Consider the following 49760-nt stretch of genomic DNA (forward strand, 5'->3'; position numbering starts at 1 on the left):
AGTTATTAACAAACATTACATATTTCTTATAAATTGTGATAAGAATGCTTAATTTTTCAGTTTACTTTGATAGAACACCACTTTATAATTTCAATAAAGTTGGTTTATTAATATAAAAATTTGTTTTTTTGAACTTTTAATCTCTTATTTTTTAAAATAGCATGAGAAAATTACGAGTTGCTCTTATAACGTATTCATCTTACACTTTTGCATGGCAAGAAAGTTTGATACAAAACCTGATTAATTCTGATTTTTCTGAGATAGTTTTAGATCTTAATTTTGAAGATGAATTTAAAGATTTAAAATATTTATATCATAATCTTCCATTCTTTTACAAATCTTATTTAAGACTAGATAATAAGCTTTTTAATCCTGCTCCTTATGCCCTTTCAAAATCGTATGACAAGGAATCCTTAAAAAATACACCAACCTACTCTCTTTCAGGAGACAATAGTCTTAATGAACTTAATGAGAGCAACATTGATATTATCCTTAACCTTACGGAGTTAAATCTTAAATACGATTTCGTTAGCAAGAGTAAATATGGCATGTGGTTTCTAAATCATTGTGATCTTGAAAGCGTAAATTTAAGACCATATGGTATATGGGAGTTATTGAATAAAAATCCAGAGAACGCAGGCGTATTGAGATTTATAAAAAAGGGTATGGAGCATCCTGTTACTATTGATAAAACTTTCGCTTGTACAGATGGACTTAGTTATAAAAGAAACATAAATGATATTCTGTGGCAAACGATGCCATTAGTAGAAAACAACATAAAACTTTTAGCATTTAACGAAGAACTATTTAATGAAAAAGTAAAATCAAACTCTAATATATATCCTAAAAAAGATATTAATCCATCTTTTAAAGCTCCTTCAAATTTAAAAACATTATTTTTTATATTGAATTTATATGGAAAGAAATTCTATCACTCCATAAAGAATAAATTCTATTTTAATCAATGGGCTTTAATTTTTTTAAACAATAAAAAAAAGGAAGACCCATTTAATTTAAAGAACTACAAAACAATATTACCTCCAAAGGATCGTTTTTGGGCTGATCCTTTCTTAATAAAACATAATGATAAAACTTATTTGTTTATTGAAGAGTTAATTTATAAAAATAAGCTTGGTCATTTATCTGTTATGGAAATTGATGATAATGGAAATTACACAAAACCAGAAACTATACTTGTAAAAGACTACCATCTATCTTATCCCTTTGTTTTTGAAGAAAATGGAACGTATTACATGATTCCTGAAACCAGTGGCAATAATGATATTCAACTATACAAGGCTACAGAATTCCCATTAAAGTGGGAATTTGAAAGACTTATTATGAATAATGTTGTGGCAGTAGACACTACGCTACACAAAGAAGGCGACACCTATTGGCTTTTCACAAATATGAAAAATCACAAAGGAGGATCGAAACATGTGGAACTTAACTTATTTTCTTCAAAATCTTTATTTGCTGATCAATGGGAAGCCCATCCCTTAAATCCAATAGTGTCAGATGTAAAAAGTGCCAGACCTGCAGGTAAAATTTTTAGCAGCAATAACAAACTATACAGACCTTCTCAAAATTGTTCTCATCATTATGGTTACGGTTTAAATATTTCTGAAATAACGGAATTAAGTAAAACTAAATTTAAAGAGAAATTAATACATGCTATAGAACCTAATTGGGATAAATCAGTAAATAGTACACATTCATTCAATTCTGCAGATCAACTTTATATTAGTGATATTAAAATTAAAAGGTTTCGTTTTTAAAATCAGCAATTAAGTAAATAAAATTAACGATAAATGGTGTTTGTCCTTAAAAGTATGACGTTGATATAATAAAAAGACAATTAATGATTATTTTTTTTCATATTTGCGACTAATAATGATTAACCCAAATCTAATTTCTACTAGTATTTTAAAATGTTGTTTTGCGACAACCCTTCCATTTTATATTACTTTATATCAACCGATTAGACTAACGTTATTAACTAAATATATCTAGACTGATAAATTAATAGTCTATTATGTCAGTTTTTAAACTAAAAAATATTAAACAAAAGATCAATACATCGATGAGTAATCCACTTATTCGAAGTATGATTATTGTTGCTGTTATTGGTTTGGTTATAAAAGTTATTGCTGTTTATAAAGAAACCATTATTGCGGGTAGTTTTGGATTAGGAGAAATAATAGATACTTTTTCAGTAGCTGTTCTAGTTCCTACATTTATTCAAAGTGTTTTTATAAATTCTATAAAAAATTTATTTATACCTAATTATATAACAGAATTAAAGAATAATGGTAATAAAGGTAGTTTTCAGGCACTTGTTATACTCATAACTATAGGAGTTTCTTTATTTTCTTGCATTATCGCTTATTTTGGAACAGATCTCTTTTTAAATTTAGTCTATTCAGAATTTCCTGAAACTTATTTACCTCTTATTAAAGATCAATTATATTTTGTTTTACCATGCTTGTTTTTCTGGGGAATTTCCTCGGTCCTTTCAGGGCTGTTAGAAGTTTCTAATCGTTTTTTAATTTCTACACTGGCTGAGTTATTTCCGCTACTCACAATGATTTTCTTTTTAATTTTCTTAAAGGATCAATTTGGCCACATGGTTTTGGCTTATGGAACTTTTGCAGGTAGTATTATCGGTTTTAGTTATTTATTATTTTTCTCCATAAGATATAATGATTTTGAATTAAAAAAACCCGTTTTAAATGATAATTCAAGGTTAATGATTAAGCAGTTACCACCAAAAATTTCCTCAAGTTTTTTAACTGCTATGAATAATTATATTGATCAATTTTTTGTTGGTCAGCTTGTTATTGGTTCACTAGCTGCAATTAATTACGGTAACAGATTACCTGCGTTTGGAGTAACCATCGTTATTATGGCTTTAGGCAGTGTACTTCTGCCCCATTTTTCTAGACTGGTAAATGAGGATTTAAAATCGGCATATCATCAACTTTTCAAAGCTTTGAAACTAGTGTTAGGAATTGGTGTTTTTCTTGTGATCGTAGGTGTCTTTATGTCCGATTGGATCGTAGAACTTTGGTTAGAAAGAGGAAAATTCACACATGAGCACACCTTAAAGGTGTCTGGAATTCAGCAAATATTACTTATTAGTGTTCCTTTTAATATATGTACATTAATCATGGTTAAGTTTCTTACTAGTATAAACAAAAATCAATTCATGGCTTGGATTTCATTAGCGAATTTGGTTCTGAATGTAATACTAAACTTTATTCTTATAAAATACTACGATGTTTTTGGATTGGTTATGAGTACAACAATAGTATTAATTTTAGGTAGTATATTTTATTTCAGTTATACATACAAACAATATAAATTAATTAGGTAATGAAAGTACATTTTTTAGTTAATTCACTAGTTGCTGGTGGCGCAGAACGTGTTTTAATATTGCTAGCCAATTATTTTGAAGAACAAGGGCAAGATGCAACAATTATTACATTCAATGAACCCGAAGTTTTCTCAGCAAATAAAAATGTAAAGCGTATACGATTACATGGTGGTAAAATTAAAAACCACATGGTGCGCAGTACTAAGAATTTAGCAAGTTTGTATTTTAAGAAAAAAAATAGACCAGATGTGCTTATTCCTTTCATGACTCAAACAAATCTTATAGGCATTATTATAGGTAAGTTATACGGTATTAAAGTGGTCTCTGCAGAACACAATAATCATTTAAAAGAGATTAATTCCATTGGAAACTTTACTCGAAATCAAGCTTACAAGTATTCTGATGCTCTAACTGTTTTAACAGGATTTGATAAAAAATTCTATAAAAGCAAAAATGTTAATGTTCATATCATGCCCAACCCAAGCACATTTTCTGTGTTTAAAGAAACCGAAAGGAATAGAAAAAAATTAATTCTAGCTGTAGGAGATCTTAATAGGTATCACCATAAAGGTTTTGATAATTTAATACCAATTATTGCTCCTGTTTTAAAAAAACATCCTGACTGGAAATTAAAATTAGTTGGCGGTGGCGATGAAGGAATGTCCTTTATAACTAATTTGGTAGAGAAGCACAATATCGCTGATCAAGTAATATTTGAAGGCTATTCTACTGAGGTAGCTAAACTAATGAGCGAGTCAGAGATTTATATCATGACATCTCGTTTTGAAGGACTACCAATGGTATTATTAGAAGCTATGTCTCAAGGCATGGCATGTATTTCTTTTGATTGTAAAACAGGACCATCAGATATAATTACAGACTCAAAAAACGGTATTCTAATTGAGGATCAAAACTTTGATGCTATGAGTGATGGACTAGATCAGTTAATAAATAATCCTGAACAAAGAAAAGAGCTAGCAGCAAATGGAATAAATTCTTTAGATAATTTTAAAATAGATGTGATTTATAATAAGTATTTAGATATTTTTGAAAGTATTCTGTAAACATGAAAACTAAACTTATTACTCATATTTGTTTTTTAGTACCTTTTATACTAACTACTTTTAATTTACAAGTTTTTGTAACCCGTTTAGTTTCTAATGTTTTAGCCCAAATTATTGCTTATGGTAATTTAGGTCTATTGTTTCTAGGTATTGCATTAACTTTAAAAAACAAAGGTCCTTTATCTAAAACTGCTAGGCTTTGGATTATGTTTTATTTGTTGTATTATCTATTTGCAACATTAGCCAGTGCCATACACTTCAATCCTGCAAACATTTTAATTAGTATAATTCCATTTGTGTATGTTTTGGCTTTTTATGTTTATTTAAGTCATGCTGAAAATAGAAAAGTCTTTATTAAGGTTGCCATTATAGCATTTGTCACATCAGGAATTTTAAGTATTCATTTATTTAATATCAATTTTGATCTAGATCGTGGTGGTATTTATATTTATAAAATGGACCGTTCTGGTGGTGTATATGCCGATGCAAATAACACAGCATTAGCTGCTATAATTACCTTTGTTTTAGTCTTTAAGATGTATCAACCGCAGAAAAAGTTTTTTAAGATTTTTAAACTACTAATTCTTGCCATAACAACGTATGGTCTACTGTTAACATTCTCTAATACAGGGTTTATGGTGTTTATTATTTGTTTAGTGATGCTAAATCACAAATTCTTTACAGGTGTAAGGTTGATAGCAGGTATTTCTATGCTACCTTTTGTTTATTTGGCATTGGCCAATCTTAATACCTTAACTGCAGATTTAAACTTGGTAGGTCAACAGCGAGACAAAATAAACAATATCGTAAATATAGTTACCTTCAATACAGGTGAGGTTGATGACTCAGGAAGAAATGAACTTGTAATGAGCTTAATAAACGACTATGTTTTTGTAAATCCATTTATTGGAAATGGTGTAGACTTTGCTATTTCAAGACATGCACATAATACTATTGTTGGAGTTTGGGCAGATGCCGGAATTTTTACACTCGTTTTTTTCCTTTTTATGTTAGGTAGGTACTTTTTAGGCGCATTGAGAAGTCCACCAGATATCAGGTATTTTGTGTTACCTCTGTTATTTGTTATGTGTGTATTTATGTTAAGTCTTCAAAGTGTTATTAATCAACCTTATCTAATGGCACTATTTATGTATCTAGGTTATTTAGTTGACTTTGGAAAAGATTATAATACAGAATAGCATTTTACATCTAAAATTCACATATTTAAATAGTATTTAATTTTGATAATAAATTTTAAAATACAACACTTAATTGTCACTTAATAAAGGATTTAAGCAAGCATTTTAACATATTCAATTGTTATTAATAAGACCTTTTAAGGTGCTAAAATGTCAATTCACAGAATAAATTTGATTATTCGACTTTAAAATAACATATTTACAGCTCGAAATTATGAATATTCATAATGACGACCCAAATTTAACCGAACATGCTATTTAATCTACTAGAAGTTTTATTATTTCTATTTCCTGTCTTGGCCTTATGTCTTGTTATATTTAACAATTTTGATATAAGAAACCATTATTATCCCTACACAAACAAGCCTTTTATTAAGAATCAAGCACTTAGTCCTAAAAATCAAGCTTGTTTAATCCCTCATTATTTATATTAGCGGTTTATTAAATTGATCTAAGTTTTGGTTATGCCATAATTTAAAATTTTTACTATTTAAAATGAATAAAATGAATCCGATTTTTAGCTTTAGAGAGCTTCAAAAAACAGCAAAAAACACTACTGGTAATACTACTGAAATTAAAGTTGCAGTATTAGGAAATCATACCACAAACTTTTTTGTTAAGGCTTTAGAAAATCAATTAAAAGTAGCTGGTTTTAATCCATCAATGTTTGAGTCTGATTATGACCAAATAGATATAACTTTAATAGATGGAGATTCTGACTTATATAAATTCAATCCAGAAATCATTGTAGTTTTTGAATCTGTCTTAAAACTAAAAGATAAATTTTACTCTATAAAAGATACTGAAAGTCAATCTGAATTTCATGCATCAGAACAAAATATTATTCAAAATAGGGTATCAAATATTAGAGCAAATGGATCTGATGCTAAAATAGTATATTTCTCTTATGAACTATTAGATGATGAAGTTTATGGAAATCTATTTTCAAAAATTCCACATAGCTTTTATAACAATTTATGGCAACTAAATAATTCAATGATTGAATTTTCTAGAAACGAGCCAGATTTTTACGTATTTGATATCAATAAATACTTAAAAGGTATTGAAGAATATAGAGATTGGACAGCGTTAATAAATTCAGACTTACATTATTCTATTGATACATTCGCCAAATTTAGTCATTATTTAGCGCAATTTTTTAATGCCTTTAAAGGACATTTCAAAAAATGTTTAATTCTAGACTTAGATAATACAACTTGGGGAGGAATTATTGGAGACGATGGTTTAGAAAACATTCAAGTTGGTTCTTTAGGTATAGGTAAAGCGTTTACTAAACTTCAAAAATGGGCTAAACTTTTAAAAGAAAGAGGTGTCATTTTAGCAATATGCTCTAAGAATACAGAAAGTGTTGCAAAAGAACCATTTGAAAAACACAACGAAATGGTGTTAAGGCTTGACGATATTTCAATATTTGTAGCTAATTGGAAAAACAAAGCTGATAATATTAGATATATTCAAGAGGTATTAAATATAGGTTTTGATTCCATGGTTTTTTTAGATGACAATCCTGCAGAACGAGAGATTGTTAGACAAAGTTTACCTGGAGTAACTGTGCCAGAATTACCAAAAGATCCTGCATATTACATTCCATATATAGAAAGTTTAAATTTATTTGAAACTGTATCTTATTCTGCCAACGATAAAGATAGAACATCTCAATACCAGCAAGAAGCTAAGCGAAAAAAATTAATTTCTTCGGTAACAAATATGGATGATTATCTAAAATCTTTAGAAATGGAAGGTAATATAAGTCCATTTACTAATGATGATGTTTCTAGAATAGCACAATTAACACAGCGTTCTAATCAGTTTAATCTTAGAACACAGCGTTATACTGAAAAGGATATTACAGAATTTATGAATTCTGAAAATCATCTAACTTACACCGTTAAGCTTAAAGATAAGTTTGGTGATTACGGATTAATTTCTGTAATTATACTCGAAAAGAAAAACGACAACTCATACTTTATAGATACTTGGATAATGAGTTGTAGAGTATTAAAACGTGATGTAGAATATTTTGCACTTAATAAAATAGTAAACGATGTTAAAGACAAAGGAATTAACATCATTAATGGTGAATATTTACCTACACCGAAAAACAAGTTAGTTGAAGATTTATTGACTAAGCTAACTTTTGAAAACGATACAGAAGAAAATAAATATCTTTTAAATACTACAAATTATAAATCACATAAAAATTATATAGAAAATGAGTAATTATATAGCAGAATTTGAAACCCTTTTTAGAGACGTCTTAGAAAATGATGACATTGTTTTAACAAATGAAACAACAGCTCATGACATTGAAGAATGGGATTCTATTAACCATATTTATTTGGTTGTTGAAATTGAAAAACATTTTAAAATTAAATTTAGTAGTTCTGAAATTTTACAATGGCAAAATGTCGGTGAAATGATACAATCGGTAGAAGCTCAAAAATAAAATCGCATGTTATTTAATTCATTTGAATTTTTTATCTTTTTACCTATAGTTTTTGCTTTATACTGGTTTGTATTAAACAAAAAATTGAGTATTCAGAATGTACTTTTACTAGTAGCTAGTTATGTGTTTTATGGTTGGTGGGACGTTAGGTTTCTATCCCTTATAATGTTAAGTACAATTCTCGATTACTTTGTAGGTCTTAAAATACATAATACAGAAGAACCAAAGAAAAGGAAATATTGGCTTTGGTTGTCAATGGGTTTTAATTTAGGTCTACTTGGTTTTTTTAAGTATTTTAATTTCTTTGTAGATTCATGGATTACTGCTTTCAATTCAATAGGAGTTGAAATGGATCCGTTTTCTTTAAACATTATATTACCTGTTGGTATTTCGTTCTATACGTTTCAAACAATGTCTTACTCATTAGATATTCACAAAAGAAAGTTAGTACCAACTAAAAACTTCGTTGCGTTTGCCACATTCGTTGCATTTTTCCCGCAACTTGTCGCTGGTCCTATTGAGAGAGCCTCTAACCTACTTCCGCAATTTTTAAAACGTAGAAAGTTTGACAATAAGCTTGCCAAAGACGGTCTTAGACAAATGCTTTGGGGTTTATTTAAAAAAGTAATAATCGCAGATAATTGTGCACCTTATGTAAATGACATTTTCGCTGATTATAGCACGCAGTCTAGTGGAACACTAATATTAGGAGTTATAGTATTCGCTTTTCAAATCTATGCCGATTTTAGTGGTTATACTGATATAGCAATTGGTACGGCAAGATTATTTGGTTTTGATTTTAAACGAAATTTCAACTTTCCGTATTTTTCTCGAAACATCTCAGAGTTCTGGAAACGTTGGCATATTTCTTTATCTAGTTGGTTAAATGATTATGTGTTCACACCATTAGCTATTAATTTTAGAAACTATAAAAAACAAGGCATTTTCGCTGCATTGTTCTTAACCTTTTTAATATCTGGTTTATGGCATGGCGCAGGTTGGACTTTTATAATTTGGGGAGGATTACATGGTTTGTATTATATACCAGTTATTTTTTCTAAAAAACGATTTACAAGTATTTCTACTAATAAAGGCGGATCTAAAAAACAAGAGTTTGTAATTAGTGATGTACCTAAAATGATTTTAACATTTTTAATGGTATGTCTTACTTATATCTTTTTTAGAGCTGCATCTGTTGCAGATGCGCTTGGATATATAAAAATAATATTTACTGAGCTTCCTAGTTGGCCATCTGGAGTACCTTATAAGAGCATCTTATTTATAATAGTATTAATGACAGCTGAATGGTTTCAAAGAGGAAAAGAACACGGACTTCAGTTTAACGAAGACACAAAAGTTCCTGTATATCTTCGATGGATTATTTATATCTCTTTAGTGTTATTGATCTTAATATTTAGTGGAGAACAACAACAGTTTATATATTTTCAATTTTAATATAAAATGAAAAATTTCTTAAAAAAACTAAGCATATTTCTAATTCTGTTTATAGTAATAAACGGAATTATTAATCACATATATGAGAAGGATTCTAATGAAGCTATTGAAAATAAAACTCATAAGAATTATTTAAAATGGAGTGATATTCATAATAATCAAAACACTTACGATTTGGTTGTTATTGGTGCTAGTAGAGCTTATACTGCATTTGACCCCAAGGTTTTAGATACAAATCTCAACTTACAATCGTATAACATGGGTACTTCTGCACAAGACATAGCAGAAAGTTACTATACATTGAAAGAAATTTTAAAATATCAAAAGCCAAAATATGTAGTCTTAGATTTATTTTTTCCAAGCTCAGATGACACACATGATTATTATCAAATATTTTCTAATGCATCCTTTTTTAAAACAAATGACATTAAATACGACCTTGTGACTAAAGGTTATGGAGCATCTGGTATTATTAATTATGCTGTGCCTGTTATTAAATTTAAAAATTATCTAAAACAAGATATTAACGGTTTATTTTCAAGTAATAACGAAATTGAAAAAAAGTCGGTTTGGTATAAAGGCTTTCTACATGATACTACAACAATTACCAATAAAGGACTAAAAAAATTAACACCTATATCAAACTATCAGAATACGACCTTTAATAAGAATCGTTTTGAGCTGTACTTCAATAAAATAAAAACATTGTCTGAAGAGAATGATATAAAGTTAATTACTTTACGTACACCATATCCTCCATCAAGATTAGCATTAAATACTGTTGATGATGAAGCAGATTTTTTTACTGAATATATGCAATCGTTAAATATTCCATTTTTTGATTTAAACACCTATAAAAAGAATAAATATCAATACGAAGATTTTGACTTTTCAGATTATCACCACCCAAATTATCGTGGTGCTAAAAAAGCCAGTTTACAACTTTCTGAAGCAATAGAAGAAAGTAAATAAAAAAAGAAAAATCTAAATTTAACCCAACCGACAACTCATATGTTTTTTAACTCGATAGAATTTTTTGTATTTCTACCAATTGTATTTGGGCTATACTGGCTTATAGGTGGTAAAAACATAAAACTTCAGAATGTTGTTGTTGCAGCTGCCAGTTACGTATTTTACGGGTGGTGGGATTGGAGATTTCTTTCGCTAATCCTTTTTAGTTCTTTAGTGGATTACTCAATAGGTATTGCGTTAGGAAAAAAAGACAAACCATCTACTAGAAAAATTTTACTATGGATTAGTATATGTGTTAATTTAGGATTCTTAGGTTTCTTTAAATATTACAATTTTTTTGTAGACAGCTTGGTGAATTCTTTCACGTTTTTTGGTTCAGATTTAAGTATCAATACACTAAATATTATATTACCTGTAGGTATAAGTTTCTACACGTTTCAAACTCTAAGTTATACTATAGATGTTTACAATAAAAAGCTAGAACCAACTAAAGATTTTGTTGGTTTTATGGCATTTGTTAGTTTTTTTCCGCAGTTAGTTGCAGGTCCTATTGAAAGAGCAACTAATTTATTACCTCAATTTTCTATAGAGCGAAAGTTTGATTATAGAAACGCGGTAGATGGTCTTAGACAAGTACTTTGGGGATTATTCAAGAAAATAGTTATTGCTGATAACTGTGCAAAATATGCTAATATTATTTTTAATAACCATACAGAATATAATGGTAGCACACTCCTACTTGGTGCCTTTTTCTTTGCATTCCAAATTTATGGTGACTTCTCAGGATATTCTGATATTGCCATTGGTATTTCAAGGTTATTTGGTTTTGAATTAAAGCGAAACTTTGCATTTCCATATTTCTCTAGAGATATAGCTGAGTTTTGGAGAAGATGGCATATCTCATTATCAACATGGTTTAGAGACTACTTATACATTCCATTAGGTGGAAGTCGAGGTGGCTTATCTATGAAAATACGTAATACATTTATAATTTTTATTGTCAGTGGTTTTTGGCATGGTGCTAATTGGACCTTTGTAATTTGGGGAGCTTTAAATGCTATATACTTTTTACCTTTATTACTTACTAATAAAAATAGAGTCAATACAAACTTAGTTGCAGAAGGGAAGTATTTTCCAAGCTTAAGAGAGTTTTGGCAAATGGGAGTTACCTTTTTTATAACCTTAATTGCTTGGGTATTTTTTAGAGCAGACAATGTTTCTCACGCTGTATCATATCTTCATCATACTTTTAATACGTCATTATTTTCTTGGGTTCAAATATTTCCGGCAACGATACTAAGTTTAGTACTCTTTTTTATAGCCGTGGAATGGCTTGGCAGATCTAATGAATATGCTATTGCTAAAGTAGATTTTCTAAAAAAACCATTACGTTGGGCATTTTATATTCTACTAATAGTATTAATGTTTGCTTTTACAGGTGAAGAACAACAATTTATATACTTTCAATTTTAAATCATGAAGAAATTCTTAAAAAATATATTAGTATTTTTTCTTCTAGCTTTAATAGTTGGAGAAATTGTCGTTAGAATGACACATACCATGTCAGATATTCCTCAACGTACTATTGATGAGCATGGAATACAAAAGTATTATCCTAATCAAGACGGTTATTGGAAAGGTGGAGACCATAAATGGGACATTAATAAATTGGGTTGGCCAGGCGAATTACCTCAAAGTTACGATAATATAATTATGGTGATTGGAGATTCGTTTATAGAAAACTTTATGAATCCTAATGAATGTCATCAGTCTGTATTTTTAAAACAGAATTTAGAATCTTATAATTTTATGGAAGCTGGCCGTTCTGGTGTCTCTTTAATTGAGGCTATGGAAATAAGCAAAAACCTAGACTCTTTAAAGCCTGTAAAAACTTTAGTATATGTTAATGACAACGATTTTTATGAAAGCATTGTTGAAGTTAAACCTATGCAAGACATAACACAATTAAATCTTAAAAGTAATACTATTGTTTACGGAGAAATGAAAGCTCCTGTTTTTAAAAAGATATTATACAACTGGAAATTGTTATATTATTTCTATACTCGATTTCCATTAAACAGTACTTCTGACGTCAAAGAAGAACCAGCTATTAAAAAAGTTGAAAATAAATCTGGATTAAAGTCTAAAGCCGAAGTAAGCCAATTAATAGAATACATTATTGAAAACTATAATGTTAGTAACAAAACATTTGTTTTTCATCCTAAGACTAATACTGAAATAATTGAACTATGCAAACAAGCTGGTATCAATATAATTACTTTAGATTCTAGCAAAGATAATAAATCATGGACATTTGATTATGATAGACATTGGACCTGTTATGGACACGAACAAGTGGCCAAACAAATAGCAAATGCGTTATCAAAAAGTTAATATTGAATTTAAGAAATGAAGAGTCAATCTAAAATAAAAATAATGTTTATTCTGCCATCGCTAAGTGCTGGTGGAGCAGAACGTGTTATTTCCTTTGTCTCTCAAAGTATTGATAAAAACAAATTTCAGCCATTACTTGTTGTTGCCGGTTTTGAAAAAGATTCGGCTTACGATGTAAGTAATGTTGATGTCGTTTACCTTAACAAACCAAGAATTCTTACTGCATTACCGTCTATAGTTGGTACAATTAGAAAACACAAACCACAAGTTGTTGTTAGTTCTATTTCTCATGTGAATACAGCCATGTCAATGCTTTCTCCATTTTTTAGAAAAACGAAATTTATAGGTAGAGAAGCTACTGTTTTAAGTAAGAGAAGTAATGAAAAAAAAGCAAGACAATGGTCGCCTCTTCGATTATTACCTAATGGATTTAAAAATTTAGATGCCATTATATGTCAATCTGAAGATATGGCTGAGGATATGATCACTAATTTCAATATCCCAAAAAGCCATATTCACGTTATCAATAATCCTATTTCAAATTTACCTAAGGTAAAACCCACTCAACCGTTTACTGACGTCCGAAAATTTATTACTGTCGGAAGATTAACTGAAGTAAAAGGCCATTTAAGATTATTAGATATTCTTTCTAAATATAAGCAACCCTTTAAATATACCATTGTAGGTGATGGTGGTTTAAAAGATGAAATTTTTCAAAAAGCAAAAGACTTAAACATATTTCAACACATTGAGCATGTACCCTTCACTAATCAGGTAAATGAATATATTGCGCAACACGATTTATTTTTACAAGGCTCTTTTGTAGAAGGGTTTCCTAATGCATTATTAGAAAGTTGTGTTGTTGGTACGCCTGTTATAGCATTTAAAGCACCAGGTGGCACTAAAGAAATTGTAGAGAATAATATTAATGGTTATTTGGTAGAAAATGAAGATGAATATCTCGAGAAACTAAAACTTACTGAGAATTGGAATCCTGAAATCGTAAGAGAATCGGTTTATAAAAAATTTAATAAAGAAGTAATTCTTCAACAATACGAAGCATTATTTACCAATATATTGAAAAAGTAACACTATAATGAAACTAGGTATATTAATATATTCATTATCTGGAGGAGGCGCAGAACGCGTAGTATCTTACTTAGTAACGTATTGTGTAAAAAACAATATAGACGTTCATTTAATTTTAATGAATACAACTATAACTTATAATATTCCAGAAAACACCAAAATTCATTATTTAGAAACATCACAGGGAAATGAAAGCGGTATAAAAAAAGCTTTAAAAATTCCGTTACTAGCTTATAAATATGCTAAACTAGTAAAGAAATTACAATTAACGCATAGTTTAAGCTTTTTAACAAGACCTTCATTTATAAACGTTATTGCGAGTAAATTAACAAACCATAATTTTAAAGTTATTACTAACGAAAGGGCCTTCCCTAGCCTACAATATAGTTACAAAGGATTTCAATCCTCGTTTAATAAAACATTAATTAAAGCACTATATAAAAAGTCTGATTTAGTAATATCTAACTCGCACGGAAATGCAGCTGACTTAGTCGATAATTTTGAAGTACCTTCAGAGAAAATGAAGGTTATTCATAACCCAATAGATTTAAGAAAAATTGAAGATGCTGAACCCAATACAACATTCTTTGATTCAGAAAAATTCAATATTATAACACTTGGCCGTTTAGATATAGGCAAAAATCACGAAATGCTTATTAGAGCTGTGCACAAGTTACAAAACCCTATATTGCGTTTATATATTTTTGGTGTTGGAGATTTAAAAGAAGAATTTGAACAACTTATTGATGAGCTAGATTTAAAGGATCAAGTTTTCTTAATGGGCTTTAATACAAACCCTTACCAATACCTTAAAACCGCTGATTTATTTATATTTGGATCAAATCATGAAGGTTTTCCAAATGTATTATTAGAAGCTATGGCTTGTGGCTTACCTATTTTAACTACAAATTGTCAGTCTGGTCCAAGTGAAATTTTGGAACTAGAAACGGTTTTAGATGATATAATGATTACAGATTATGGAATTTTAGTTCCTATTAAAAATACGGACTTAATGGCTAAAGGAATTAACCATTTTGTAGACAATAGAACTTATGCTGACAGCTGTAGAAGAAACAGTAAATATCGAATACAAGATTTTGAAAAAGACAGCATTTTAAAGAAATATATAGATCTAGTAAATAGCACAACCTAAGCTAATTAGATAAAATGAATTAAAGTATGTGTGGAATAAACGGTATTATAACAAAAACCAATAGAGACAAGGGCGAAATTCTATCTGTTCTTAATGCTATGAATGATTTAATCATACATAGAGGACCAGATCAAGATGGCTTATTTTCCGAAGAAAATAATCAATTTACTGTTGGTATGGGAATGCGAAGATTATCTATTATTGATTTATCTTCAGGTAAGCAACCAATTTTTTCAGACGATAAGCAAATTGTTATTGTTTTTAATGGAGAAATTTATAACTACAAAATTATCAAAGCTAAATTGTTGGCTGAAGGTGTTACGTTTAACACATCAAGTGATACTGAAGTTATTCTAAAAGCCTACGAAAAATACGGTGTTGATGCTTTTAAAGAGCTCGATGGTATGTATGGTTTCAGTATTTACGATAAAAACATAAACAAACTATTTATCGCACGAGATTTCTTTGGAGAAAAACCTTTGTATTACACACATACTGATAAAGAGTTTATTTGGGCATCAGAATTAAAATCTATTATTAATACCATAGATTTTACTCCTGAAATATCAAAAAAAGGATTGAATCTATATTTTAGATTAACCTATATACCTGCACCTCACACTATTTATGATAATATTTATAAGTTAGAAGCAAATCATTATATAGAATATGACTTGGCATCTCACAAAACAACAATTCATAAAATTAATGCAGAGCCTAAGCCAGTTGAGTCTAATATTTCTTTTGAAGACGCAAAAGCTAAAACTAAAGATTTAGTATATAAAAGTGTCGATAGTAGATCAATTGCAGATGTAGGTTTAGGTACATTTTTATCTGGAGGCGTAGATTCTTCAATAATTTCACTTTGCTTAGCTCAGTCTACAGACAGAAAAATAGATACATTCTCCATTGGCTTTAAAAAAGCATCTTATGATGAAACAGACAAATCTAGAGTTGTAGCAGATATGGTTAATGGTAATCATCATGAATTTATCATTGATGAGGATGACCTTAAAAATAACATACATGAGATTTTGGTTAATTTTGATGAGCCATTTTCAGACACAGCTGCATTACCAACGCACTTATTATCAGAAAAAACAAGAGAACACGTTACTGTTGCCTTAACAGGAGATGGTGGTGATGAAGTTTTTGGTGGTTATAACAAATACTATGTTGGTAAAATGAATAAAAGGTATACTGGTTTAATGCCAAAAGGCCTTCATAAAACAGTTTCAAAACTAAGTAACAAATATCTTATTAATAAGGATGATACGCGTGGTAAGAAATTTCAAATTAATAAAATGTTGAATGCCATTAACTATGATGGCGATTTTTATTGGGATATTATTTCTTTAGCAAACACAAGTAATCAGCTTGCAGAGATAATGTCTCCAGATTTTTACGATTCTAACATCTTTAAAGAATACAAAGACGTTTTAGGAAAACAAAAGATTGAAACGTTAACGGATTTTAGATCTGTAGATAAAATTTTAAGCTTAGAAGGCGGAATGCTTGCTAAAGTAGACAGAACTAGTATGATGACTTCTTTAGAATGTAGAGCACCATTTTTAAATAAAGAATTATGGGAATTTACAAACACTTTGCCAGAAGACTACTTAATGAAAGGTTGGAATAAAAAGCACATATTAAAAGAAGCTTTTAAAGATCAATTTCCTGATGAATTTTTAGAAAAGAGTAAAAGAGGCTTTGGTTCTCCTACCGGTGACTGGTTAAGACAAAGCCTTAGAAAAGAAATTGAAAGCTATATTGAGCCAGAACTATTAAAATCTCAAGGTATTTTTAATGTGGACGTGATTACTAAATTAGTTCAAGATCATTTAGATAGTAAAAAAGATAGTACGTTTAGAGTTTGGTCTTATTACTGTTTCCAGAAATGGTATAAGTTCAATTATTTAAAGCAAAAGTAAATCATAATGGAGAAAAAAAGAATATTACTTATAGCATCATTAGATGGTTCTCTCATTAGGTTTAGAGGCGATTTTATCAAAAGTTTAGTTGATACTGGTTTTGAGGTTTTTACTGCTGCGCCAGATTACTCAGATGAGTTTAGAGAAAAAATTTCGAACTTAGGAGCTACACCTTTAGAATTTAAGTTACAAAGAACAGGGTTAAATCCTTTTAAAGATTTTAAATCAATTTTAGAGTTAAAGTCTTTAATGAAAGACAACAAGATAGATTTAGTTTTCCCATATACTGTAAAGCCTGTAATTTATGGCTCTATGGCTGCTAATATGTGTAAAATCCCTGTGATATCATTAATCACAGGACTTGGATACACCTTTACTGGTTTATCAACAAAAGCAAGAATTTTACAACGATTTAATGAAACATTATATAAGCTATCAATAAGGAAAAATAAAGTTATTGTATTTCAGAATAAGGATGACCATCAACTGTTTGTAGATAGAAAAGTAATTTCAAAAAATCAAACTGTAGATTTCGTTAGTGGTTCTGGTGTTAATCTCGATCAATTCTCCTTTAAAGAAAAGAATGCCACAGATAAAGTCAGTTTCTTATTAGTTGCAAGATTAATAAAAGAAAAGGGTATTGCCTTATATATGGAAGCTGCTCAGATTTTAAAAGCAAAATACCCTAAGGCTGAATTTCACTTAATTGGCGTACCCGAAACGTCTCCTTCTGCTATCAGTTTAGATGAGATTAATGATCTTCATAAGAAGGAAATTATTGTTTTTCATGGACCACAAACTAACATTCCAGAACATTTAAATGCCAGAGATATTTTTGTATTACCAAGTTATTACCGAGAAGGTTTACCAAGAACAACTCTAGAAGCCTGTGCTTGTGGTAATCCAATAATCACAACCGATTCAGTAGGTTGTAGAGAATCTGTAAAAGAAGGTGTTAACGGTTTTTTAATAGAGCCGCAAAGTTTAAAAGCTCTAATTGAGCCCATGGAATTCTTTATTACCAATCCTGAAAAGATTAAGGAAATGGGAATTAACAGCAGAAAATATGCTGAAGAACGCTTTGATGTGAATATCATAAACAATGATTTAATCACACTAATAAAGCGAGAGCTTAAAATGTAATTAATTATGAAACTTTATAGAAACTTTATAAAACGTTTATTAGATTTTACTGCAGCATTAATTGGTTTAATTTTAATTTCTCCAATCTTTCTAATATTAATTATAATATTAAGTATTTCAAACAATGGAAAACCATTCTTTTATCAGAGAAGAACTGGTAAACATGGCAATATTTTCACAATTATTAAGCTTAAAACAATGACTGATAAAACTGATGCAAAAGGTGAATTATTACCAGCATTAGAGCGTGTTACAAAAACAGGAGATATTTGTAGAAAATATTCTTTAGATGAAATACCACAGCTCATTAATATTCTAAAAGGAGATATGAGTTTAATAGGTCCTCGCCCACTTTTACCAGAATATTTACAACATTATAATAAAGAACAAAATAGAAGACATGAGGTAATGCCAGGTATTACAGGTTGGGCGCAAATTAATGGTAGAAATACCATTTCTTGGGAAGAAAAATTTGAATACGATGTTTATTATGTAGACAACCAGTCATTTGTTTTTGATTTAAAAATTTTATGGCAAACATTCTATAAAGTAATTAAGAAAAGTGATATAAATAGCTCTGAAACCTTAGATATGCCAATGTTTACAGGTACAAAACCAGCACAAGACAACTAATATTAATTTTAGAATAAGTTAATAATAATGAGGGAAATTACAGAAAAGAACGAGTGGAATACTATTTTAGAACAAATTGAAAATTACGATTTTTATCATACTTATGACTATCATAATATTTCTAAAAACAAGAATGAAACACCAATATTATTAACTTATACCGACGCAAAGTTTATAGTAGCCTTACCAATGTTATTAAGACCAATACCTAATACTGAGTATTTCGATCTAACTTCCGTATATGGTTACGCTGGTCCAATTTCTAACATTGACATTAATTCTTCGAATTTTGAAGGTTTTAAAACAGCATTCAACACCTATCTTGAGTCCAAAAATATAGTTTCTGTTTTTAGTAGACTTCACCCTTATTTAAAGCAAGAAAAAATAATAGAAAACTTAGGTGATACAATTAGTTTAGGTGAAGTAGTAAATATAGATATCTCATTACCAGTTGAGCAATCGCGCATGGCCTATGGAAAGTCTAATAAAAATCAAGTTAATAAATTAAGAAAACAATGCGAAGTTGTTAAAGCAGAATCTAAAGAAGAGATTTTAGAATTTGTAGATATTTATTACGAAAACATGAAACGTCTCGATGCTAAAGAAAGTTATTTCTTTAGTAAAGAATACTTTCTTAACTTCATGGATATCAAAGATTTTGATACAGATATTTTATTAGTAAAGCATTTAGAAACAGGCGAATTCATTGCTGGCTCTATGTTTGTAAAAACTAAAAACATTGTTCAATACCATTTATCTGGTACACGTACAGAGCATTTAAGATTAAAACCTTCAAAATTATTCTTAGATGAAATGCGCTTGCAGGCCACTGAACAAGGATACAAAGTCTTTAATCTTGGTGGTGGTTTAGGCAGTGAACAAGATTCATTATTTGAATTTAAGGCTTCGTTTTCAAAAGATTTCAGAACATTTAAAGTTTGGAAATATATAGTGAACCAAAAGGTTTATGATGAATTGTCTCAAGGAAAACCAGATTCAGATTTCTTTCCTAAATATAGATCTTAAATAGTCATTAAAATTCAATTCGATTTAATTAAAGAAATTAGGAATAAAACACAAAGATTGATTAAGCTATTAGACTAATTATCTAATAGTTACATTATTTTTATTAATTCGACAAAATTGATGCCAATTAACTGCAAAAAACATCAATTATCACTGCTTTTTATCTGATTTATATACATTTACAAAAGGTGTTCAACATATATATCGTTTAAAGTAAACAGTTTATCGTAAATTATTATTTTTGTTTCTTTGTTTAAAGATTTAGGACTTATATTAGCACCTCAAATGCTATTAATTAAATAGGTCCCAAACACCTTTAATTATAAACTTTAGGTACAAACTTAAAGAACTAACCTATGAATGAAAAAATTTGGCTTTCATCACCACACATGAGTGGTAATGAACAAGCTTACATAAAAGATGCTTTTGATACTAATTGGGTCGCACCATTAGGTCCTAATGTAAATGGCTTTGAAAGTGATTTACAATCTTTTCTTAAAGAAGATACACATGTTGCGGCATTAGCATCTGGTACTTCTGCCCTACACTTAAGTCTTATTTTATTAAATGTTGGTCAAGGAGATGAAGTTATTTGTCAAAGTAAAACCTTTTCGGCTTCAGCAAACCCTATCGTTTATCAAGGTGCAACGCCTGTATTTGTAGATAGCGAGAGAGAGACATGGAATATGTGTCCTGAACAATTAGAGATAGCGATTAAAGATAGAATTGAAAAAGGTAATAAGCCAAAAGCTATTATTGCTGTGCATTTATATGGTATGCCATACAAAGTAGATGAAATCAACAAAGTTGCTAAGGCTTATAACATTCCAGTAATTGAGGATAGTGCCGAGTCATTAGGTAGTCACTACAAAGGTCAAAATTGTGGTACATTTGGCGATTTAGCAATACTTTCATTTAACGGAAATAAAATTATAACAACCTCTGGTGGAGGCGCATTGGTTGCACCTACTAAAGAACTAAAAGATAAAGCTGTATTTTTAGCAACGCAAGCTAGAGATAATGCTCCACATTACTTACACTCTCATATTGGTTACAACTATAGAATGTCTAACATAGTTGCTGGTATTGGTCGTGGACAAATGACCATATTAGATAGCCATGTTTCTAAGCGTAGATCTAATCATGAATTTTACCAAAGTGAATTTAAGCACATAGATAAAATTTCATTTTTAAAAGAACCTGAAGGTTATTTTTCTAACCGTTGGTTATCCTGTATTTTATTAGATTCTAAAGATACAAGAGAAGGTTTACGGTTAGCTCTTGAAAAAGAAAATATAGAATCTAGACCGTTATGGAAACCAATGCATCAACAACCTATATTTAAAGATGCACCGAGCTACCTTAATGGAGTTTCAGATGAATTATTTGAAAAAGGACTATGTTTACCTAGTGGCTCTAATTTAACTGATATGGAGTTAGATAGAGTAAAAACGGCTATTAACTCATTTTTTGAAAAATGTTAGTAAAATACCTAAATAAAATATCGAAAAAATATGCCTCAAAGTGGATGGTACTGTTGTTTGATATAGCAATAGTAATTACAACATTCTTCTTTGCCTATCTAATACGTTATAATTTTACACTTAATTTTGACTATTATCTACTCATTGATCAAATTCCGTATGTAGCGGTTGTTGCTGCAATCAGTTTAATATCAGTCGGTATTTATAAAGGTGTTGTAAGGTTTACTGGCTTTAAAGATATTGTAAACATTATAATTGGAGCTAACATATTGGCTACTATACTAATATGCTTTACATTTTTAAGTAGAAAATTTATAGGAGAAGACAGCCTTTTCAGTATTTCGGGTTCTATTGTTTATATACATCTCTTACTTAATATTTTATTTTTAGTAGGGTCAAAACTCTTCATAAAATCAATTTATAATTATATAACCCAAGACTTTCAATCGATTTCAAAAGTTTTAATTTTTGGTGCAGGTAATTCTGGTATGTTAACTTATGATGCTATTGTGAATGACACAAAAAATGGAATTGATGTTGTTGGATTTATTGATGATGATGAACAAAAAATAGGAAAAAAAATAAACCTATTAAAAGTATATAGTGTTAACAGCATTGACGAAAAATTTATTAAGAAACATAATGTTGAAGATGTAATTATTTCAATTCAAAATATTGACCCAACCAGGTTACTTCAAATTACTGGAAATCTATTTTCATTGGGATTGAAGGTTAAAATTGTTCCGCCTGTTCAGAATTGGATCGATGGTGACTTAAGTGTTGGTCAGATAAAAGAAGTAAAGATTGAAGACCTACTTGGTAGAGACCCTATCAATATTAAGAACCCTGATTTAGAAGATCAATACGATAATAAAGTCATTTTAATTACTGGCGCTGCTGGTTCAATTGGAAGTGAAATAGCAAGAAAAGCAAGTTTATATAATTTTAAGAAATTAATCCTAGTTGATAATGCAGAATCTGCATTATATGATATTCAACAAGAGTTTAGGCAACAAGGTTTAGAAAATATTGAGGCCATTGTCGCCGATGTAAGAAACAAAACTAGAATTGACCAAATATTTAATCAATATAAACCTAAAGTCGTTTTTCATGCTGCTGCATATAAGCATGTCCCTTTAATGGAAAACAATCCTTTTGAGGCTGTAAGTGTAAATATTGGTGGTACTAAAAATGTTGCTGATATTGCTGTTAAACATAGTGTAGACAAATTTGTTTTAATTTCTACGGATAAAGCGGTTAATCCTACTAATGTAATGGGTGCCACAAAACGAATTGCAGAATTATATGTAACTTGCCTAAAAGGAAAAGGACATACAAAATTCATAACCACTAGGTTTGGTAATGTACTTGGATCTAATGGGTCTGTAATTCCTTTATTTAAAAAACAAATTGAAAAAGGTGGACCATTAACGGTAACTCATAAGGAAATTACAAGATATTTTATGACCATACCAGAAGCATGTCAACTTGTATTAGAAGCTGCTGCAATGGGAAATGGTGGAGAAATTTTTGTATTTGATATGGGAGAACCAATCAAAATATTTAACCTAGCAACAAATATGATTATATTATCAGGCTTAAGATATCCTGAAGATATAGACATAAAAATAACTGGATTAAGGCCAGGTGAAAAAATATATGAAGAACTTTTAGCAGATGGTGAAAACACTAAGAAAACATATCATGATAAAATAATGATTGCAAAATCTAGAAAAGTTGATATTGTTAGTGTAGAAAATCAGATAAATCAGTTAACTGCTGTTAACACGTTAACGCAACCATTAGAAATTGTATCTTCAATTAAGGAGTTAATCCCTGAGTACATATCTAATAATTCAACATATGAAGTATTAGACCAAAAAAAATAACCCAAACTATAAATAAACCTATAATTCTTATTATATGAAAACACGCATCCTAATCATATCAATTTTAGCAGTTTTTATTGCTACATCTTGTGGATCTAGAAAAAATTTCATTTATTTTCAAGACGAGCCTATAGAAGAAGGACAGTTAGTATCTGAACCTACTCAACTTATTTATAAACCAGACGATATTTTAACAATAAATGTATCTGCTAGAGATCCTGAAACCGTAAGACCTTTTAATTTGCCGGTAGTTTCTAATAATACCTCAGATGTAAGAAATGCACAAGGTACAATGCAACAGCAATCATATTTAGTTGATTATAATGGTAATATTGAATTCCCTGTTTTAGGTACTTTAAAGGTTGAGGGTTTAACACGTACTGATCTTACAGCATTATTAGTAGACAAAATAAAAGTAATGGCTACTGATCCTATTGTAAGTGTTCGTTTAGCCAATTTTACAGTTACTGTAATCGGTGAAGTAAAAAGTCCAGGTACTTTTACTATGCAAGATGAAAGAGTTACATTGCTAGAAGCACTTGGGTATGCCAACGATTTAACAATTTACGGAAGACGAAAAAATGTAAAATTAATTAGAGAAGTTGATGGTGTTAAGAAATTTGCCTTTATAGATTTAACCTCCATAAATACAGTTAATTCTCATTTGTATTATTTGCAACAAAACGATGTAATCTATGTTGAGCCTAATAATGCTAAAATAAGATCTTCATCATATAATCAAAATAATGGTGTTTTAATTTCCGCCATTGGTACGCTTACCACTATCTTAGCTGTATTTTTGATTAAATAGTAAAATTTTTAAAATCTATTATGGATTCCAAACCTACTGCTAAACCTAATGAAATTAGACAGAGTGTAGAATTATTTCTCTCTTATTGGAAGATAATTTTATTCTGTGTTGTCGTAGCAATTTTTCTTGGTTACACCTATTTACGTTATGCAACTTATGAGTATAGTGCTTCTGCTACTATAAAAATAAGGGATGAGAAACAATCTAAAAAACTACCATCTATTGGAGAAATGTCTACCGAAGGACTGTTCTCTGATGGTACTAATAAAATAAAAGACGAAATTGAAACGCTTCAATCTAGAACGTTAATTTCAAACGTTGTGAAAAATCTCAAACTTAATATTAGATGTTTCGCAGAAGGTAGTATTAAGGAAAGAGAAATTTACAATAATCCACCTGTAAAAATTGATTTTTACGCCGCTGATTCAATAATACATTTTGTTGATACCACTTTATATCTCAAAGTAAAATCACCAACAAAATTTTTGGCCTTTAAAAACGAAGGAAAGTCTTTATTAGATAGGGATGAGAAAAAAGGAAAGTCTTACAGTTTTGGTTCTAGAATAAAAACTGGATTTGGAGACATGGTTCTAACACCAAATACAGGTAAGCATGCGCCAATTGTAGGAAGTAATCTAAAAATCACCATTAGTTCTGTAAGTAAACTTGTAAATAGTTACCAGAAGAAGATAAAAATCTCTTCAGAAACAGGGTCTAGTGTTTTGCATTTAGCATTAAATGAGAGTATTTCATACAAAGCAGTTGATATATTGAATGAACTCGTTTCTGAATATAACAAAGATGTATTAAAAGAAAAAGAAGAAGTTATTAAAGCTACGTCTGACTTTATTGATAATAGACTCGCGCAAGTATCAGAAGAATTAGAAAAAGTTGATTACACGGCTGAGAGCATTCAAAGAAAACAAGGTTTAACTGCATTAGATTCTCAAGCTGATTTAAATCTCCAAACAGGACAACAATTACAATCTGAAATTGCCACAACGTCAAGAAATATTCAATTAATTGATTATTTACAAGAAGACATATCAAGAACAGATAGAACAAGTGATTTATTACCTGCTGGTCTCGCTATTGGTGATGCTAACACCGACCAGGTAATTAAAAATCATAATGAGTTGGTTGCGAGACGAGATAATTTACTTAAAAATTCAACGGAACAAAATCCAGTTGTTATTCAGCTTAATAGTCAAATTTCAGCCTTAAAATTAAATATTCAAAGCTCTTTAAAAAATATAAAGTCTAGCTCACAAATGACTTTAAGTAGTCTGAGCAGAGAAAACAGTAGAATTCAGGGTAGACTCTCTACAGCTCCTACTAAACAAAGACAATTCAGAGACATATCTAGACAGCAAAATATTAAGGAATCACTATATCTATATTTACTTGAAAAGCGAGAAGAATCTGCTATTAAATTAGGTATGGATTCTCCGAATGCCAAAATTGTTGATATGGCATTTTCATCACATAGACCCGTTGCACCTAACCGAATGATTGTGTATATAGCCTCGTTGCTATTTGGCTTAGGTATACCAATTGCACTAATTTATATTTCTGACTTAATAAACACTAAACTTTATAGAAAAGATGATTTAGTAGATTTATTAGACATACCATATTTAGGTGATGTTCCAAAAACATCTAAAAAGCAAAAACTAGTAAAAAAGGTAGATTATTCACCAAAGGCGGAAGCATTTAGAATCATAAAGTCTAATATAGATTTTATGCTTAGAGATATCAAAGGACGTGCTAAAAAGATTTTTGTAACCTCTACGATTCCACAAGAAGGAAAATCTCATACTAGTACCAATTTAGCAACATCTATAGCTCACTCTGGTAAATCTGTATTATTAATTGAAACAGATATACGTGTACCTAAAATACTAGATTATTTAGAAATCACAGATCAACCAAAACAGGGATTATCAGACTATATAGCCGATCCTTCTATAAAACCTCAAAGCGTAGTATTAAAACATAAAGAAAATAAATTTTTAGACATTATACCATCTGGTACAATTCCTCCTAATCCTTCAGAGTTATTAATGAATGAAAGAGTAGTTGATTTGTTCACATATTTTGAGGACAAGTATGACTACATAATTGCAGATACTTCAGCAGTAGGAATTGTAAGTGATACGCTGTTGATTTCACATTTAGCGGATACTTTTATATATGTTGTGAGTGCTGCCAAAATAGACAGGCGTTTACTACAACATGTCGCACAACCATTATATACTGAAAAGCGATTACCTAGAATGACAATGCTTTTAAATGGTGTTCGTGCAGGTAATAAAGGATATGGTGGCTATGGCTACGGTTATGGTTACGGAAACAACCCTAATAAAAAGAAAAAATGGTATGAGTTTTATAAAAAATCATAACATTAAATAATCAAACAAAAAGCCACTTAAATAAGTGGCTTTTTGTTTTTATTCAAATACTTTTTAGTTTATGTACTATAATTTACGACGCCTCTTTTCAGCCTTTAATAAAGATAGCTCTCTACTTGTTTGACCTGCAACAGACGTGTTCTCTTCTGCCCTTCTTATTAAATATGGCATGACATCTTTAACCGGACCAAAAGGAATATATTTAGCCACGTTATATCCTTCTGCAGCTAAATTGAAACTAATATGATCACTCATTCCATATAATTGGCCAAACCACACATTATTATCCTTCTTAGATATATTGTGCGTTTCCATAAGCTCCATAGCTAAATAACAACTCAACTCATTATGAGTGCCAATAAACACAGAAATGTCTTTTAAATTTTGAATAATATAGTTTAGTGTTACATTAAAATTTTCATCTGTAACCTTTTTATTTTCACAAATTGGAGAATCATATCCTTTTTCTATCGCTCTTTCACGTTCCTTTTCCATATAAGCGCCTCGTACGATTTTCATCCCAATTTTAAAACCATTTAATTTTGCACGCTTGTGCAATTCTTTTAAATAATCAAAACGGTCCCAACGATAAAGCTGTAGTGTATTGTAAACAACTGGCACCTTTGTATTATAGCGACGCATCATTTCCTCTACCAAATCATCAGCAGCATCTTGCATCCAACTTTCTTCTCCATCGATTAAAACTTCAACGTCTTTCTCTTGTGCAAGTTTACAAACAGCGTCAAATCTATTTACAATTCTATCCCATTCAGCTTGCTCATCTTCTGTGAATGCTTTCCCTTCTGTCTTTTTTTGATATAAATAAAAACGTCCAAAACCTGTTGGTTTAAAAACCACAATAGGCATGGCTTCCTTCTCATCACAGAAATTAATAATCTTTAATATTTTTTCTAATGCACTATCAAATTGATTTTCAATTGCCTTACCTTCCACAGAATAATCTAATACAGAGCTAACACCTTCTGTATACAAATCGTCAATAACACATAAACAATCATCTTCATTTACACCTCCACAAAAATGGTCAAATACAGTAGACCTTATTAAACCTTCTACCGGCAAATGTGCTTTTAAGGCAAAGTTTGTTGCAGCTGTCCCTATCCTTACCAATGGTTGAGAAGAGATCATTTTAAATAAGAAATAAGCGCGCTCTAAAGCCGAATCGGACTTTAACACAAAGGCCGTTTTTGTATTCTCAAAAAGGGAACGATTTATCATTTTAATTGAAGTTTATATACAAATATATTTATTATTAGGTTCATTTTTATTGAAAAAGGAAGTATTTTCACCTAATCAAATTAGATCGTTCATAATGGATTCAATTTCAACCAAAAATGCAATCGTTTATTTTAATTCAGACGTTTATACAGAAATAAACAAGTACGTAGAAGTTAGCAAGCCTTCTAAAATATTTGTACTTGTAGATACAAACACGCACGAGTATTGTTTACCAAAATTCTTAAGCGAACTACAATCTGGAGATATTGCAATTGAAGTTATGGAAATGCCTAATGGAGAAGAGCATAAAACAATTGATATTTGCACAGGTGTTTGGGAAGCTTTATCAGAATATAATGCAGACAGAAAAAGTCTTTTAATTAATTTAGGAGGAGGCGTTGTCACTGATTTAGGTGGTTTTGTTGCAAGTACTTACATGCGAGGAATTTCGTATATCAACGTACCAACCTCTTTATTAGCAATGGTAGATGCTTCTGTAGGTGGAAAAACTGGAGTTGATTTAGGAGCCCTAAAAAACCAGGTTGGTGTTATTAACGAAGGCGAAATGGTCGCTGTTGATACTACATTTTTAGACACCTTACCACAGAACGAAATGGTTTCTGGTTTTGCAGAAATGTTGAAACATGGTTTAATTTATGACGAGAAATATTGGAATACCTTAACAAATCTTGAAGCTTTAGATATTTCAGATTTAGATCAACTTATTTACAATTCTGTGATTATAAAAAACAAAGTTGTTACCTCTGACCCAACAGAACAAGGCTTAAGGAAAATACTAAATTTTGGTCACACTTTAGGCCATGCCATTGAAAGCTATTTTCTTGAAAATGCTGACAAAACACCCTTACTACATGGCGAAGCCATAGCGATTGGCATGATTTTAGAAACGTATTTATCTACAAAAGTATGCGGACTATCTATTGATGCATTGAAAAATATTACTGAAGGTATCTTAAAAACGTTTTCAAAAGTTGAAATTTTAGATAACGATATAAAGACTATTATTACCTTTTTACAACATGACAAAAAGAACAGTCATGGTATAGTAAAATTTGTTTTACTCGAAGCTATTGGCCAACCTAAAATTGACTGCGTGGTAAGTAATGAACTTATTCTCGAAGCTTTTGAATATTACGCTAATTAAAGGTAACGATTATTAATAATTTCAATGTGGTGGTTTTCGTGTCCTATAGTAATATAAGCTAATGCTCTAACTGAAATAGGATAGCCACTAGCCTCTCCTATTTGTAATAATACTTCAGAATTAAAACTTGCATACAAGGCAATTGTTGCTTGTCTTACAGCAACAAATTCTTCTATTAGATTCTCCAATGAACGATGGTTAGCATAAGATTTGTCTACATAACCATTTTGTTCAAAACCAGGTAATGCTGTTTTATCATATCTTGCTACTCTTAAGGCTCTATACGTAAATATACGCTCCGTATCTATAATATGAAGTAATATCTCTTTTATAGTCCATTTCCCTTCAGCATATTTATAATTGTGCTTATCCTCAGGAATTGCTGAGAAAAATGAAACCACTTTATCTAAATTTCCTTTTAAACCATCCACAATAGATGCATTTGTAGATTTTTCTATATACGACTTATAATAATAACCGTACTCATGTTCTCCAATTATAATTTTATCCATAGTTATGAGATATAAAAAAAGCCCTTAGCGATTAACAAAGGACTTTATTATCAATTATTTAATCGATTAACCTAACTCGTTAAAAATAGTATGCATTAATCGTTTTTTATCGTTCAGACTTTCCTCTAATGAAATCATAGTTTCTGTTCTATAAACACCATCAATATCATCTAACATAAAGATAATATCCTTTGCATGCATAGTATCTTTTGCTCTAATTTTACAGAAAATATTAAACTTTCCTGTTGTGATATGTGCTACAGTAACATAAGGAATTTCATTAATACGCTCTAATACAAACTTAGTTTGCGAAGTATTTTGAAGAAAAACACCTACGTAAGCAATAAATGAATAATCTAGTTTATGATAATCTAATGTTAATGAAGAACCTTTAATAATTCCTGCTTCTTCCATTTTTTTAACACGCACGTGAACTGTACCAGCAGAAATCAATAATTTCTTAGCTATATCAGTAAAAGGAATACGTGTATTATCGATAAGCATATCGAGGATTTGATGATCAACTTCATCCAATTTAAACTTTGCCATTATTTAATAATCTTTAGATTAAACGCAAAAATAACACATTTAATATAACGATAACGCATAAAAACTGAATAATTTTAAGAATTTAGTGAGATTCTTTCATTATTCAACAACACGAAATCGATTTCGTTACCTAGTTTTAGCTCTGTATTTGAAATTGTTTTTACCGTATTTCCATTTGCCTCTATTTCTTTGTGACCAAATTTAGATTCTAATTTAGAAATTTGAACAATTTTTGGAATAAAACAGACTTTATTATCCTTTAGCACTTCTTGAAACTGAAATGCAACATCGGTAAGTTGAGTTTGAGTAGAATTCAGTTTTGCATTCCTTATAATAACATCATAAAAGCACTTCCCATTTTCTGGTATATCTAAATAAGCAATGTAGTTGTCTTCATTTATACCATCAGCAATAACATCTAATCCTTTTAAAAGTGACATAAACATTAAACGCCTTACGGTTTCTCTTTGGTAATCATTAGCAAAATGACCAGCTTCATATAATATAGTAGGTACTCCAAAATTTTGGAACGTGTCTCCTACACAATTAATATTAAAACCATCATCATATCTTCCAACAGCATTAGGAATCTCTTCTTGTAATAAATTATTAATCTCTGCGACTATAGCCATTGCCACTTTTCTATTCTTAGTAAGGGATCTTTCCTGATCTTGAGCAGGAGATAAAAACGACAATGTTGCGATATTATTTGTTTCACCAGCACTAAATATAGTGCGTTGACCATGAAGATTAAAACAATAATCTGGGAGAAATTCATTATAAGTACGTCTTAGGACTTTACTTTCTGGCTGACTTAAATTTTGTGCGTCTCTATTTAAATCAACTAAATTGGCATTAATACGTGTATAACGTTCTGCACCATCTGGGTTTAAAATTGGGATTATAAGTAATGTGCAATTCTCTAATATCGTTTTTACAATGTCATTATGAGTTTCAAACAAATTAAAACAATCAAAAAGTGATTTTGTCGATGTTGATTCATTGCCATGCATTTGCGACCATAACAAAATTTTCATTGGTCCATTCCCAAATTCAAAACTATAAATTGGTCGTTCCTCTACAGAATAACCAATAGTTGATATTCTAGATTTTGAAAATTTATCAAAACAATTTTCTATGTGAGAATTGGTAATATAACGACCAGATAATTCCTTCGTTTTTACAGTCGGGAATATGGTGTTTAAAAGTTCTAAATTCATATACTTAAATTATCATTTGCAAATGTAATCATTTGATAATTTACAATTGTAAACAATCGATATCAGCTAATTTGTTACAACCGTAAACCTAAATGACACATTTTTCTGTGCGACTCTATATTGAGAATAACAAATTCTAACTAACGCACTAATATCTAGTGTAAAATATTATTTATCAGTTAATTATATATAAAAATCAATCTTATAGTTTAATACGTATGCAATTATTAATTTATATTTAACACAAATCAAACACCTTTTGTTTACATTTGTGTACTAGTATTTACAATTATAAAGTTTACAATGATAAACTCTGTTGATTTTACAAAAAGACTTCAAAAAGTCATTGATTTTTACAACGAAACAGCTTCAAGTTTTGCTGAAAAAATTGGTGTTCAACGCTCAAGTATTTCGCATATTTTATCTGGAAGAAATAAGCCAAGTTTAGACTTTGTAATGAAAGTTCTGCACTCCTATCCTGAAGTAGAATTGTATTGGCTAATGAATGGGAAAGGTAATTTTCCGATTGATTTAAAAAATTCAGAAAATCAAAACTCACAAATAACCGAAACTAAAACTGCTCCTCAATTACCTATATCAGAATCCAATTCTGATTCCGATATTGAAAAAATTGTCATATTCTATAAAGACGGAACTTTTAAAAGTTATAAGCCCTAATATTCTTTTTACTATTCATTATCTTTGTTAAAAATATTTTATGAGAGTAATAATTTTACTTTTTTCACTGCTATTTTTAACGAGTTGTTATGAAACTGAAAGAAATTGTACAGATTTTAAAACTGGTACTTTTGATTTTACATATACACTAGATGGTGTAGAACAAACAACACGCTTTACACGAACAGAAAACTTTAATATAGATTATCATAACGGAAAAGTAGACTCTTCTTCCGTGAGATGGATTAATGATTGCGAATTTATTCTTAAGAAGTTACATCCAACGAGTAATTCTGAAAAAGATGCTATTCACATGAAAATATTATCTACTACTCAAGACTCATATATGTTTGAATATAAATTAGCTGTTAAGCGACCAAACAAACCGCTTAATGTTGAAAAAGGTATTGCTGTAAAAATAAAATAATTTTATGTTAGATTTTCTACTTACTTCAGATGCTATAATGGCATTGTTAACCTTAACGTTTCTTGAAATTATTCTGGGAATAGATAATATTGTTTTTATATCTATTGCTGCCAATAAACTTCCAGAACACCAACGAAATAGAGCAACCAACATTGGCTTAATTCTAGCTATGGTGCAACGTATTATACTTCTTTTCTTTGTGTCATTTTTGGTTGGTCTAAGTAAGCCATTTTTTACCGTAGACAATAATTGGCTTTCCATTGGAGTCAGTTGGCAAGCGATTATTCTGTTTGCTGGCGGTATGTTTTTAATTTATAAAAGTACTTCAGAGATAAGAGAAAAGGTCGAAAACCCGTCTCACGATGAAGATGAAGTTAAATCTAAGCCTATAAAATCTCTTAGTAATGCTATTGTTCAAATTGTTATTATTGACTTTATATTCTCTATAGACTCCATACTTACAGCAGTTGGTATGACAAACGGTTTGCATCCTAACCATAATTATACTTTAGTTTTAATGATCATTGCAGTAATGATATCAATTGGCATTATGATTGGTTTTGCAAATCCAATAAGAAAATTCATAAACGCTCATCCAAGCATACAGATACTAGGTTTAGCATTCTTAATTTTAATTGGATTTATGCTCATTACGGAAGCTGCACACCTCTCACATACAGAATTTTTTGGCAAATCCGTTGGCGCAATTCCTAAAGGATATCTATATTTTGCTATAGCGTTTTCATTATTCGTAGAATTTATAAACTTTAAAACGACGAAGAAAAAATAAATACAACTTTCAAATTGAAAAAATTAAAGTTGTAGAACGTTGTTTTTAATCCGCTTAACTAAAATTCTTCATCTAATTAGGATACGCGAATTTGGTTTTACTATATTTCGACAAAATTAACATGTTTTTAAAACAGACCCAAATCTATAAAACACTCAGTTAATGCTTTTTAACTCGTTAGAATATCTTATATTTTTACCTATAGTCTTCATTATCTATTGGTTACTAAAAAACAGCTACAAGAAGCAGAATATCTTATTGCTTATCTCGAGCTATGTGTTTTACGGGTGGTGGGATTATCGTTTTTTATCTCTAATCATTTTCAGTTCTTTTTTAGATTACTTTGTTGGTCAAAAAATCGAAGACGCTATTGGTAACAAAAACAAAAAGCGCTGGCTATTAGTAAGCTTATGCTCTAACTTAGGTTTACTTGCCGTATTTAAATATTACAATTTCTTTGCAGATTCATTTTCAAGTACGATGTCTAGTATAGGCTGGGAAGTTAATGACCTTACGTTAAACATCATATTACCTGTAGGTATTAGTTTTTATACTTTTCAAACGCTGAGTTACAGCATTGATATTTATAGAAACGAAATAAAAGCGAGTAGAGATATTGTTGGTTTTTTTACGTTCGTTAGCTTATTTCCGCAATTAGTTGCTGGACCAATTGAACGAGCATCTAACCTAATGCCACAAATAGAAGGCAAAAGAAAACTAAACGCTACATTAATAAAAACAGGCGTATTTCAAATCTTTATAGGTTTATTTAGAAAAGTTGCCATTGCAGATAACCTAGGTGTCTATGTAGATTCAGTTTACGGAAACTATGAAATACATAATAGCTCTACACTTCTAGTCGCAACTGTTTTTTATGCCTTTCAAATTTATTTTGATTTCTCTGGTTACTCTGATATTGCTATTGGTAGTGCGAAACTCTTTGGGTTTAATTTTAATAGAAACTTTAATTTCCCATATTTCTCAAGAACGCTTACTGAATTTTGGCGACGTTGGCATATGTCATTATCCTTTTGGTTAAGAGATTATCTTTACATCTCCTTAGGTGGAAACAGAAAAGGAATTGTTATTACCTACCGAAACTTATTACTTACAATGCTAATTGGCGGCTTATGGCATGGAAGCTCTTGGAATTTTGTGATTTGGGGAGGAATTCATGGGTTGTTTTTAAGTTTAGAAAAGTACACGTTTTCCGCTTTAAAAATTAAAACCTTTAATGCATTTGGGTACATCTATACATTTATTGTTGTACTAGTTGCTTGGATATTTTTTAGAGCGCCAGATTTTCATTCTGCCTCAACTATAATTGTAGAAATATTTAGCTTTAACTACGGAAGCCTTTTTGTTGGAAACATTAATACTTTTATCAATGGTCTATTATTGCTAGTTTTAGGGTTCTGTATAGATTTAAAAATCTTTAGGTCTAAAACACCTCTGGAAGATTATGGTATTAAATTCAATACCGTAAAATTATCCATTATTGTTTCTGTTATAATTATAATGCTGTGCTTGTTCTATTCAACAGCTGAAAACTTTATTTATTTTCAATTCTAGATTATGAACTCAGATATCACAAAAAAGCTTTTAAAAATTGTTGTGCTGACCATAATCATTAGTTATGGATTAGATAAACTTGTCTTCTTTGGCTTAAACAAGATTAGTGACAACGTAATGACAGGACAAGCCATCGGAAAGCTTAATCAATTTCTATCAGTAAAAGACAATACAGATTTTTTGGTTTTTGGAAACTCAAGAGCCAACCACCATATTGATGTTGATTTATTTAGCAACAATAGCTACAACATGGGAGTTGACGGTGTTGGGATTGCCTACAACAGCACTTTAATTAACACCTTGCAAGAAGATAAAAAACAATACGTTATAGTTCATATTGATACTAAAAACTTTTTTGATAAGGATTACGATGGATCAGACATTAGAGGGTTAAAAACAAAGTATCATAGAAACGACCAAATTACGACAGCTTTAAATAATTCTAACCGATTATCTTTACTACAGCATATCTATTATAGCATGAATTATAATGGAAATGCGATTGGAATTATTAAAAACTACTTTAAACCTGGTTACGACTATAAGACTTATAATGGTTATGATCCTTTAACAATAAATAAGTCTCAAGAAGAAATGAGAGACACCATATTGTCTAAAGCTGATGCCAATGAGGAATGCAACAAAAACCTTGAAATGAATTTAGTTGCAATTGATTATTTAAAATCGATGAAATCATTTATAGATAAAGCACCAAACAAAACTTTTCTATTTGTCACATCACCTATCTACAACGACACTTGTGATAAAGACAATAAAATGCTAACAGCATTAATGTATGAACTCGGATTAAATTATTTGGATTACACCAATTTATACAAAATCCAAAAAGACAATTCATTTTGGAAAGACCCAACACACTTATCTAAAGAAGGTGCTGAGGCATTTTCTTCTGTATTATTAAAACGATATAAAACGCTTAATAATTAAAACAAAGTAACCTGACCTTTATCGTCGGTTTCTAAATCATCGTCATTATCATCAGTTTTATCTGTAGCATCTGAATTTTCAGCTTTAATTTCTGTTTTAGAATCAGTATTTAAAGTTTCTTCGCCTACAACTTCCAAATCATCTGCATGCACTTCTTCTGGTGCCTCGTAAGGTAAAGATTCTAATAAATTAACTTGATTAATTTTATCTTTAGTTAATTGGTTGCCTTGAGCAGTAATACCTTTTATTGATATAAACGCTTCTAAATCAACTTCCATATTAGGCTTACGATCTTTACCACGCTCTTTGGTAAATTCTACTTCTGCCATTGGTCGCCAATCGGTAGAAACTATTTCTAATTGAGAATCTGCATGATCTGATATAAAAGATTCCTCCTTTCCTTCTTGCTCAACTATAAATCGTTTCACATAATAACGTTCTTTTTCTCCATCGTAATAAATAGCAGAAATTGGTTTTTTAGGAATCCATTTTTCAAGAACAATCATATCACTATCAAAATGCGTCGTTAATTCAGGAATAATACACTTAACGATTCCAGATTGATTTATAATTAAAAGTCTGTCCTCTCCTCTAAATTGACCTATTAGCTCACCTCTTCCATCAACATTTAGTCGCTGAACCGTATCGTCAAACCATATTTTACGTGGTTTTAATGTTGACACTCCTTTTTCCTTAAGTTCTATGCGTTTTATAGGATGCTTAGTTACCGTATTTCCTTTAGATGCTCTTCCTTTAATTAAGACATTTGCAAAATCTAAATCCCACTTCATCTTTTTAATACCACCTATTTGCCTCAACATAATTGTAACAACTTCAGCTTCACCATTAGGATTAGCAGAGAAATATAATAATGGTGAGTTTTTACTACCATTAGTTAAATCGTATTCTCGATCTCTCGTCATACTCGTTACCGCAAAACGCTTAACGTAGGACGCACCTCCTTTACCATCACGATAAATCAAATTGTAAATAGTACGTTTATCTTTTTTCTTAAATACAGCTACATGAATTATGTTTTTCCCAATAAAGGTTTTTGAATCCACTTTGGTAACCATCATTTTACCGTCCTTAGTAAAAACAATAATATCATCAATATCACTACAATCACAGACGTATTCATCACGTTTAAGTGCTGTTCCAATAAAGCCTTCTTCTCTATTAACATAGAGCTTAGTATTTCTAATAATTACTTTTGTAGCATCTACATCTTCAAATATCCTTATTTCAGTTTTACGCTCTTTACCTTCACCGTAATCCTTTTTTAATCTTTCGAAATATGCTATGGCATAATCAATTAGATTTGCTAAGTGATGCTTTACTTCAGCTATCTGATCTTCCAAAGCATCTATTTTCTGTTGTGCTTTATCGATATCAAATTTAGAAATACGCTTAATTCTAATTTCGGTTAAACGCGTAATATCTTCTACTGTTATAGCACGTTTTAAATGTTTTATATGAGGTTGAAGTCCTTTGTCAATAGCATTTATCACACCATCCCAAGTTTCTTCTTCTTCAATATCGCGATAAATACGTTTTTCAATAAAAATACGCTCTAACGAAGCAAAATGCCATTGTTCTTGAAATTCACCTAATCTAATTTCTAATTCACTCTTCAAAAGCTCTACAGTATTATCTGTAGAACGACGCAACATTTCGGTTACACCAACGAAATAGGGTTTGTTATCTTCAATTACACAACCTAATGGCGAAATAGATGTTTCACAATTTGTAAAAGCGTATAACGCATCAATAGTTTTATCTGGCGATAATCCAGAAGGCAAATGAATTAAGATTTCAACTTCAGCAGCTGTATTATCTTCTATCTTTTTAATTTTTATTTTGCCTTTATCATTTGCTTTAAGAATAGAATCAATCAATGAAGATGTTGTAGTCGCAAAAGGAATCTCTGTAATAACTAAAGAGTTCTTATCGCGTTGAGAAATTTTTGCTCTTACCCTAACTTTTCCACCTCGCAGACCATCATTATAATTTGTAAAGTCTGCTATACCAGCTGTTGGAAAATCTGGCAAAATAGTAAAGCGTTTACCTTTTAAGTGTTTTACAGAGGCATCTATAAGTTCAATAAAATTATGTGGTAAAATTTTAGTTGATAAACCAACGGCAATTCCTTCTCCTCCTTGTGCTAAAAGCAAAGGAAACATAACTGGTAAATTAATTGGCTCCTTTCTTCTTCCATCATAAGAGGCCTGCCATTCTGTAATTTTTGGATTATAAACAACGTCTAAAGCAAATTTTGATAAACGTGCTTCTATATAACGTGATGCTGCTGCTCGATCTCCTGTGAGTATATTTCCCCAGTTTCCCTGTGTATCTATTAGTAAATCTTTTTGACCAATTTGCACCATGGCATCTGCGATACTCGCATCACCATGCGGATGGTATTGCATAGTATGACCTACAATATTTGCCACTTTATTATAACGACCATCGTCTAAGTCTTTCATAGAGTGCATTATACGGCGTTGTACTGGCTTAAAACCATCTTCAATAGCTGGTACAGCACGTTCTAAGATTACATAAGATGCATAATCTAAAAACCAATCTTTATACATTCCGGTAACCTTCTTAATAGTTTCTTGGCTACCGTTATCGTCATTTAACAACTCGTCATGTTCTTCTGTCATTTACCCTAGTTTACTTTTATTTTCTTTAATAATTTTTCTTAAAGACTGCTTAACATATTTTATCTTCTTACTTTTTAGAAGTGATACATTAAATCGTTCTTTAGAAATACTACCATTTTTATTTTTTCTAGAAATTACCAAAGTTTTGTAAACTTTATAATTATTAATCTTATAACCAATAACCTTGTGTTTAGCAATTTCTATTTTGCGCTCTCTATAATTGATATAATCTGTTAGAATTAAGCCTTTATTAATTATAACCAATTTAGTACCATCACTATCGTACTCAAAATAACTGGCCACAAAATGAACTACCACAACTGCTATAGCCAATCCTATAACAACCCATAATGAACTCCCTTCTAATACATGAAATGATTTAAAAACCGTTGCCAATAATATAGCAAAGACCAACAATATAAAATAGATAGAAATTATGGTGCTTTTTACGCTTCTATTGTCTGTTCTCATACGTTATCTTCAACAACATCAAGTTCAACTTTAAGATTGTCAATAATAAATTCTTGACGCGTAGGTGTATTTTTTCCCATATAGAAGGATAATAACTCTTCAATAGACATATCCTTATCTAACATTACAGGATCTAAACGAATATCGTCACCAATAAAATGCACAAACTCATCTGGCGAAATTTCACCCAAACCTTTAAATCGTGTGATTTCTGGTTTATTTTTTAATTTCTCAAGAGCATCTCTTCGTTCCTCTTCAGAATAGCAATAAATGGTTTCCTTTTTATTTCTTACTCTAAATAAAGGTGTTTGTAGAATATATAAATGACCTTCTTTAATCACTTCTGGAAAAAACTGCAAGAAAAATGTAATTAACAACAAACGAATGTGCATACCATCAACATCGGCATCAGTTGCAATAACCACATTATTATACCGTAAATCTTCTAAGGATTCTTCAATATTTAAAGCCGCTTGTAGTAAGTTGAATTCTTCATTTTCATAAACAATCTTCTTACTTAGTCCATAACAGTTTAAGGGCTTCCCCTTTAAACTAAATACAGCTTGCGTATTCACATCTCTCGATTTGGTAATACTACCAGAGGCCGAATCTCCCTCAGTAATAAACAAGGTCGTTTCAAGATTACGTTCATTTTTAGTGTCACCAAAATGCACTCTACAATCGCGCAACTTCTTATTGTGTAAACTCGCTTTTTTAGCTCTATCCTTAGCTAATTTTCTAATACCAGATAATTCCTTACGTTCACGTTCTGCTTGAAGAATTTTACGTTGAATTTTCTCTGCAGAATCCGGGTTTTTATGTAAATAGTTATCTAAATAGCGTTTAACGTAGTCGTTGATGTAAGTTCTAACGGTTGGCAAATCGCCTCCCATATCTGTAGAACCTAATTTGGTTTTTGTCTGACTCTCAAAAACAGGTTCCATTACTTTTATAGCAATGGCAGAAACAATAGACTTTCTAATATCTGAAGCCTCATAACTCTTTCCGTAAAATTCTCTAATGGTTTTTACAATAGATTCTCTAAAAGCCGCTAAGTGCGTACCACCTTGTGTGGTATTTTGTCCGTTTACAAACGAACGATATTCTTCACTATACTGTGTTTTACTATGTGTAATTGCTATTTCTATATCTTCTCCTCTCAAATGAATAATAGGATACAACATATCAGATTCATTAATATTTTCTGATAATAAATCCTTTAAACCATTTTCACTATAGTACTTTTCACCATTAAAAACAATGGTTAATCCAGGATTTAAATACACATAATTTTTAAGCATCTTAACAACATACTCGTTACGATACTTATAATTTTTGAAAATAATTTCATCCGGAATAAAACTAACCTTAGTTCCTTTACGTCTACTTGTTTCGTCTAGTAATTCTTGATTTGTTAGGTTTCCTTGTTCAAATTCTGCAGAAGCCGATTTGTTATCTCGTGTAGATTCTACTCTAAAATAAGATGACAATGCATTTACAGCTTTTGTACCAACACCATTTAAACCAACTGATTTTTTAAAGGCTTTAGAATCGTACTTTCCACCAGTATTCATTTTAGAAACCACATCTACTACTTTTCCTAAAGGAATACCACGACCGTAATCTCTAACAATTACGCGTTCACCTTGTATAGAAATCTCAATGGTTTTACCTGCTCCCATTACAAACTCATCAATAGAGTTGTCTAAGACTTCTTTAAGTAGTATATAAATACCATCATCTGGTGAAGACCCATCACCTAACTTTCCGATATACATACCTGGTCGCATTCGGATGTGTTCTTTCCAATCGAGTGAGCGTATATTATCTTCGGTATAGTTAGACTGTTCTGCCATAAAGTTGAGGTCGAAATTTTGTTGGAACGCTAATATAATACTATACCATAAAAAATAAAATATGGTTTTAGTAAAGTAATTAACAATAATGCATTAAAACTGTTGAGAACATTGACTTTGCTTCAATTTTTGCTCTAAAATTTGAAATGACACCTAAAAATCCTAATTTTCTTTCCGTTTTGAAATTAATAGTATGCCAGAAATAACCACTAATGTACCAACCACTTGAAGCACAGTTAAGCTTTCATTCAAGAAAATAACCGCTAAAATTATGGTTGTGATTGGCCCAATACCTGCCACAACTGCAAAATTTGAAGAATTGATTAATTTAATTGAAATAGACACTAAAAACGATGGAATTACAGTTGCAAAAACCGCAATACACAATCCTAATGCATACACTTGCCAAGGATAATTAAGAATATCTACTCTAGAAAACAAGCCATAATGCACAAACACACAAATACAAGAAACCAACATAGCAAATGCCGTAAAACGCATGACACCAAATTTAGGAATCAACCAACCACTACCAACTAAATACGAGGCGTAAGTCACGGCACTCAGCAACACAAAGAAACCGCCTAAGTAGGTATTAGATCCTGATATTGAAACCTCACTACCAAAGGTTATAATAATACCAATGTACGTGATTAGTATTGCTAATTTCTGAAGTTTAGTGATTGCTTTTTTAAGGAATAACTTGTTAAACAGCAACACAATCGTTGGATAAATAAATAAGATAATACGCTCTAAACTGGCTTTAATATAGGTTAAACCAACAAAGTCAAAATAGCTAGCGAGATAATACCCAACAAATCCAAAAAACACTAACCAAAGGTAGTCTTTGCGCTGTGTAATTTCTTGTTTTTCATTTCTATATACATAAGCAATAACCACATAAAACGGAAACGCAAATAGCATTCTAAGCAACAGCATACTAAGCGCATCAATATTATAGCGATATGCCAATTTTACCATAACAGCTTTAGAAGAAAATAAAACAATCCCTAAAACTCCAAGTAAAACGCCGTAAATGAACGTTTCCTTCTTTTTCATTGAACGAAAATAAGGGTAAACTTTTTAATTGAAAATGAAAAATATAAGATTTACGATGTTCAGTTTAGAAAACTAAAACCTAAAACCCAAGACTAACAAGAATTCTATAAACCAAGTAAGCAAATTTTTATTTCTTCCTAAAATCGAATCCCAAATTAAGCTGAAACATTATTGGCCAAATATTTCCATTTCCTTTAGTATCCATATAATATTGAGGTCCAACATCGAATAGTAAATGAAAGCGCTTTCCGTATTTTCTTTGAATTCCCCAAGTTGGTCCAAACGCAAAATCAAAATCTGAAGTTCTATTTACATTTTCTGCTATAGAATTTCCACGCGTTACCAATCTAAAGGATACAAAATTTCCAGAATTGTTTGTTGTATTTCTATTTTTGTCTGTTCTCTTATTTAGATTGTAAAACCACTTATGCTGAAAATCGGCAAATGGACTTATAACATATATAAATCCGCTTCCTCCTGACGTTAAATCAGGATAGCCTCCGCCATATCCAACACCTAAGGATGAAGAAAATGTAGAATATTGACCTGTAGGAATTTCGAGTTCAACTGCTGGATTTAAAAAATTGACACGCCAAACTTTTTCAGTACCAATGTCGTTAGTGTTTTGGGCGTAATTTAAAGTGGTTATCAACCCAAAAATTAATGCAAATAGGATTTTTCTCATTGAATGTTGGTTTTTGAGATTCTAAATATTGGACAATTTGAATCAAAAATTATGCCGTTAAGACGTCATTAATGATTCTGCCTTTATTTTTAAGAATTCATTTCTAGTCCTTAATAAATTGGTCATATAACGTTTTAGAAACAAAACATCTGCCAATTGCCCTAGAATACCAAAAGGCGATTGAAAATGAAACACATCAACCATTAAGGTTTTATCTTGTTGTGTAGAAAAAATATGTTCGTGTTTAAAACTTTTAAAAGCACCAGAAACCATTTCGTCCACAAAATACGTAGGACTTTCAAACGCTGTGATTTTTGAAGTAAGCTGCTGTGTAACACCAAAATGTTTAGCTTCCCAAGTTACCGATTCTCCCAACGCTATTAATCCTGAAGTTTTACCAGCTATTGCCTTCTCTTTAGAATGCGCCATGGAATCTTTATGAAAATCAATATTACGCGCTAAATCTAAACAGGTTTTTAGGTCTGCTTTAATTAGGGTTTTGATTTCAATTTTTGGCATTTGGTAAATTTTAATTCGTCATTAAAAGGAATACGAAACCAATGACAAGTTAACCTATTACAATTATAGCATAAAAGGTTACGACTGCGTTCAACCAAACAAATAAGCTAAGTTAATAGCCAATACCTAAAAGCAAAAAGCTACTTATACATTAAACAAGAAATGCATTACATCGCCATCCTTAACAATGTAGTTCTTCCCTTCTACGCGCATTTTACCAGCTTCTTTTACTTTGGCTTCACTTCCGTATTCTACGTAATCATCGTAAGCAATAACTTCTGCTCTAATGAATCCTTTTTCAAAATCGGTATGAATAACTCCTGCTGCTTGTGGACCAGTTGCTCCAACATTTACAGTCCAAGCTCTCACTTCTTTTACACCAGCTGTGAAATATGTTTGCTGATTTAAAAGTTTATAAGCCGAACGAATTAACTTCGCCGAACCTGGTTCTTCTAATCCTATATCCGCCAAGAACATTTGGCGCTCTTCGTAGTCGTCTAATTCATTAATATCTGCTTCTGTACCAACAGCCAACACTAAAACTTCTGCGTTCTCGTCTTTTACAGCGTCTCTCACTTTTTCTACGTAAGCATTACCAGTAGTTGCAGCACCTTCATCTACATTACAAACATACATTACAGGTTTGTCTGTGATAAACTGAGATGGTTTTACAAACTCCTCGTAATCTTCTTCTGAAAACTCTAATGCTCTTACAGAAACACCAGCTTCTAAGCTTTCTTTTATTTTAAGAAGAATAGCTTCTTCTTTCTGAGCTTCTTTGTTTCCTGTTTTTGCAGCACGCTTAACTTTATCTAACTTCTTTTCAGTTGTTTCTAAATCTTTAAGTTGCAATTCCATGTCAATAGTTTCCTTATCTCTAATAGGATCTACAGAACCATCAACGTGAACAATGTTTTCATTATCAAAACAACGCAGTACATGCAAAATAGCATCAGTTTCTCTAATATTAGCTAAGAATTGGTTACCTAAACCTTCACCTTTAGAAGCGCCTTTCACCAAACCAGCAATATCCACAATCTCTACAGTTGCAGGCATTACACGTTCTGGATTTACCAATTCTTCTAATTTCTCTAACCTTGGATCTGGTACATTAACCACACCAATATTAGGCTCAATAGTACAAAACGGAAAGTTGGCACTTTGCGCTTTAGCGTTAGATAAACAGTTAAATAAGGTTGACTTTCCTACGTTTGGTAATCCTACAATTCCAGCTTTCATCGAAAAACTTGTTTTTCCTTCTCACACAAGTGAGAATCTTGTTAAATATTAATCGCAAATTTTGCGTTTGCAAATGTAAGTTATTTGTGGAATAGTTATTTAAAAAGTTTTAGGAATAATTAGAAAGTGGGATTTTGGTTGCGGTTATCGGTCTTGAGTTTTAAATGAAGCCTATAAATAAACGCTAACTTTTCGGATTTAACACGAGCCGAATTTTTTATTTTTATGTTAAATTTTATTTTGCAGAAATCATCAAATAAAAAAATGCGTTTTTTCAATTATACAAAAGCCTCTCAGAATGTCTATGCTTTAAATACATTTGAAGCCATAGTTTTTAATCAATTAATTTTATGTTTTTAGCACATTCGCCCTGTGGATTAGAACCGATTTCAAAACTTACAAGTTGCCCATTTCTTATTTTTTTCCATTCACTTCTATTGTTAATATCAGTGAAGTCGAACATATTCGCATAATATCTTTTTTTATCATCTTTTTGTATAAACACAAACGGTTTACTTGCATTGTTTTGATTTCTACTAACACTGCCCATATGTCTGTCAGATGCAGATTGAGAATCTTCTAACAAATTACTTAAAGAATAATCATCGAACTTTTCAGAAAACCTATGTATTATTTTGTGTTTCATATTAGTTAATCCAATCTTACTATCATTTTCAGTGATTAACTTTTTAAAGTAGTCAACATCATCTTGTAAAGATGTTAATGGTAACATTTGAAAACAAGCCAACAAAGTTTCAGAAAAATTCTTTATCATTTTTGGGTCAAGAATTTTCTTTTCAGAACACTCTTGATAAACGGTTATAGATCTTTTAAAGTGCCTAAGTGAGTTATCAAAATCTTTTTCAATGTTCGCAAAACTTTGTCCCATATGATTATATAAAGAAATAAGTTCTGTATAGGCGATTCTTTCATTTTTCGAATCTAAAGGATTTTCTAACAAGGATTTAAGTTTGTTTATTCCTTTGTTATATTCTCGTTTTGTATTGAAAATTCTAACGAACAGAAAAGCAACAGATGGATGTTCTACATTTTGCTCTGCTAATTTTTCTGCACATTCCAATGCTGAATCAATGTCTTCCATTTGAAATAGTAAAAACTGTGAATAGAAATAAAGGAGTTTATGATTATTTGGTTCTATTTCTAAACCTAATTTATAATCATCATCGGCACCTAATAAATCACCAGAAGTTGCTTTTATAAAACCACCAACTCTATAAGATTCAAAATGACTAGGAACTATATTTCTAGCTTCCTTAACTTTTTTTATAGCTTCATCGTATTTCTTTTTCCAAGACAGAGATAAAGCATCTTGTAAATATTTAGCGGCAATTTTTTCATTTGAGTTCCTATAAATAATGGCATTTATCTCAAAAATATTATAAGCATTCACTTTTTTAAGTTGAGCAGTACTTAATGTTAACTCTCTCAACTTGGAAGAGATCCTTTTGATAAAATGTGCATCTATCGTATGATTTTTAGTCAGGTAATCTTTTGCAAAATCAGATATGTAATAATTTGTTTCTTCTATATTTCCACCGTCTGTAATCTCTGAACTAATTAGAGTTGTCCTAAATAATTCTAAAAGACACTTTCGCACTTCAAGCGGTTCAAGCTCTGATAAATAAATAATTTCAGCTGAACGTAAACTTTTCCTGGCGGCACGTAATGTACTTAATATTTTTATAGCTCCATCACTTAATTTTCCGTAAACATTTGTTAAGCAAAAGTCTAAAAGGTCATCTTTGTTGTTTAGTACTTCTGATGGACTTATACCTGCTTCTACTGTATTTACAAACCACTTAATTGCAAGTGGATTATGATAAAGTTTATTAGAAATATCTATTAAAGTTTCCTGTGGCAATTTTATTAAAGTATCACTGTCTCTTATTCTAGCGATTTCACGTATAAGTTTGGCCGATTCTGCATCTGAAAACCCCTTTAATTTACGCCTATATTCGAGTTCTCCAAGTCCAATTCTAGAAGTAATGACAATATTGCACTTCATTTGAGCTTCTCTTATGAATTCGATTACCTCTTCGCTTTGAATTGTTTCTAAATTATCTATTATTAGTAAGGTGTTGAACAAAGAGAAGTAATCTAGTATTTCAGCAAGTTTGTCACTTGTGGTTTTTTCAATTTCTAATGTATCTGATATTAACTCAACAAGTCCAGTATAGTTTGTAATAGCATCATAAATTTCCTCAATACCTTTTGAGGTTAACATTGTAGTTTTAGCCGACGTCCAAATTACTAAATCAAAAGGGCTTTTGTCGTTCATATCTACGATGTCATATGCAATTTTTAATGCTAACGCAGTTTTACCAATTCCACCATCTCCTATAATACTAACAACTTTATTTGAGAAAATTAATTTTTTTATGTCTTCAACATCATTTTTACGACCTATAAAACCTGTTTCATCAAAATCAGGAAGAGGCAAGTTGTGAATTACCTTCTGTTCAGAATTTTGATATTCAATTGTAGGTAATGTAAGAGTTAAGACATATGATGGGTCATTCTCAATTTTAGTTTTTGTTTCTAGAGTTATTAACCAATCTATTGGATCTTTGCTAGATAATTCAGATACAAAATTGTAAACGGTAGTAAAGTCTCCACCTAATAATGGGCGTGTATGCATAACCCTATTTCTAATTGGTGTTATTTCTTCAAGACTTTTAAAAATACTTTTTAAATAATCACTTCCTTGTTTAGTTAAGAATGATTTGTTTTTATTTAAAATTACAAAAGTGTCATGAAAATCGAGAAAGTCTATTGAATCCTCTATGTTTAGCAAAATGTCAATACCAGGGTTTTCTTTAGAATATCTTTCCGAAACTTTATCAATTAATTCCTGATTCTGAAAAAAATTTAAATCCGAGAAATATGGTACAATATTTTTATTAATCGTCGATTTTAAATCAATTTCGATTCCATAAATTAATGCAGCTAATGTTAATCTTACTTCTGTTACTTTTGACATTTATCTATGTTGATTTTAAATTATGGCTAACTTTTATGAATTGAGTCCGTTTGAATGACCTATATCAGTTGATACTGAAGCAAGCTCAGCACGAGTAAGCGAAGTTAACGATTATAAAACAGAAAATCTATACGTAGAACTACGTATTTAACAAGAAAAATCCCAAGCCAAAGACTTAGGATTTAATATTATATTTCGTAATCTATTTTATATTTTTCTAATTCTGAGTTTTGGCTATTGTATTTAAGTGAGAAATTAACTCCTTCGTAAACTTTTTTGCTCCAACACCATTTAAGTGATCAATATTAAAAAAGAGCGAATCTGGGTAGTGATCTGTTGTTCTATCAAAAACTATATGGCTTTTACTGTACTTTATATTTAGTCTTAAATATTCTTCCATAATGTCAATTGGAATCTCATTTATATATTTTTTATGCAAAGGATGACTTGTAAGCACTAATGATATATTTTTAACTTGACACAAATCAACAATTGAATCTAAGTAATTTTTTGAAATCTCTGAAACTTGCAACTCTTTTCTACCATCAAAATAGTGCGTTTTTACTGTTTTTTTCCATTTAGAAAAATTAGTAGACGTACTTTCATTTGAAAATTTTGATAAATATATGATGTGATTCTGCTTTGGATAAAATGCAGTTTGTTTCCATAAAACTTGACGATAAATCGAATAATCTACTAAAGGAGTATCAAATTCAATTATAGGGTAAGCTCTTTTCATCATTTCATTAACCCATGGTTGACGTGTAAATTTAAAATCATTGAATTGAGAAATATTATGTGGAGCAAAACCAAGAATCAAAGTATCCGTCTTGATAGTATTCAATATTTTTTTAAGTTTCCAAAAGGTTAAAACATAAGGCTCTGCAGTTTGCGAAATATTTTGAGCGTTGCTAAAATAATTCTCATTAATACTTAACTGTGGATGTGAATCTCCAGCTATGAGAACATTTTTATAAGTCATTGGCAACTCTTCATTGACATAAATAAATCTATTAATAAGCATATTTGCACCAAAGTATATGGATGGAATTGCTAAGAAAATTATTAAACTTTTTATGAATTTTTTCATACTTAGAATTGAAAATAAATAAACTCTTGTTCCCTACCTCCAAACCAGAGTATCGCCATAACGATAGCGTAATAAAATATATACCTTAAAGGTTTTACCCATTTAAAACCAATTGTTTGTATTGCAAATTGACCTTCTCTTCCAACCCATTCAATTAATACGAAAATTCCAATAAGAATTATCGTAGGGATTGCTAAGCTACCATTTACAAAATACGGAAGAGCAAAAACCTGTGTAGAAAATATTTTACTAATAATTTCAAATGCGTGATGAATGTTTTCAGCTCTGAAAAATATCCATGCAAAAACTACTAGAGAGAAAGTCATAAACATACTAAACAACTCCTTTAGTGATGGGAAATTTTTACCTTCGGCAATACCATCAATAAATGTTCTGTTTTTATTTAATAAAAGTAATGGCAAAAAATAAATTGCATTTAAAGCTCCCCAAGCAATAAATGTCCAATTTGCTCCATGCCAAAAGCCGCTGACTATAAAAATTATAAATGTATTTCTAACTTTCATCCAAGTCCCACCACGACTTCCACCTAAAGGAATATATAAATAATCCCTAAACCAAGTTGAGAGCGATATATGCCAACGTCTCCAAAACTCAGCCATATCCCTTGAAAAATAGGGGAAGTTAAAATTCTGCATTAGGTCAAAACCAAATAGTCGCGATGTACCAATAGCTATATCTGAATAACCTGAAAAATCCCCATAAATTTGAAACGTAAAAAATATAGCGCCAAGAATTAAAGTGCTTCCGTTTAAATCAGCGGAATTATTAAATATCTGGTTTGCAAATTCAGCACAATTGTCAGCAATGACAATTTTCTTAAATAAACCCCAAAGAATTTGGCGTAATCCATCAACAGCTTTTACATATTCAAATTTTCGCTTTCTGTTAAACTGAGGTAGTAAGTGAGTTGCTCTTTCTATTGGCCCTGCAACCAATTGTGGAAAAAAACTAACAAAGGATGAAAATGCAATAAAGTCCTTTGTAGGTGTTAATTTTCGTTTATAAACATCTATTGTATAACTCAAGGTTTGAAACGTATAAAAGCTGATTCCTACTGGTAAAATAATATGTAAAGAATTCGCTTTTATATTTGATCCAAAAAACGAAAAGACAGTGACGAAATTTTCAAGAAAGAAATTATAATATTTAAAAAAGCCTAAAAACCCTAGGTTCACTAAAATACTTGTCCAAAGTAAAATTTTTCTCTTAGTTTGATTTTCTTCTTTATTAAGTTTTTGACCAATTGTGTAATCAACAATTGTACTGAATAAAATCAACAATAAAAACCTCCAATCCCACCAACCGTAAAAAAAATAACTTGATGCAACTATTAGAAAATTTTGGAGTTTTAAACTTTTATTAAATACAAACCAATATAGTATAAAAACTATAGGTAAGAAAACAGCAAAGTCTATTGAGTTAAATAACATTATTTTCTTTTATGCTTTATTGTTAATCTTTAAATTGATAGTTAATTCATTAGATCCAAAACTATAATGGGAGTCTGTTTAAACATCTATTAGCCTTTGCAAATGTAGAGAATTTGAAAAATAAAT

At 30.4% G+C, this 49760-nt stretch carries 40 protein-coding genes; 26 read left to right on the forward strand and 14 right to left on the reverse strand.

The window, feature by feature from the left end; all coding sequences use genetic code 11:
- Window positions 1-161: 161 nt before the first annotated feature.
- From ACJBCC_RS15790 to ACJBCC_RS15885, 20 genes are all read left to right on the forward strand, one after another.
- Window positions 162-1778 (forward strand): hypothetical protein, encoded by a 1617-nt coding sequence (locus tag ACJBCC_RS15790; protein ID WP_407557741.1) that lies wholly within the window; start codon window positions 162-164, stop codon window positions 1776-1778.
- 305 nt (window positions 1779-2083) lie between these two features.
- Entirely contained in the window at window positions 2084-3376 is a 1293-nt protein-coding gene (murJ, locus tag ACJBCC_RS15795) for a murein biosynthesis integral membrane protein MurJ (protein ID WP_407557742.1), read from the forward strand.
- The gene (locus tag ACJBCC_RS15800; RefSeq protein ID WP_407557743.1) at window positions 3376-4440 is read left to right on the forward strand and encodes a glycosyltransferase family 4 protein; all 1065 of its coding nucleotides are present in this window, start codon (window positions 3376-3378) and stop codon (window positions 4438-4440) included. The genes murJ and ACJBCC_RS15800 overlap by 1 nt, the downstream gene beginning before the upstream one ends.
- A 2-nt stretch (window positions 4441-4442) precedes the next feature.
- Window positions 4443-5639: a hypothetical protein gene (locus ACJBCC_RS15805; RefSeq protein WP_407557744.1), complete on the forward strand. Its 1197-nt coding sequence runs from the start codon at window positions 4443-4445 to the stop codon at window positions 5637-5639.
- A gap of 504 nt (window positions 5640-6143) precedes the next feature.
- The gene (locus tag ACJBCC_RS15810; protein ID WP_407557745.1) at window positions 6144-7880 is read left to right on the forward strand and encodes an HAD-IIIC family phosphatase; all 1737 of its coding nucleotides are present in this window, start codon (window positions 6144-6146) and stop codon (window positions 7878-7880) included.
- Window positions 7873-8106, forward strand: a complete 234-nt coding sequence (locus tag ACJBCC_RS15815; RefSeq protein ID WP_299100140.1) for an acyl carrier protein — start codon at window positions 7873-7875, stop codon at window positions 8104-8106. The genes ACJBCC_RS15810 and ACJBCC_RS15815 overlap by 8 nt, the downstream gene beginning before the upstream one ends.
- Window positions 8107-8112: 6 nt before the next feature.
- A complete protein-coding gene (locus tag ACJBCC_RS15820; RefSeq protein WP_407557746.1) occupies window positions 8113-9561 on the forward strand; it encodes an MBOAT family O-acyltransferase in 1449 nt (482 codons plus the stop codon).
- 6 nt (window positions 9562-9567) lie between these two features.
- On the forward strand, window positions 9568-10533 hold the full coding sequence (locus ACJBCC_RS15825) for a hypothetical protein (protein ID WP_407557747.1): 966 nt from the start codon (window positions 9568-9570) through the stop codon (window positions 10531-10533).
- A 39-nt stretch (window positions 10534-10572) separates the two neighbouring features.
- Window positions 10573-12006, forward strand: coding sequence for an MBOAT family O-acyltransferase (locus tag ACJBCC_RS15830; RefSeq protein WP_407557748.1), 1434 nt, complete (start codon window positions 10573-10575; stop codon window positions 12004-12006).
- A 3-nt stretch (window positions 12007-12009) separates the two neighbouring features.
- Window positions 12010-12927 carry a hypothetical protein gene (locus tag ACJBCC_RS15835; protein ID WP_407557749.1) on the forward strand — a complete coding sequence of 306 codons (918 nt, stop codon included), beginning with the start codon at window positions 12010-12012 and terminating at the stop codon, window positions 12925-12927.
- Between the two features lie 15 nt (window positions 12928-12942).
- On the forward strand, window positions 12943-14016 hold the full coding sequence (locus tag ACJBCC_RS15840) for a glycosyltransferase (protein ID WP_407557750.1): 1074 nt from the start codon (window positions 12943-12945) through the stop codon (window positions 14014-14016).
- Window positions 14017-14023: 7 nt separating this feature from the next.
- Window positions 14024-15169 carry a glycosyltransferase gene (locus ACJBCC_RS15845; protein ID WP_407557751.1) on the forward strand — a complete coding sequence of 382 codons (1146 nt, stop codon included), beginning with the start codon at window positions 14024-14026 and terminating at the stop codon, window positions 15167-15169.
- Between the two features lie 26 nt (window positions 15170-15195).
- Complete coding sequence (gene asnB, locus ACJBCC_RS15850) at window positions 15196-17100, forward strand: asparagine synthase (glutamine-hydrolyzing) (RefSeq protein ID WP_407557752.1); 1905 nt, start codon at window positions 15196-15198, stop codon at window positions 17098-17100.
- Window positions 17101-17106: 6 nt separating this feature from the next.
- Window positions 17107-18243: a glycosyltransferase family 4 protein gene (locus ACJBCC_RS15855; protein WP_407557753.1), complete on the forward strand. Its 1137-nt coding sequence runs from the start codon at window positions 17107-17109 to the stop codon at window positions 18241-18243.
- Window positions 18244-18249: 6 nt separating this feature from the next.
- The gene (locus tag ACJBCC_RS15860) at window positions 18250-18876 is read left to right on the forward strand and encodes a sugar transferase (protein ID WP_299100158.1); all 627 of its coding nucleotides are present in this window, start codon (window positions 18250-18252) and stop codon (window positions 18874-18876) included.
- 27 nt (window positions 18877-18903) lie between these two features.
- Complete coding sequence (locus ACJBCC_RS15865) at window positions 18904-19902, forward strand: peptidoglycan bridge formation glycyltransferase FemA/FemB family protein (RefSeq protein ID WP_407557754.1); 999 nt, start codon at window positions 18904-18906, stop codon at window positions 19900-19902.
- 356 nt (window positions 19903-20258) lie between these two features.
- Window positions 20259-21386: a DegT/DnrJ/EryC1/StrS family aminotransferase gene (locus ACJBCC_RS15870; RefSeq protein WP_407557755.1), complete on the forward strand. Its 1128-nt coding sequence runs from the start codon at window positions 20259-20261 to the stop codon at window positions 21384-21386.
- Complete coding sequence (locus ACJBCC_RS15875) at window positions 21380-23275, forward strand: nucleoside-diphosphate sugar epimerase/dehydratase (protein ID WP_299100164.1); 1896 nt, start codon at window positions 21380-21382, stop codon at window positions 23273-23275. The genes ACJBCC_RS15870 and ACJBCC_RS15875 overlap by 7 nt, the downstream gene beginning before the upstream one ends.
- Window positions 23276-23309: 34 nt before the next feature.
- Entirely contained in the window at window positions 23310-24086 is a 777-nt protein-coding gene (locus ACJBCC_RS15880; RefSeq protein ID WP_299100166.1) for a polysaccharide biosynthesis/export family protein, read from the forward strand.
- Between the two features lie 20 nt (window positions 24087-24106).
- Window positions 24107-26488: a polysaccharide biosynthesis tyrosine autokinase gene (locus ACJBCC_RS15885; RefSeq protein WP_299100168.1), complete on the forward strand. Its 2382-nt coding sequence runs from the start codon at window positions 24107-24109 to the stop codon at window positions 26486-26488.
- 75 nt (window positions 26489-26563) lie between these two features.
- Here the strand turns inward: ACJBCC_RS15885 and ACJBCC_RS15890 are convergent, their stop codons facing one another.
- Window positions 26564-27736 (reverse strand): proline dehydrogenase family protein, encoded by a 1173-nt coding sequence (locus ACJBCC_RS15890; RefSeq protein WP_299100170.1) that lies wholly within the window; start codon window positions 27734-27736, stop codon window positions 26564-26566.
- A gap of 94 nt (window positions 27737-27830) precedes the next feature.
- On the opposite strand from ACJBCC_RS15890, the gene aroB reads away from it, so the two are divergent.
- Window positions 27831-28901: a 3-dehydroquinate synthase gene (gene aroB / locus ACJBCC_RS15895; RefSeq protein WP_407557756.1), complete on the forward strand. Its 1071-nt coding sequence runs from the start codon at window positions 27831-27833 to the stop codon at window positions 28899-28901.
- Here the strand turns inward: aroB and ACJBCC_RS15900 are convergent.
- From ACJBCC_RS15900 to ACJBCC_RS15910, 3 genes are all read right to left on the reverse strand, one after another.
- Window positions 28898-29413, reverse strand: a complete 516-nt coding sequence (locus ACJBCC_RS15900) for a DinB family protein (protein ID WP_407557757.1) — start codon at window positions 29411-29413, stop codon at window positions 28898-28900. The genes aroB and ACJBCC_RS15900 overlap by 4 nt on opposite strands.
- A gap of 66 nt (window positions 29414-29479) precedes the next feature.
- Window positions 29480-29962, reverse strand: a complete 483-nt coding sequence (locus tag ACJBCC_RS15905; RefSeq protein ID WP_299100176.1) for an Lrp/AsnC family transcriptional regulator — start codon at window positions 29960-29962, stop codon at window positions 29480-29482.
- Window positions 29963-30036: 74 nt separating this feature from the next.
- Window positions 30037-31182: a M14 family zinc carboxypeptidase gene (locus tag ACJBCC_RS15910; protein ID WP_407557758.1), complete on the reverse strand. Its 1146-nt coding sequence runs from the start codon at window positions 31180-31182 to the stop codon at window positions 30037-30039.
- Between the two features lie 303 nt (window positions 31183-31485).
- Between ACJBCC_RS15910 and ACJBCC_RS15915 the strand changes: the two genes are divergently transcribed.
- The 5 genes from ACJBCC_RS15915 to ACJBCC_RS15935 all read left to right on the forward strand — a co-directional run bounded on the left by ACJBCC_RS15915 (window position 31486) and on the right by ACJBCC_RS15935 (window position 35597).
- Window positions 31486-31860, forward strand: coding sequence for a helix-turn-helix transcriptional regulator (locus ACJBCC_RS15915; protein ID WP_407557759.1), 375 nt, complete (start codon window positions 31486-31488; stop codon window positions 31858-31860).
- Window positions 31861-31900: 40 nt separating this feature from the next.
- Window positions 31901-32287 (forward strand): hypothetical protein, encoded by a 387-nt coding sequence (locus tag ACJBCC_RS15920; protein ID WP_407557760.1) that lies wholly within the window; start codon window positions 31901-31903, stop codon window positions 32285-32287.
- A gap of 4 nt (window positions 32288-32291) precedes the next feature.
- A complete protein-coding gene (locus ACJBCC_RS15925; RefSeq protein ID WP_407557761.1) occupies window positions 32292-33077 on the forward strand; it encodes a TerC family protein in 786 nt (261 codons plus the stop codon).
- 162 nt (window positions 33078-33239) lie between these two features.
- Window positions 33240-34649, forward strand: coding sequence for an MBOAT family O-acyltransferase (locus ACJBCC_RS15930; protein ID WP_407557762.1), 1410 nt, complete (start codon window positions 33240-33242; stop codon window positions 34647-34649).
- A gap of 3 nt (window positions 34650-34652) precedes the next feature.
- Window positions 34653-35597 carry a hypothetical protein gene (locus tag ACJBCC_RS15935; protein WP_407557763.1) on the forward strand — a complete coding sequence of 315 codons (945 nt, stop codon included), beginning with the start codon at window positions 34653-34655 and terminating at the stop codon, window positions 35595-35597.
- Here the strand turns inward: ACJBCC_RS15935 and ACJBCC_RS15940 are convergent.
- The 10 genes from ACJBCC_RS15940 to ACJBCC_RS15985 form a co-directional block, all read right to left on the reverse strand.
- Complete coding sequence (locus tag ACJBCC_RS15940; RefSeq protein ID WP_407557764.1) at window positions 35594-38263, reverse strand: DNA gyrase/topoisomerase IV subunit A; 2670 nt, start codon at window positions 38261-38263, stop codon at window positions 35594-35596. The genes ACJBCC_RS15935 and ACJBCC_RS15940 overlap by 4 nt on opposite strands.
- Window positions 38264-38734, reverse strand: coding sequence for a hypothetical protein (locus ACJBCC_RS15945; RefSeq protein ID WP_299100192.1), 471 nt, complete (start codon window positions 38732-38734; stop codon window positions 38264-38266).
- Entirely contained in the window at window positions 38731-40590 is a 1860-nt protein-coding gene (locus tag ACJBCC_RS15950; protein ID WP_407557765.1) for a DNA topoisomerase IV subunit B, read from the reverse strand. Before ACJBCC_RS15950 ends, ACJBCC_RS15945 begins: the two co-directional genes overlap by 4 nt.
- A 162-nt stretch (window positions 40591-40752) precedes the next feature.
- Window positions 40753-41649, reverse strand: coding sequence for a DMT family transporter (locus ACJBCC_RS15955; protein WP_299100196.1), 897 nt, complete (start codon window positions 41647-41649; stop codon window positions 40753-40755).
- Between the two features lie 127 nt (window positions 41650-41776).
- Window positions 41777-42334, reverse strand: a complete 558-nt coding sequence (locus ACJBCC_RS15960) for a hypothetical protein (protein WP_407557766.1) — start codon at window positions 42332-42334, stop codon at window positions 41777-41779.
- 57 nt (window positions 42335-42391) lie between these two features.
- Window positions 42392-42853 carry an SRPBCC family protein gene (locus ACJBCC_RS15965; RefSeq protein WP_407557767.1) on the reverse strand — a complete coding sequence of 154 codons (462 nt, stop codon included), beginning with the start codon at window positions 42851-42853 and terminating at the stop codon, window positions 42392-42394.
- 144 nt (window positions 42854-42997) lie between these two features.
- The gene (gene ychF, locus ACJBCC_RS15970) at window positions 42998-44092 is read right to left on the reverse strand and encodes a redox-regulated ATPase YchF (RefSeq protein WP_407557768.1); all 1095 of its coding nucleotides are present in this window, start codon (window positions 44090-44092) and stop codon (window positions 42998-43000) included.
- 334 nt (window positions 44093-44426) lie between these two features.
- Window positions 44427-47093: an NB-ARC domain-containing protein gene (locus ACJBCC_RS15975; protein ID WP_407557769.1), complete on the reverse strand. Its 2667-nt coding sequence runs from the start codon at window positions 47091-47093 to the stop codon at window positions 44427-44429.
- 217 nt (window positions 47094-47310) lie between these two features.
- Window positions 47311-48183 (reverse strand): hypothetical protein, encoded by an 873-nt coding sequence (locus tag ACJBCC_RS15980; RefSeq protein ID WP_407557770.1) that lies wholly within the window; start codon window positions 48181-48183, stop codon window positions 47311-47313.
- A gap of 2 nt (window positions 48184-48185) precedes the next feature.
- A complete protein-coding gene (locus ACJBCC_RS15985; RefSeq protein ID WP_407557771.1) occupies window positions 48186-49634 on the reverse strand; it encodes an MBOAT family O-acyltransferase in 1449 nt (482 codons plus the stop codon).
- Between the last annotated feature and the right edge of the window lie 126 nt (window positions 49635-49760).

Source organism: Winogradskyella sp. 4-2091, from assembly GCF_045765065.1.
GTDB lineage: Bacteria > Bacteroidota > Bacteroidia > Flavobacteriales > Flavobacteriaceae > Winogradskyella.

Coding starts and splice junctions, on each gene's coding strand:
- ACJBCC_RS15935 (WP_407557763.1), top strand. CDS start 34,653: ATGAACTCAGATATCACAAAAAAGCTTTTAAAAATTGTTGTGCTGACC.
- ACJBCC_RS15825 (WP_407557747.1), top strand. CDS start 9,568: ATGAAAAATTTCTTAAAAAAACTAAGCATATTTCTAATTCTGTTTATA.
- ACJBCC_RS15925 (WP_407557761.1), top strand. CDS start 32,292: ATGTTAGATTTTCTACTTACTTCAGATGCTATAATGGCATTGTTAACC.
- aroB (WP_407557756.1), top strand. CDS start 27,831: ATGGATTCAATTTCAACCAAAAATGCAATCGTTTATTTTAATTCAGAC.
- ACJBCC_RS15915 (WP_407557759.1), top strand. CDS start 31,486: ATGATAAACTCTGTTGATTTTACAAAAAGACTTCAAAAAGTCATTGAT.
- ACJBCC_RS15865 (WP_407557754.1), top strand. CDS start 18,904: ATGAGGGAAATTACAGAAAAGAACGAGTGGAATACTATTTTAGAACAA.
- ACJBCC_RS15875 (WP_299100164.1), top strand. CDS start 21,380: ATGTTAGTAAAATACCTAAATAAAATATCGAAAAAATATGCCTCAAAG.
- ACJBCC_RS15855 (WP_407557753.1), top strand. CDS start 17,107: ATGGAGAAAAAAAGAATATTACTTATAGCATCATTAGATGGTTCTCTC.
- ACJBCC_RS15845 (WP_407557751.1), top strand. CDS start 14,024: ATGAAACTAGGTATATTAATATATTCATTATCTGGAGGAGGCGCAGAA.
- ACJBCC_RS15950 (WP_407557765.1), bottom strand. CDS start 40,590: ATGGCAGAACAGTCTAACTATACCGAAGATAATATACGCTCACTCGAT.
- asnB (WP_407557752.1), top strand. CDS start 15,196: ATGTGTGGAATAAACGGTATTATAACAAAAACCAATAGAGACAAGGGC.
- ACJBCC_RS15810 (WP_407557745.1), top strand. CDS start 6,144: ATGAATCCGATTTTTAGCTTTAGAGAGCTTCAAAAAACAGCAAAAAAC.
- ACJBCC_RS15980 (WP_407557770.1), bottom strand. CDS start 48,183: ATGAAAAAATTCATAAAAAGTTTAATAATTTTCTTAGCAATTCCATCC.
- ACJBCC_RS15955 (WP_299100196.1), bottom strand. CDS start 41,649: ATGAAAAAGAAGGAAACGTTCATTTACGGCGTTTTACTTGGAGTTTTA.
- ACJBCC_RS15905 (WP_299100176.1), bottom strand. CDS start 29,962: ATGGCAAAGTTTAAATTGGATGAAGTTGATCATCAAATCCTCGATATG.
- ACJBCC_RS15885 (WP_299100168.1), top strand. CDS start 24,107: ATGGATTCCAAACCTACTGCTAAACCTAATGAAATTAGACAGAGTGTA.
- ACJBCC_RS15960 (WP_407557766.1), bottom strand. CDS start 42,334: ATGAGAAAAATCCTATTTGCATTAATTTTTGGGTTGATAACCACTTTA.
- ACJBCC_RS15830 (WP_407557748.1), top strand. CDS start 10,573: ATGTTTTTTAACTCGATAGAATTTTTTGTATTTCTACCAATTGTATTT.
- ACJBCC_RS15920 (WP_407557760.1), top strand. CDS start 31,901: ATGAGAGTAATAATTTTACTTTTTTCACTGCTATTTTTAACGAGTTGT.
- ACJBCC_RS15975 (WP_407557769.1), bottom strand. CDS start 47,093: ATGTCAAAAGTAACAGAAGTAAGATTAACATTAGCTGCATTAATTTAT.
- ACJBCC_RS15900 (WP_407557757.1), bottom strand. CDS start 29,413: ATGGATAAAATTATAATTGGAGAACATGAGTACGGTTATTATTATAAG.
- ACJBCC_RS15945 (WP_299100192.1), bottom strand. CDS start 38,734: ATGAGAACAGACAATAGAAGCGTAAAAAGCACCATAATTTCTATCTAT.
- ACJBCC_RS15930 (WP_407557762.1), top strand. CDS start 33,240: ATGCTTTTTAACTCGTTAGAATATCTTATATTTTTACCTATAGTCTTC.
- ACJBCC_RS15880 (WP_299100166.1), top strand. CDS start 23,310: ATGAAAACACGCATCCTAATCATATCAATTTTAGCAGTTTTTATTGCT.
- ACJBCC_RS15890 (WP_299100170.1), bottom strand. CDS start 27,736: ATGATAAATCGTTCCCTTTTTGAGAATACAAAAACGGCCTTTGTGTTA.
- murJ (WP_407557742.1), top strand. CDS start 2,084: ATGAGTAATCCACTTATTCGAAGTATGATTATTGTTGCTGTTATTGGT.
- ACJBCC_RS15815 (WP_299100140.1), top strand. CDS start 7,873: ATGAGTAATTATATAGCAGAATTTGAAACCCTTTTTAGAGACGTCTTA.
- ACJBCC_RS15940 (WP_407557764.1), bottom strand. CDS start 38,263: ATGACAGAAGAACATGACGAGTTGTTAAATGACGATAACGGTAGCCAA.
- ACJBCC_RS15860 (WP_299100158.1), top strand. CDS start 18,250: ATGAAACTTTATAGAAACTTTATAAAACGTTTATTAGATTTTACTGCA.
- ACJBCC_RS15965 (WP_407557767.1), bottom strand. CDS start 42,853: ATGCCAAAAATTGAAATCAAAACCCTAATTAAAGCAGACCTAAAAACC.
- ACJBCC_RS15910 (WP_407557758.1), bottom strand. CDS start 31,182: ATGAATTTAGAACTTTTAAACACCATATTCCCGACTGTAAAAACGAAG.
- ACJBCC_RS15870 (WP_407557755.1), top strand. CDS start 20,259: ATGAATGAAAAAATTTGGCTTTCATCACCACACATGAGTGGTAATGAA.
- ACJBCC_RS15840 (WP_407557750.1), top strand. CDS start 12,943: ATGAAGAGTCAATCTAAAATAAAAATAATGTTTATTCTGCCATCGCTA.
- ACJBCC_RS15805 (WP_407557744.1), top strand. CDS start 4,443: ATGAAAACTAAACTTATTACTCATATTTGTTTTTTAGTACCTTTTATA.
- ACJBCC_RS15800 (WP_407557743.1), top strand. CDS start 3,376: ATGAAAGTACATTTTTTAGTTAATTCACTAGTTGCTGGTGGCGCAGAA.
- ychF (WP_407557768.1), bottom strand. CDS start 44,092: ATGAAAGCTGGAATTGTAGGATTACCAAACGTAGGAAAGTCAACCTTA.
- ACJBCC_RS15790 (WP_407557741.1), top strand. CDS start 162: ATGAGAAAATTACGAGTTGCTCTTATAACGTATTCATCTTACACTTTT.
- ACJBCC_RS15835 (WP_407557749.1), top strand. CDS start 12,010: ATGAAGAAATTCTTAAAAAATATATTAGTATTTTTTCTTCTAGCTTTA.
- ACJBCC_RS15820 (WP_407557746.1), top strand. CDS start 8,113: ATGTTATTTAATTCATTTGAATTTTTTATCTTTTTACCTATAGTTTTT.
- ACJBCC_RS15985 (WP_407557771.1), bottom strand. CDS start 49,634: ATGTTATTTAACTCAATAGACTTTGCTGTTTTCTTACCTATAGTTTTT.